Source organism: Sedimenticola hydrogenitrophicus, assembly GCF_025175675.1.
Lineage (GTDB): Bacteria > Pseudomonadota > Gammaproteobacteria > Chromatiales > Chromatiaceae > Sedimenticola > Sedimenticola hydrogenitrophicus.
Genome location: NZ_JANIOA010000002.1, coordinates 115,344 through 173,014, shown reverse-complemented (window position 1 = coordinate 173,014; position 57,671 = coordinate 115,344). Strand labels below are relative to the sequence as shown.

Sequence of the window (57,671 nt, the reverse complement as noted above, 5' to 3'; positions counted from 1 at the left end):
TCTGCACGGCACACCTGGCCAAGGGACTGGAGTTTGATCGCGTCATCGTCGCTGGCGTGAGTGCGAGCAACTACCACACAGAGATGGATCGTAACCTGCTGTACGTGGCCTGTACCCGCGCCATGCACCGGTTGACCCTGACCTGTGTTGGTGCACCGGCAAGTTTCATACCGCAGAAGGCGAATGCGGCGGCTTGCGCAGCAGAATGACATCCTTGCCGATAAAGTCGACCTCGCATCCGTTCCGGCCGGCCCACCAGGCGAAAGTCTCGCGGGAGAAGAAACAGACGTGGGTCGGGTCGAGTTTATAATGCCAGTTTGCGAAGGCGCCCTGATCGCTGACCAGCTTGGTCATCAATCCCAGCCAGCCGCCGGGCCGGAGCAGATTCCATAGCCGCGTCAACACCTCGCCCGGCGCGTACAGATGCTCGGCCACCTCGCTGGCAGTGATAAAATCGTAGGTCCGCCGCAGGACGCGGCCATCCGGGGCGTAGAAGGGATCGTAGATGGCCATATCATAACCCGCCTCGGCGAACATCAGCGACAGGGTCGGTCCCGGCCCGCTGCCGAAATCCAGTCCCTGCGCCGGCGGGGCTACCCTTTCTCGCATGGGTTCGAACAGCCGCGACAGAAACCGGCGGTATCCCGGGTCGCCCGGGTCGTTGTCGTGCAGGTCGTAATGCGCCTTCTCCACCGTCGGTGACAAGCGATAGGCGGGCGGCACGAACACCAGCCGGCAACGGCCGCATTGCCGGTAGGGCCGGCGCTCGTCCTGGTGATAGAAAACCGTGTGTCCGTGGCGGCATAAGGGACAGGGCATGGGCAATTATTTCTCCATGGTTACGGCGTAACATTATATCATCCCCCTCATGGCCTACCGTTTTTTGCACCTCACCGGCGTTCAGCAATCCGCTCAGCAACGATATACACCGCCTCCAGCTCGCTGCATCCACGCTCGCGCATGATAGCCGCGCGCTCCGCCTTCTCATGCTTCTCGGTCATCGCAAGGGCGAGTGACAATGGTGGTGGTACATTGCGGAACAGGGCTTCGAGGTTGTCGGAGAGCACCACGCCCTCAACGTACTTGCCGGGCTCCTTGCGGGCCGACAGTAGCAGGCTGCGCTGCACCTCGCTCAGGTCCTTGAAACGGGCGATCTGCTCGACCTCCTCCTTGGGCATGACCAGGCACAGCCACCACTCCATCATGTTGAGCATCTTGCGGCTGGCGTCGGGGAAGTCCTCCAGGTTCTGGGTGGCGATCCAGAACCAGGCGCCGAGCTTGCGCCACATCTTGGTGATCTTGACCACGTAACGGGCCAGCAAGGGGTTGGTGGTGATGATGTGGCCCTCGTCGGTCACCACCAGGGTGGGCCGGGCATCGTGCTGGTGACGTTCCACCAGGTCGTTGATGTGGCTCATCATGGAGATATAGGCCACGGTGAGCTGATCCTCGTAGCCCTCACGCGCCAGGATGCCCATCTCCAGCAGCGTGACATCGGCCTCCGGCCAGGGGGTGCCGGGGCGGTTGAAGAAGTGGCCGGCGAGACCGGAGCAGAACAGCGCCATGCCATCGCCCATCTCGATCGCCGGCGGCATCTTGCCCTTCACCTTCAACCGGCGATAGAGCGTGGCGCGGACCCGACGCAGTTGTCCGCGCCAGTGGGTGCCGGTTACCGCGGTATCCTCGAACAACCCACCGGGACGGGTGATCCGCGCCAGATGCTGGGCAAAGGTCGCCTGAAAGTGCCGGGTGAAGGGGGTAGCCTGGACACCCGGTTGCGCATAGGCCGCCACCTCCTTCTGAAACGCCTGCAGACTCGGCTCATCCTGCACATAGACCTGCAGGATCCAGGGCGCCTCGTCTTCCTCGGGGATGGCATCGCTCAGTGCCGTCTGGATGGCATCGCGCAGTTGGGTCATGAACTGGGGGGTGCGGGCCTCGGTGCCCGCGGGCAGGATTTCAAACAAGGCGCTCACGCTGACGCCATCCTCCAGCAGAAAGGTGCGGCTATTGGGGTCGTAATCGACCCAGGGCAGGAGATCGGTAAAGGAAGGCGGCCGGGCATAAAGCCGTTTGACCGCCGCCAGGGTCACCGGCGCTACGCGATCAACCTTAAAGCAGAAATCGAGAACGCAATTGAGCGCCAGACCTTCCGCTACACAGATTACTTCCCCGATTCAAGACGGGCACGATTATTCGGCCATGCTGTCTCGACTGTCACGATTAAAGAGCTATTGGAAGAATGGTTGAAGGATATCGAGCAAACCCACCCGCATAGCACATACCGTTGCTATCGGAAAAGCTGCCATGCCCACCTGTTACCCGAGTTCGGCAGCATCCGCGCCCGGGAACTTACTCCTCAACGGATCCGCGAGTGGATACGTAGTCGGAAAAGCACGCTGAAAAGCATACGCAACGACCTGACACCGCTTCGAGCTATACTGGATCGCGCGCTGAATGATGATGTTATCGACCGGAACCCACTCGATAAGATCAAGGTGAGCAAGCTGGTTAGTCGTCAGCAGGCACGAACGGACTATGAGGTGGATCCATTTACGGAAGACGAGATCAAAGCGGTACTTGAACTCGCATTTGAATATGATCCCCGCATTCGAAATCTCCTTCAGTTCGCCTTCTACACCGGCCTGCGCACTTCTGAACTCTTTGGTTTGATGTGGAGCGACGTAGACTGGCGTCATGGAGTTATCCGTGTCCAGCGTGCAGTAGTTGAGCGAAAAGTCAAAGAGACGAAGACAAAGGCCGGGACCCGGGATGTCATTCTCATACCGTTTGCCTTGGATGCCTTGAAGAATCAAAAACAATATAGCTTCATCGGCGGTGAATTCGTATTCGTTCGTCCCAGAGAACGTGGATCATTTGTGGATTACGAGCATCTGGAACGGCCCTGGAGGTATATCCTCAAACGTGCGAAGGTGCGCTATCGCAATCCGTATCAAACCCGTCACACCTACGCGAGTCAACTACTGTCGGGTGGTGAGAATCCCCTATTTGTCGCCCAGCAGATGGGCCATAAAACCACCGAGATGATCATGCGCCATTATGGTCGGTGGGTAGAGCAGGCGGAAGAAAAACACCGGCATGTTTTTGTATCTGGTTTTGGCCAGCCTGCTTCGCCAGCCAACATACAGACCTCAACCCAGTAGTTTTCCAGCGGCTTCCCAGGCCATGGTTTATAATAATTCCATTATATCGCCTTTCACGGGATGATTTAGTATTTTTATAAACCTATGCTATTCTACATTCACGTGGTTTATATTCATGCGTTATTATCGCATTTGAGTAGTGATATGGGATCAAAAATAAACCTGTTGCTCCAGGATTGGCCGCCACATATCGTTGGTACCCAGCGCTGGCTCAATAGCAAAGGTATAGACTTCCGGCTGGCCGATAAATATGTTCGATCCGGCTGGCTGAATCGGTTCGGCCATAGCGCCTATGTCCGGGCAGGTTCGACCGTTGACTGGCCCGGCGCCGTTCATGCACTCCAAAAACAACTGGGTTTGGATGTACACCCTGGCGCTATCACGGCCTTCGATCTCCGCGGTTATGCCCACTATCTGGCATTGGGTGGCCGCGAAGTCGTGTTGTTTGCGAAGGCAAAGACCAAACTACCCTCCTGGTTCAGCAACCACCAGTGGTCACAGCCCGTGCGCTTGGTGACCAGCGGCATCTTTACTGATGACGAGAACACCGTCTCGACGGTCAAGGTCGAGGATGTTGAACTCTCGGTCGCAACCCTTGAGCGAGCGGCTTTCGAGATGATGTACCTCGTCCCGAAGCAACAATCGTTCGAAGAGGCCTTGCAGGTGATGGAGTCATTGACGTCCCTTCGCCCTCGCGTTGTACAGCGATTACTGGAAACCTGTCGCTCGGTAAAGACCAAACGCCTGTTCATGTACGCCGCCGAACGATTGAACCATCCATGGCTCGATGATCTGAGCCTATCACGTGTTGATTTTGGAACCGGGAAACGAACGATCCACCCCGGTGGCCATCTTGATAAAAAATATGATCTGGTCGTGGCAGACACGAATTACCCATAAGGAATCAGCATGCCTGCCAACAAACGCTATCGAGCCCAAGTGGACTTATTGATTCGCTGCTTACCCGCAGTGGCTAAAGTCCGTACCTTTGCCTTGAAGGGTGGAACCGCCATCAACTTGTTTCACTGCGACATGCCGCGGCTCTCCGTCGATATTGACCTGACATACTTGCCGATCACCGATCGTGACACAGCTCTGACCGCGATCACTGAAGGGCTCGAAACGATTGGAGAAGAGATCCAGCGCACTATTCCTCAGGTACAGATTCGGGCTACCGGAACCGATGCTCCCAAGCTGCAGATCGCCACACCCCAGGCACGCATCAAGGTGGAACCAAGCCCAATTTCCCGGGGTGCTCTTTTCCCACCGGTCGAGCGTGACTTGTGTCAGGCGGCGCAGGACGAGTATGAATTGTTCGTACGCGTTCAACGACTGGCCACCGGAGACCTTTACGGGGGGAAGTTATGTGCGGCTCTCGATCGGCAGCATCCCCGTGACCTATTTGACATCAAGCAGTTGCTCAATGCCGGGGAAATCTCCGATAACATCCGTCAGGCATTCGTTGTCTACCTTGCTGGACATCGCCGACCCATGACAGAGTTTTTATCCCCGAAACGGGTACCCATCGAACAACTCTATACCCACCACTTTGCGGGTATGACCGCTCACGCAATCGGACTGGACGAACTTGAGGCCACTCGGGAACAATTGTTTTCGTGGGTGCGCACGGCACTTTCAGAAAGCGAACGCAAGTTCCTACTATCAGTCAAGCAAGGTAAGCCAGATTGGAGCTTGATGCCCTTCGAGCATATTCAGCAACTGCCTGCAATCCAGTGGAAACTACGCAATGTGCATAGGATGAGCGCGAACGCTCACAAGACAGCGCTGGATCGTCTACGCCATGTGCTGGGCCTCTAACATCAGTGTGGAGCGTATGTGGCGCGCGAATACCCATCTATAGCTATAAGCTATTGTTTTAAATATTAAATTTATGTATTTTTTGGAGGTTCAAGTCCTCTCCTCGGCACCATATTGAAAAACCATCACAGACTACAAAAAGTGATGAAAGGCCCTGTTTTTACAGGGCTTTTTTTGTGCCTGTAATTTCATCCTGTTGCCCCTCATTGTCTATGATAGCCGAAAAATGGAGCGCGGATGGCGCGCCTCCAGGGCGGCGACGGTATCACCCCGGGTGCAGCCGTGACCGGGCCCGGCGGCCTGGGCGGTCGCAGCACTCCTATGTGCGGCATCAAACAGACCCGGCCCGACTATGCAACTAAGCTTTCATATGGGTCTCAAAAGGATTTCGGTATGGATTGGGATGTGATTGAACGCAACTGGAAGACGTTCAAGCGCAAGGTGGAACGGCTATTGAACAATCTCAGCGACACGCACCTCGACGCGCTTTTTACCAAGCGTGTTGACGGCACCACTAGCGACCGCATCGGCCGGCAGGTCGAACGCATTGGCAGCAGCAGCAGGACCAGGCAGAGTGCCGGCAGCGTTGCCGCCGGCGGGATCGGGTCCGGCAACTCCCCGGCTGCCACGGTCCCTGCCGCGACTACGGTGCTTTTCGTGGAACAGGAGCCCGGTGTTTCCGGGTTGATCCAGGCGGGACTTGCCGGCGCCCAAGGTAGCGCGTTCCATGTCGAACGGGTGACGCGGCTCGCCGACGCGCTACAACGTCTGGCCAGGGGGGGTATCGAGGTGGTCATGCTTGACCTTGCACTTCCCGATGGCCAGGGTCTCGAGGTGTTTGACCAGGTGATCGAGGCCGCGCCAAACGCCCTGGTTTTTATCCTGACTCCGGCCGGCGATGAAGAACTGGCGCGCCAGGCCGTGCAGCGTGGCGCGCACGACTATTTCCTCAAAGGCCATGTAGACAGCCACTGGTTGTCGCGCACCCTGCGTTACGTGTTCAACTACAAGGCCACCCGGGAAGCGCTATTGAGCAGTGAGGCGCGCTTCCGCGCGATAAGTGATGCTTCCCCGCTGGGTATCTTCGTCTCCGATGCCCAGGGGAGTTGCGTTTATACCAACGCGGCCTATCAAAGGATCAGCGGGCTGAGTTTCGAACAGACGCTGGGCACGCGTTGGAGCATGGCGATTCACCCGGAGGACCGCCAGCGCGTGATCGACGATTGGCGCGCGGCGGCACTCAGCAATGCGCCGTTGCGGGCAGAGTTCCGCTTTCAGCGGCAGGATGGGAGCGTGGTGTGGACGCGCGTCAACAGCGCCGTCATGTGCAGACGGTCGAGGATGTCACCGCGCGCAAGGTGACGGAGTTCGGATTGCGGAAGGCGGAAGAGGCGTTATTCGAGGAGAAGGAGCGTGCCCAGGTGACGCTCAACTCCATCGGTGACGCCGTGCTGTGCACCGACCTCCTCGGCAACGTCACCTATTTGAACCAGGTGGCGGAGACCATGACCGGTTGGTCCAGCGAGGGTGCGCTGGGGCGACCCTTTGCGGAGGTATTCAGGATCATCGACGGCAAGACCCGCCAGACCGCCGTGAATCCGGCGCAGCGCGCCCTCGACGAGGACAGGACCGTGGGCCTCGCCGCGGATAGCGTGCTGATCCGCCGCAACGGGTCCGAGTCCGCCATCGAGGACTCCGCCGCGCCCATCCACGACCGCAACGGTAACGTCAGCGGTGCGGTGATCGTCTTCCACGATGTCAGCCAGTCGCGGGCCATGGCGTCGAAGATGGCCCATCTGGCCACGCACGACATTCTCACCGGCCTGCCCAATCGCGCGCAGTTGACGGAACGGCTCGCCCAGGCCATCGGGCTGGCCCAAAGGCACGGCAAACAGGTCGCATTGCTGTTTCTGGATCTGGATGATTTCAAACGTATCAACGACTCGCTGGGGCATCCGGTCGGCGACCGGCTGCTGCAGTCGGTTGCGGGACGCCTGCTGACCAGTGTGCGCAGCACAGACATGGTGTGCCGCCAGGGCGGGGACGAATTCGTGATCCTGCTGGACGAGATCGAGCATCCGCGGGGTGCCGACCTGGTTGCGGAAACCCTGATCGCCGCATTTGCCGTGCCGCATGTCATCGACGGACAGGAGCTCGATGTCACCCTGAGCATCGGCATCAGTGTGTTTCCGGGCGACGGCAACTACGTGGAGGCGTTGATAAAGAACGCGGATACCGCGATGTTTCACGCCAAGGCGGGCGGCCGCAACACCTACCGCTTCTTCAACACCGACATGAACATCGAGATGACTCATCGTCTGGCCGTGCAGGGCCGCCTGCACCGCGCCCTGAAGGAGCACGAGTTCCTGCTGTACTACCAGCCGCAGGTCAATCTCGCGTCAGGCGCAATGACCGGCGCCGAGGCGCTCATCCGCTGGCAGGATCCCGAACTTGGGCTCGTATACCCCGCACAATTCGTGGCGATTGCCGAAGAATACGGACTCATCGTGACGATCGGCCGCTGGGCGCTGCGCGAAGCCTGCAGGCAGGTGCGGGCCTGGCAGGTTGCCGGTCTGCCCGTCGTGCCCGTGACCGTCAATGTTTCCGCGATGGAGTTCAGGCACGAAGGGTTCATCGAGGGTGTCGCGCAGATCCTGCGGGAGACCGGCCTGGAGCCGGGTCTGCTGGAGCTGGAACTGACCGAAACTGTCCTCATGCACGACGCCGAGTCTTCGGCTACTGTGCTTAACGCGCTCAAGGCCATAGGCGTGCGCCTGGCCATCGATGACTTCGGTACGGGTTATTCGAGCCTCAGCTATCTGAAACGATTTCCGATCGACACCCTGAAAATCGATCAGTCCTTCGTGCGCGACATCGTCAACAGCACGGATGGCGCAACCATTGTGAGCGCGGTGATCGGCCTGGGCAAAAACCTCAAGCAACGGGTCATTGCCGAGGGGGTGGAGACGCCCGAGCAGCTTGCATTCCTGCGCGATCAAGCGTGCGAGGAGGGACAGGGCTTTCACTTCAGTCACGCCGTGCCCGCCGCGGCCTTCGCACAGCTGCTTGAGAGCGGACAACGCTGGTGAGTGAGCCGCATTTCTCAGCGTAATTCTACCGCCGCCGGAATCTACAGGCTCCTAGCCCAGAATCCGGGCGTAGCTGGCTTTGTCGGCTGCGTAACACCCGCAGGAAGCGGCCTCCAGTCCGCGGCGGTCGAGAATTCTGATATCACCGCGGCTATAGCGGATCAGTTCGCGATTCTGTAGCGAAGTGGCGGCCTTGGTGACACCGACGCGCCGCACCCCCAGCATGTAGGCCAGGAATTCATGGGTGATATGAAACGTGTCGGAGTGCGCGCGGTCCTGTGTCATCAGCAGCCAGCGGGCGAGGCGCGCCTCCACCACATGAAAGTGGGTGCAGGCAGCGGTCTGCGCGAGTTGGCCCAGCACCACGTAGAGGTAACGCTTCAATTCCCGTTGCAGTGCGGGGATCTGGTCGAGTTCGCGCCTAAACAGCGCGGTGTCCATGCGCAGCGTCTGGCCTGCACCCAGTACGACGGAGCGCAGCGGCGACACATCCACCCCGAGCAGCAGGGAAATCCCCAGCATGCCTTCATCACCGACCAGCCCTACTTCCAGGCTGGCGCGACTGTCGATCGGCGCTACCAGGGAAATGAAACTTTCGGTGGGGAAGTAGACGTGACAAATACGTTCACCGGGTTCGGCCAGGACGTCGGCAAACGCCAGCTCGACCGGTACGCAGCCTGCCAGAAAACGCTCGCGGTGTTTGCGCGGCAAGGCCGCGAGCAGACGGTTGACAGCAGGGACGGGCCTGTTGTTTGGCATACAAACTATCCTGATTTGTCGGCTTGGCAGTGCAATACCGATAGCCGATACGGACCGGGGGCGAAGGCCGCCCGAGGATGGGTATTCCATACTATGGGCTGAAATCGGGCGTCTGTCCGGACGCCAGCGCACATAAGTCACCTGCCGGGCGCCGCCCGTGTACGCGAGGGCACTGAACTTTGCGCTGAAGTCGGTACCACTCGTGGTCCAATGACATTTCATATCTCCCAGGTAAGGTGAAGCGAACCTGTGTCAGGAAATGCCCTGGCGACACACAAGCCCACGTGCCCCGGCAAACCGGCGCCCTTGTTCCGACAGTTTTACCCGTTTGCTTTTTCGAGGTGGCGTCGCCTGGCCAGACCAGGTGGCGACCGGCCTTGATAGCGGGCGTCATCGTCCATTTCCTTATAGCTAATGTCACTCAGACGAAGGCCCTCGTCTGTACGATGCCGCACATAAAAAGTTGATGCCTATGCGTGTACTTTCAGCCGGCAAGGGTTGATGGCAGGTGTCGGGATCGCGGGCACGAAGATCTCCCGAATCAACCGGTAAACCAACAAGGTGACGGAGGCAGCTCCCCGTCAACCCTGCAACCTGCGTCTGTCGAGCCCGGTCGACAGTAACGCGATGGCTGTAACCGCCAGCACAATCACACCGCTTACTACAACTGCGCGTTTTGTCCCGGCGGCCCGCATGAAGGGTTGCTGCCATGTGCCGCTCAGTATTTGCATTACCTACCGTGCTCCGGTATTGAGCGTCAAATATTACTTGTTATCGCCCTGTGCCGTGTCCTTGATGGCCTCACCGGCTTTTTCGATCTGATCTCCGGCCCGCTCCGCCGCATTGTCGATACTCTCGCCGGCTTGCTCCGCCGGCCCCTGTTTCTCGCAACCGGGGAGTGCTACAAGCAACGCACTTACCACCAGGGCTGCACTGACGATCTGGACAGGTTTCATGATTCATACCTCTTGGTGAACGACTTGGATGGCAATGAGAGCAACCATGCCGGTCATTCTCACTATGGGATCAGAATGCTGAGCGATTGCAACGCACCAGCCGGCCAGGGCTGGCGCATCGCAGATCGATCATCATTTGTCATCGTCCTTGTCGACCTCGTGACCGATGATGCCACCAACAGCGGCACCGCCGACGGTTCCTACCGTGCTGCCGCCGGTAAGAATGGCCCCGCCCACGGCACCAACACCGGCGCCGATAGCGGTGTTTTTGTCCTGTGTCGACATACCGGAACAACCCCCCAAACCGAGCAGCATTGCTGCGGCAACTGCACTGAGCGCGTATTTCTGTATCGTTTTCATGGGATTACCTTTTCCTGAAGCATTGCAGTTGCGTGGCGTCGTAACGGATCAAGTGCGGCTTGCAAGCATCGCACTCCGCTACAGCGAACACACCTCGCATGCTGGCTCCGACAGTCCCAGCCTACCGTGGGCGCACCGCGTCGTCTGTCTGCTGGCGTACATACCCGGGACGCGGCTACGCCCCGACGTGCCAGCTACACCGACCTCCCGATTTGCGTCTGCGCGCTGTCGCGCGCACACACATAATTGAGGGTATATACTGGTCGTATCATCTGCGGTGCCCGGTTCCGCCACATTGGTAAGGAAGCTTGATCGTAGCCAAAACACGGAGTTCGCCCATGCCTGACCCGCACGACCCCCACCAGAACCACCTGATCGCCGCCCTCCCGCCGGAGGAGTACGCACCCCTGACCCCGTATCTTGAACTGGTCCCGATGCCGCTCGGCATGGTGCTCTACGAGTCTGGCAACGAGTTGCGCCATGTCTTTTTTCCCACCACGGCCATCGTCTCCCTGCTCTACGTCATGCTCGATGGCGCGTCGGCCGAAATCGCCGTGGTCGGCAATGAGGGGATTATCGGGGTCGCCCTGTTCATGGGCGGCGAAACCATGCCCAATAGGGCCGTCGTGCAGAGCGCCGGCCATGCCTATCGTCTAAAGGGACAACTGCTCAAGCAGGAATTCAATCGCTCCGGCGAGCTACAACATCTGTTACTACGTTACACCCAGGCCTTGTTGACCCAGATGGCACAGACCGCGGTGTGTAACCGGCATCATTCGCTCGACCAGCAACTCTGCCGCTGGTTACTGCTGAGCATCGACCGCCTGCCCTCCAACGAATTGGCCATGACCCAGGAGTTGATCGCGAATATGCTCGGCGTGCGCCGCGAGGGTGTCACAGAGGCGGCGGGCAAACTGCAGAAGTCCGGCCTGATTAGGTATCAACGTGGCCACATCACAGTGCTCGACCGCGCGGGGCTGGAGGCGCGGGCCTGCGAGTGCTATGCGGTGGTGAAGAAGGAATTCGACCGTCTGCTCCCGGAAGTCGGCAGCCGCTGACCCGGTTGCTGGCGTGCTGGGGTCACCATGGACCCTGGGCATTCCTGGAGGCCGCTTCGCGCGGCTGTTACGCGGCCAACAATGGGCGCCACACCCGGGATAATGGGTTAGGGTGACAGGGCGCGCTAGCGGGCATGAGCTGCGCGCTGCGTTCGAGCAGTTCGAGTGCCAGCGCGGCACCGGCAAGGTTGACGCCGGGGGCGCGTTGCAGCCGCAGCGCGATGCGGGTGCACCGCCAGCTGCAGGATTTTAGTTGCGACTGTCCCACATCACGTCACATTCCGCCTTTGCCGCCGCCTTGAGCAATTCGATTAAAGGCAAGGCGCGGTGCGGGAGAGTGACGGCTGGTTCGTCGTCCTCTGCATCCGCCGTTTTTACTTCGGGCAACCTCTTTTCTGCCGCGATCGCCGCCTGCAGACGCGCCAGCGCCGCCGGGACATCCTCTGCAAGCAGTGCGCCGGGCACCGTACCGCTGTGCCCCATCAGTTTGAGCAGGCGGAGTGCCACGTCACCGAACATCGTTATATCCGCGTAGGCTGGAGAGGAAAAGGTGACTAGCATGATCAGGGCCTCCTTGATGCGCGCGCTATAGGCAGCCGCCTCGCGTCCACCGGTTTACCCTTCCTGGCAAGGCAGGCAATCCAAAGGATAGTCGTTGTATCAGCGCACGTCACTCGGGGATGACCGGCCGCCGGCGCATTCACCTGCATAGTGAGTGAGAAAATCGAGAAACGCCGGCTCCGGCAAGGGCCGGCTGTAGTAGTAGCCCTGGAAGATATGGCAACCCTCCTGCAGCAACAGCTGCGCCTGGGTCCGTTCCTCCACCCCCTCCGCCACCACGGTCAATCCCAGGCTGCGGCCCATGCCGATGATCGCCTTGACGATTGCCTTGTCATTCTCGTCCACTTCAAGATCCCGGACAAAGGAACGATCGATCTTCAGTTTGTTGATGGGCAATTGCTTGAGACTGGTCAGCGAGGAGTAGCCGGTGCCGAAGTCATCGATGACCAGCCCCAGCCCCCGCTGTTTCAGACGTGCGAGCGCCTCGGCCACCGGCGTTGATATCTCCATCACCAGGCTCTCGGTGATCTCCAGTTCCAGGGCGTCCGGTGTCAGACCGGTTTCGGTCAGCACCTCGGTAATCAATTGCGGCAGCGACTCCCGCTGCAATTGCCTGGCCGAAAGGTTCACCGCGATATAGTCGAGCGCATACCCCGCCGACCGCCATTGGGCAAAACAGGCGCAGGCCTGGCGCAACACCCACTCGCCGATCGGCATGATCAGGCCACTCGATTCGGCCAGCGGGATAAACCGGTCCGGACCGATGAGACCCTTGTGCGGATGCCGCCAGCGGATCAACGCCTCGACACCGACAATGGCGGACTTGTCGACATCGACATGGGGCTGAAAGAAGAGTTCAAACTGCGACTCCGTGATCGCCACCCGCAGATCATCCAGCAGCGCCGCACGCTCGGCGGCCTCCTGCGTCATCCGGTCGTGGTAGTACATGTAGCCGTTCTTGCCGGTTCGCTTCGCCTGGTACATCGCCGAATCGGCATTTCTCAACATGGTTTCGGCATCCTCGCCGTCTCCGGGAAAGAGACAGACACCAATGCTGGCGGAGATATGGAACGCGCTGTCTTCGACCGAGAAGGGCTCCTTCAGCACCTGCAGCAGCTTCTCGGCAATCACGGTGGCGTGATCCGGGTCGTTCAACAGACCGCTGATCACCATGAACTCGTCACCGCCCAGCCGGGCGACCTCATCCTCCTCACGCACCGCATGGGAGAGCCGCTCCGAGATGGTCTGCAGCAGTCGGTCGCCAGTGGAGTGCCCGAGGGTGTCGTTGATCTCCTTGAAATCGTCGATATCGATATAGAGCAGGGCTAGTGTCGACGCCTCCTGCCGCGCATAGTCGATCATCCGCGCCAGGTGCTCCATCCCCATCACCCGGTTAGGCAGGGTGGTCAGGTGGTCGTGGTAGGCCTGGTGCCGGAGTCGCTCCGTCTGCTGATTCAGGGCGTCGATCATGCCGTTGCAACTGTTGGCCAGCGCCCTGAACTCCTTGAAGTGGACCCGGTCGGTGTCGATCCGCACGCGGCTGTCCGCGGCCCTGCCGAAAGCCCGCTGGAACAGCCGGAAATTGAGCGACAGCTTGCGGCCGATGAGAATGGCCGCCACCGCGATCAGCACGACCGCCACCAGGTAGACGCCGAGCGTACCGGCAATGCGCTGCCTGAGCCGGGACGCCAGATCGTTTTCGCGGCGCCTGATCTCCTGCTCCAGGGTATCGGTGTAAGCACCGCTACCGATAAAGATATTCCACTCATCCATGCCGACGATAAACGAGATCTTGGCTGCCTCCTCGCCCCCGGGCTTCTTCCACACATACTCGCTGAATCCACCCTCCGGTCGCGACCTGGCCAGGACGGCGTTCTCCTGCACCACCTTCTTGCCGTTTACATCGGTGATCTCCCAGATGTTCTTCTCCGCGCCGAAATATTCGCCGTTGGTCACGTAGAGATCGCCGGCATAGGAGTTGATGAAGAAATAGCCCTCATCATTCAAGCCGTACTTCACCCTGGCGATGCTGCGAAAGCTCTCTTCCCGGATGTTCGCTTCAATCTCCGACAGATAGTCGCCGGTACCGATAATCCAGCCATAGGGGGCAAACAGTTTGACATAGCTGTACTTGCGGAACTCCCGGCTCTGGTCATCCGGACGAGGCCAGTCATAGCGCAGGAATCCCTCCCCTTCCCGGGTGACGATGTCGATCATATCCGCTACCACCTTGACCCCCTTAGCGGAGAAGATCGCCTCGGCCGGCTTGCCCTCCAGGGCCAGATTGGGCGGGAACAGGTGCTCGATGCCGTTCAGGGAGGTGATGAAGTAGTAGCCGCGGCCAGCATTGAAGCGGATGCTTCTGAGCGCTTCCAGGATCGCCTGCTGGATCTCCCGATCGTCCAGGCGGCCGCGGTTGATTGTGTAGAGGTGGGTGGCGATGGCATGCGCCTCATTCACCCGCTGGCGGATCTGCTGCTCCAGCCGTTGTTCGGCTCGGGCCTTTTCCGAGAGCAGGAAGCCTTTCATCCTGAGAACTTCGGAGCGCAGGATGGTTTTCTGGTTCTCCAGGTACTCCGCCCGATAGCGCGCGTTCTCCCGCGCCAGGTTTTCATATTCACTGTCAATCCAGAGATAGCCGATCAGCAGCGTCGAGAGTACAAAGACACTGCCCAACTGAAGCAGAAGTGTTCCTATTATGCTGCCTTTCATGTCAGGGCCGAATTCACTGAAAATATGTACGGAAAGAATAAACGCCCCTCTCGGTTAAGTCCACGGGCAGATCCGCCAGCCGGCCGGTCGAGCCACCGCGGCTGGACAGAGCATCAGTTTCGCGAGGCGAACGCCGATGGGTGAACCATTGCCGGCTCGGCTGGTCTCACCAGGGGCGGCAGGCATATCTGCCGCGTTGCGTCCCCCGGTCCGGAGAGAACCACCCCATGGCATGTACCGACTACTGCACCCGCCGCCGCTGCCGTCATCTGGCACTGCTGCTGGTGCTGGCGATCGCCATGCTGCACGGCCCCGTCACCTGGAGTGGTGCACTCTCTCCGCTGCATCCCGGCATGCAGGTGACAGCCATTTCCGGGGCTACGGACTGCTGCCCCGGGCTCGACGGGTCCACCCCGACCGCCTGCGTGACCTGCCTTGCCGCTGCACAAACCCCGGGCTTGAACACGCTTCCGCCACCCTCCCGAAGTGCTGATTTCCAGCCGCTCGACCGTCATCCGATCCAGCGCTTCACCGTGCCGCCACTGCGTCCACCCATCACCGGCTGATCTCCCCTCACTGCCACCCCGGTTACCGGGTCCGTCGACGATGGCGCCGCCCTCGTCGATCCATTGTCATACTGGAGATCCATTGTGAAGTATCGCTATCTGATTCCCCTCGGCCTGTTCCTGCTGATGGCCGCATTGCTCGGTCGCGGCCTGTTTATGAACCCACGCGAGGTCCCCTCGGCCCTGATCGACAAGCCGGTGCCGACGTTCGATCTGCCGACCCTGCGCGATCCCGAAAAACGCTTTACCCAGGAGATGTTCCAGGGCCAGGTCGCGCTCTACAACGTATTCGCCAGCTGGTGCACCGCCTGCCGCGACGAGCATCCGCTGTGGATGGAGTTCGCCCGCGAGGGTAAATATCCGCTCTACGGCTTCAACTACAAGGACCGGCGCGAGGACGCGCTGGCCTGGCTGGCCGAACTGGGTGACCCGTACCTGGAGATCGCCTACGATTTTCCGGGTCTCAGCGGCATGGACTGGGGCGTTTACGGAGTACCGGAGACCTTCATTGTCGACAAACGGGGCAAGATCCGCTACAAGCAGATCGGCCCCATCAACCGCGAGATCCTGGAACAGAAGATACGCCCCCTGCTCGCCCGCCTGGAGCAGGAACCGGAGGCAGGAGAGGCACGGTAGTGTTTGCGTCGGATTACGCTGCGCTAATGCGACCTACGGTTCATCCAACCTGCCGCGGCAGTCCGTAGAAGGTGCGGTACGGGTCAATAAAAGGTGGGCACAAACTACGTGCCCACCATCGATATCCTGACCTTGACGTAGGGTGCCGGTGAGCCCGCGAACCGCACCAGGCCTCGTTGGAAACGGCCACCGCCTTGATGCGGTTCGTTTTACTCACCACATCCTACGGAACTCCGTTGTTGGCCTGGCGGCCACTGGCGGAGGTAAGGGAGAGATGGTCCCTACCCAACTGAATTTGCGGTAGAGGGACTGGTGCCTTCTGCCGAGGGCGCCTGCCGCCAGGCATGGCGGCAGTGAGCCCCAATTGATGGGTGAACGGCCTCCCTCGACAGAAGGTGCCAGCCCCTCCGGACAAACGTGGAATGCTCCCGAGCCACCGGTAGCCGGTCAATCCGTCCCGAGCGGTCGGCGTCAACCCTCGTGATCGGGGGAATTCCCCCCTTTGTCGTCACTACCCTTACCGTGACAACCCGACTTGCCGTGCCCCTTGTGCATGCACATCCCCATCAGACACATCACCGCGCAGGGGGCGATGGCCAGGATCAGCGGGGCCAGGCCGGCCGCCACCAGCCAATCCCAGTTGAACCAGCCCCCCAGCCCCAGCAGCAGCGCCCCCAGGACCAATTGCACCCGCCGCTGCGACAGCCAGTGACGCAACAACAGGAACAGATCGCGACTGAGGGGACGTTCCTGACTCTGATTTACTACGGGATCATTCACGGCGGTTCTCTCCATTGGCTGACTATCGGTTTGCGTCGCGGGATCGGTGGATGTACCCGCGGGGTGATTTTCGAAACGCTCCGGTTTGATGTGGCTATCTTTCATTTCCCAGCCTCGCTGACGACCGGCGTCGGTTGTGACGATTCGCCCAGTTCCCGGCGCGTCTCCACGATGGCCTTGTTGACCGTTTCCGCGTTGGCGCTGTCGGGCGGGAGCAGGCCGATCAGGCGTTCCCAGGCGCCGACCGCCCGTGCCAGTTCACCGCGCTGATAGGCGCCGATTCCGGAGAGCCACAGCGCCTTCGGCTGTTGCGGATCCAGGGCCAGCGCCCGCTCGATGAAGTCCAGGGAACGACCGCTGATCGCCTCCCCGTCGATCATCGACAGGGCCTCGCCATAGCCGGCCAGCAGTTCGGCCGTATCTCCCGCCACCGCGAGGGCGCGTTCATAGGCGTCCACCGCCTCCGGGTAACGCCCCATGGCCAGATAGCCCTGTGCAAGCAACTGCCAGGCACGCACGTCATCCGGTTGCTGATCCAGCCGTTGGCTCAGTTGCCGCACCATCTCCTCCGGTGTCGGCAGCGCTAGCCGCTGGGCCGCCCGGGCTTCATCGATCAACCCGTACTCCCCCAACCGCCAGTACCCCAGCGTCGCCAGTAGCGGCACCACCAGCGCCACGGCAACGACACCGCTCCATCGCGGCTGCCGGTCGCAGCCAGGTGTTTTCGGGGCACGTTCATCGAGGTCATGCAGCAGCTCGCGCTCCAGTTCCTGTTTCGCTGTCTGGTAGAGGGATTGGTCGATACGCCCCTCCGCCAGATCGAGGCCCAGTTCCCTGAGCCGGTCATCATGCACGGCAATAGTCAGCATCCCCCGCGGTGCCGTGGCGGTTGCCCGTGATCGCAACAGCGGTGTCACCACAAATGCCAGGGCGATGGAGACCATCGCCGCGGCCGTCAGCCAAAATCCGATCATCAGGAAGTCCCCCCGTGGGTTTCATTTATCAAACGCTTGAGGCGCACCTGCTCTTCGTCGGTCAACTCCCCGTCCTCCGGGCGGCGGGCGATCCCGGCCACCATCCACCACAAGGCGCCGACGCCCAACGCGCCCAGCAAAAATGGCCCCACCCACAGCAACAGCGTGGAGCCCTTGAACGGCGGCTTGAAGAGCACGAAATCACCGTAGCGTGACACCATGAAGTCGATGATCTCGTCATCCGACGCGCCGGCAAGCAGTTGCCGGTACAGGGCGTCGCGCATGTCCTTGGCCAGATCGGCGTTGGACTCGGCGATATTCTGGTTCTGGCAGACCAGACACCTCAACTGGGTGGTCAGCTGCCAGAATCGCGCCGCCCGAGCTGAATCATCGAACGGATAAAGATCGGCAGGATGATTCGCTGCCGGAGTGAGGGCGGACGCCGACAGCAACCACAGCAACAGGAGCGTCCGGCACCGCCTGAGGTTGAGTACCCGGGTCATGAGCGTGCCTCCCCGGCCAATACGCCGCCCGGGATCGCTGGCTGGTCGTCCGGCACGCGGCGCCGGACCAGCCGGTAGCGCCGGTCGAAGGCCGCCAGGAACCCGCCCGCCATCATCAGCAGGGCACCGAGCCAGATCCAGCGTACGAACGGTTTGTAATAGACACGCACCGACCAGGCGCCGCCCTCCAGCGGTTCACCCATGGCGACATAGAGGTCGCGAAACAGGCCGGGCAATATGGCCGCCTCCGACATCGGCTGCCTGCCGCCGCCATAGTTGCGTTTTTCCGCTCGAAGTCGTCCTATCTCATGCCCGTCCCGGGTGACGCGCACCGGGAACACCACCGCGCTGTAGTTCGGCCCCTGGCGCTCCTCCAACTGGCCGAATTCGAACAGGTACCCGGCCACCGGGATAAGCCCGCCCGGCGCCACCCGTACGTCACGCTCGACACTGTAGCCGCTGGCCAGGGTGATGCCCACGACAGTAACTGCCAGCCCCAGGTGGGCCAACAGCATGCCGTAGCGATGGCTTGGCAGCGCCCGCAGGCCCCGCCAAAAGCCGCTCTTCGCGGCCGCACACTGATACAGTTCCCGGGCGGTGGTCAATGTCAGCCACAGGGCCAGCATCAGGCCGAGGGCGGTCTCCGCGCGCAGACCGTCGGTTGCCAGGAAGGTGAATACCCCACCAAGCGGGATGGCGACCAGCAGCGGCAGCCACAGTCGCCGCAGGAGACGGCCCGGCCGGTCCTGCTTCCAGCGCACCATCGGACCGATGCCGGTAATGAATATCAGCGGCACCATCAGCGGAACGAATACGCTGTTGAAATAGGGCGGACCGACCGAGATCTTGCCGACGCCCAGCGCGTCCAGAGCCAATGGATAGAGAGTGCCGAGCAACACGGTGGCGGTCGCCACCACCAGCACCAGGTTGTTGGCCAGCAGCAAGGTCTCCCGGGAAAAGAGCTGGAACTTGCCGCCTCCCTGGATCTTCGGCGCGCGCCAGGCGTAGAGTGTCAGGGAGCCGCCCACCGCCAGGCTCAGCAACACCAGGATGAAGATGCCCCGCGCCGGATCGCTGGCGAAGGCGTGCACCGAGGTGAGTACGCCGGAACGCACCAGAAAGGTGCCCAGCAGGCTGAGCGAAAAAGTGAGGATCGCCAGCAACACCGTCCAGCTCTTGAACACGCCACGCTTTTCCGTGACCGCCAGCGAGTGGATCAGGGCGATCCCCGCCAGCCAGGGCATGAACGAGGAGTTCTCCACCGGATCCCAGAACCACCAGCCGCCCCATCCCAGCTCATAGTAGGCCCACCAACTGCCGATCATGATGCCGGCGGTCAGGAACACCCAGGCCAGCGTGGTCCAGGGTCGCGACCAGCGCGCCCACACCGCATCCAGCTGGCCGCCCAGGAGCGCCGCCAGGGCGAAGGCAAAGGCCACCGAGAAACCGACATAGCCCATGTAGAGCAGGGGCGGATGGAGGATCAGGCCGGGATCCTGCAACAAGGGGTTCAGATCGCGCCCGTTAACGGGCGGCACCGGAAGCCGCTCGAACGGATTGGAGGTGAACACCAGAAACAGCAGGAAACCGACCCCCACCAGCCCCATCACCCCCAGCACCCTGGCCAGCATGTCACGCGGCAGGCCGTGGCTGAAATGACTGACCGCGACGCCCCAGGCCGACAGTATCCAGACCCAAAGCAGCAGCGACCCCTCATGACCGCCCCACACTGCGGTGATCCGGTAGATCAACGGCAGTTGCGAGTTGGAGTTGGCGGCCACGTAGGCGACCGAGAAATCGTTGGCGATGAACGACTGGGCCAGCACGGCCAGCGCGAGGCTCAGGAACAGGCATTGTCCCCAGGCCGCCGGCCGTGCCAGGGCGATCCAGCCGGGGTGGCCGGTTCGGGCACCCGCCAACGGCAGGGTGCCCTGCAGCAGGGCCAGGACCAGGGCCAGCAGTAGCGCAAACAGACCGGTCTCCGGAATCATGGCTTGCCACCCTGCCCCCGGTTCGCCTCCGCTGCCGCTGTGGAGCTCCCGCCGAGCAGCGCCATCTGATGGCCGATGCCGGTGATCGGGATCTCGCCGACCAGTTGCAGATCACGCTGACTAACGACCCACAGTTTGGACTCCTTGCGACTGGAGATATAGAGCTTGCCGGTATCCTTCACCGTGACCAGGTGATAGGGCTCCGGTGCCAGCGGCAGACTGCGAATCACGCCCGTGGCCAGCTGAATGGCCGCCAGCCGGTTCTCGCCCTTCACCGCCACGTAAAGTTGGCTGCCGTCATCGGAGATATCCAGCCCGTGCGGGTCCCGCCCCACCGGGTGACGACGCACCACCTCGCCACTGTCGATGTCCAGCTCGACCACCTGACCGACACCGTTGGCCACCACGAACAGGCTCGACTCATCCGGCGCCAGCACCATGTGCTCCGGTGCCGAGTCGACCAGCAGATTGCGGCGCACGATCCAGCGGCTGGTGTCGATTTCGCTGACCGTGCCATTGCCGGTATTGCTCACCCAGAGCCGGCTGCCGTCGCTGTTGGATACCATATAGTTGGCGACCGGGCCGGTTGCCACAACGGCGGTCAGTTCGCCGCTGTCGAGATTGACCACGCTGATGTTGCCGCTGCCCGGGTGGGTGGAGACCCCGTAGCGCCCGTCCCGTGTGATCAACGCGTGGTGCACCGCGCCCGGCAGCTCGATCTGGCGCAGGATACGGCGCTCACCGGAGTCGATCTGGTAAGCGGTGCCGCGCAGGTCGCCGCTACCCGCCGGCGGCGCTGCCGTCGCGTTCGCGGGCGCGTGATGGGAGAGGTGTTCGTCCTCGGACATTCCGACGGGTTTGGGCGGCGCCGCGGCCGCGGCACGCATCTCCAGGCTACCGGCATAGAGATGGTCGCCATCGGGCGCGGCGGCCAGCCCATGGCTGTTGTTTATGCCCTCGATCTCGCCGACGATCCGATCGATGGCGCTGTCGATAATGAGTACCCGATGCGCTTCACCGGTCGGTACGGCGACATAGGGCGCGGCGGAGAGACCCAGCGGAACCAGGGCTAAAGTAAGTGTGGCGGCAGCCTTCATGCAGCTGCGGTGCAAGATACAACGGATCATATTGCTTTCCTTCATAACGGTGGAGCGAGCGCGCTCCGGTTAACCGTGGCGACCGGCACAGCGGGTGCCGCGTCGCGAATCATATTGCGGGGTTGGGCGGGAGCCGGTCGTGCCAATGACCTGGTGCCGATAGCGGGCGCACCAGGCGACAACAGTTACCGACTCCTAGACGGTGAAGGGAAGCAGCAGTTTCTGAAACAGCAGGTAGAGTGGAGGAGAGGTGAAAGCGGAAACTTCGTGGAACCGCGGCGGCGCGGCTTTGGTCGCCCCCGGCGACAGCGGCAGTGGCGCCTGCGGGGCCGTGATCAGGTCCGCCGATCCGGAATCCTTGTTACGCTGGAAGGTGTTGCCGCCAACCACGCTGAGTGGATTGCTCGAAGCGCGTTGACAGACCACCGTGTGGTGTCCGGGCTTGTCCCGCGTCTGCAGCACACCCGGGTCGCCCGTCCTGTCGAACGGGTGATCGATGTCGTTCACACACCAGGCGGCGGAGAGCAGGCCGGACCACAACCACAGCAACAGGAACAGCAGCGTCGGCACGCCGTAGGGGCGTCGGGCACTACTGACTGGGGTGTGGCGGGATGACGGCATGGGTGATCCGGTTAGTTTGCTCGATACAGTTCACTGAAGCGGACGATTCAGGGGTCCGCCCAGTCTGAACTGAAGGTCGAATTGATGGACCATCAAAGCGGTCAAGAGTTCACGCCCCTCGCCCATCAGCTGATCCAGGTCAACACAACGCGTTAGCGGGCGCGGGCCTACTCCGCCCTTCTGCCGTGCGGCCGACTCGCCGACGTAACCCGACAGACCGGATGTATGCGTCGGATTACGCTACGCCAACGCAACCTACGGTTCTACCCCGTCATTCCGGCGCATGCCGGAATCCAGTTGTCGGTCGCGTTAGCCGAAGGCGTAACCCGACAGACCTGATGTATGCGTCGGATTACGCTGCGCCAATGCAACCTACGGTGCTACCCCGTCATCCCGGCGTATGCCTGAATCCACAGGTAGGCCGCGTTGGCCGCCGGCGTCAGGTCACCTTCACCCGCACCATCTCCTCGCCCTCCTCGTCGGAGAGATGCACCGCGCAGGCGATGCAGGGATCGAAGCTGTGGATGGTACGCAGGATCTCCAGCGGCTGTTTCGGGTCGTGCAACTGATGATTGTCCTGCAACGCCGCCTCGTAGGCGCCCGCCTTGCCTTCGGTGTCCCGCGGACCGGCATTCCAGGTGGAGGGCACCACCGCCTGATAGTTCTTGATCTTGGTATCCTTGATCACGATCCAGTGACCCAACGCGCCACGCGGCGCCTCCATGTAACCCGCCCCCTGGCACTCGCTGGGCCAGGTGGAGGGGTCCCACAGCTTGTTGTTGAAGGTCTTGCTGTCCCCGGCCTTGATATTGGCAATCAGATCGTCATACCAACCCTGCATGCCATCGGCCAGAATCTTCGATTCCAGGGTACGGGCCGCCGTCCGCCCCAGGGTGGAGAAGAGTGCCTCGATCGGCAGATCGAGCTTTTTCAGGGCGAAGCCGGCCAACTCTTTGGTCGGCTCATGTCCCTTGGCGTAGAGCAGCAACACCCGCGCCAGCGGCCCCACCTCCATGGCGTGGTTCTTCCAGCGCGGCGATTTGAGCCAGGAGTAGGCCTGCTCCACGTCCAGCTGTTTATAGGGCGGTTTGGGACCGGTGTAGTTGAGGGTTGTCTCGCCGTCGTAGGGGTGCAGCCCCTTCTCCTTGCCCTCTTCATAGTCGTACCAGGAGTGTTTAACGTACTCCTGAATCTGCGAGGCATCGTGCACGTCGACCTCATGAACGGTACTCAGGTCGCGATTGAGTATGACGCCGGCCGGGAACAGAAAACCGGACGGATCGTTCATGCTGGTGGCCGGCAGGTCGCCATAACACATGAAGTTGCCCAGTCCCTCGCCGCGCTTGAACCAGTCCTTGTAGAACGAGGCGACGGCCAGGGTATCGGGCAGATAGACCTGATCCACGAACTGCCGCATCTGGTTGATGATGTCCTGCACCTGGGAGAGCTTCTTGGCATTGATGGCGGAGTCGGAGTTGAGGTCGATGGGCGATGCCACCCCGCCCACCAGGAAGTTGGGGTGCGGATTCTTGCCGCCGAAGATGGCGTGCAGCTTGGCCACGTCGCGCTGCCAGGTGAGGGCTTCCAGGTAGTGCGCCACCGCCATCAGATTGGCCTCGGGCGGCAGTTTGTAGGCCGGGTGGCCCCAGTAGGCCTTGGAAAATATCCCCAGCTGACCGCCATCGACGAAGCCCTTCAGCTTCTTCTTCATGTCCGCGAAATAACCGGGTGACGACTTGGACCAGCTGCTCAGAGACTGGGCCAGTTCGGAGGTCGCCTTGGGATCGGCGCTCAGGGCCGAGACCACATCCACCCAGTCCAGGGCATGCAGGTGATAGAAGTGCATCACATGGTCGTGGATATACTGGGCCCCGATCATCAGGTTGCGGATCAGCTGGGCATTCTTGGGGATCTCATAGTTCAGGGCATCCTCGACGGCACGGATGGAGGCCATGCCGTGCACCAGGGTGCAGACACCGCAGATGCGCTGCACGTAGGCCCAGGCATCGCGCGGGTCACGCCCCTTCAGGATGGTTTCGATACCGCGCACCATGGTACCGGATGAGTAGGCCTGGCCGATCTTGTCGCCATCCATCTGCGCCTCGATGCGCAGGTGGCCCTCAATACGTGTGATCGGATCAACGACAATGCGTTCGCTCATAGCTCTGTTCTCCCATTACCGCCCCGCTTCATGCCGGACGGCGATTCGCGCCAATGGCGCTCCTGCGATCTGTTGTTATGAACCTGCCGTTCGATTGCGTGCGGCAGGTCCGTCATTATTCCGGCGTCTCCGGCGGCTCTTCATCCACCACCAGGTGATCGGCGATCAGTTCGGAGAGCCCAACCACCGGCAATTCGACCTTGTACTCCTCGAGCCCCTCCTCGATCACCAGCCGGCAGTTGGCGCAGGCGGTGACCAGCACCTCGGCCCCGGTCTCCGCAATCTGATCCCGTTTCTTCTTGAAGGCCCTGATTCGCAACTCATCGGCATCCTCGTTACTGGAGACGCCGCCGCCCCCGCCGCAGCACCAGGCCATCTTGCCGTGCTCCTTCATGTCGACGAAATCGCTGGTGACCATGTTCATCAGGCGTCGCGGGCCATCGATCACGCCGCCCTTCCTGGCGATCGAGCAGGGATCGTGGAAGGTGTGACGGTCGCTCTCCAGATCCCGGGTCTTGATCCGGCCGGCGGCACGCAGCTCATCCAGCAGTTCCAGGATATGCACCACCCGGAACGGGAATGGCCGGCCGATCAGGTTGGGTCCGTCCCAGCGAATGGCGGTATAGGCGTGGCCGCACTCCGGGCTGATGACATGCTTCACCTTCAGCCGTTCCGCCCCATCGACGATGCGCTGCACCAAGGTGCGGGCGATATCGCTGGAGCCGATCTGGATACCGGAGTTGGTGGCCTCGAACGCGCTGGAGCAGAGGGTCCAACTGACCCCGGCCTGCTTGAATATCTTGGCCAGGGCCTGCAGATACTCGGGAAAGTTCATGATCTCCATGGACGAAAGCAGTGCCAGGTAGTCGGCGCCCTCCACATCCATCGGGATCTTCAGCCCACTGTCGGCCTCGATATGCCGGATCTGCGCCTCCAGGGCGCTGAGCTTGACCCCCATGGGACTGCCGATGGTGACCGCCCGGGTGGCTGCCCCCTTGACGCCTTCCGGCGAGTTGCCCGAGGCGACCATGCCCTCACGGGTCTTGCGCACCATGTAGGCGATGTCATTGCCGACCGGACAGACCATGGAGCAGCGGGCGCACATCGTACAGCTGTCGTAGAGCAACTCCTGCCATTCGGCCAGCATCTGGTCGGTCACCGGTTTGTGCAGACCCAATGCCTTTTTTAGCTTGCCGAACAGGGTGTATTCGGACTCCCAGACCCGGCGCAGCGGTTCCAGCTTGTAGATCGGGGTATATTTCGGGTCTCCGGTCTCGGTATAGAAAAGGCACGCCTCGGCACACATGCCGCAACTGACGCAACTGGAAAAGAAGGCGGCGACGGGCGCATCGATCTGTTCTTTGAGGGCGTTGATACCCCGCTCAAGTGTGGCTTGACTCATGACTCAACCCCCCGACGGCCGCTCATGGCGCCGTTGTACCAGCGCGAAAGGAAAACGGTGAAGGTGTGCATCAGCTTGGTGAACGGGAAGGCGATCAACAACGCCTCCACACTCAGAACATGCAGACCGAGAATCAGCGGATAGGGATTGACCATGCGGTGATAGGCCAGGTAGCCGGTCAGTATGGGCAGGAAGGTCAGGGTCCACACCAGCCAGTCCTCCCCGCTGCTGATCTTGCGCATCACCGGGTTCATCAGCCGGTGCCAGAGCCCGGCCAGCAGGCCGATGATGGCCAGCACCGTCGCCGCATCCACGATCGGATTCGGCAGTCCGGGCCAGCCGAATCCGAAGGTGGCACGGAACAGTTCGATGTGCGGCACGAACAGGAACAGACCGACAAACAGGCCGATATGGAACAGGTAGCCGGTCACCACCGTGAGCGGCTGCCGCCGGAAGGTCCCCGGATCGGGTATGGAGCGGGTGAAAATCGTCCGCATCCCCGGACCGAACTCCGTACCCTTGGGCTCCGCCAGGTTCTGCTTGCGACCCAGTGAAATGATCTCGAACAGCCGCAGGATGACGCCGATGACGAAGATGGTGACGGCGATGTCGAATGCGGTGCCCCGGGTCCAGATGAGAAAGTCCATCGGTTCGTTCATGATGTTTTCTCCAGATCATCGACGGTGACGTTGGCGTGTGCCTTTTGCGCCTCGTCCTTGGTCTTGTAATTGAGCCCGGCGGCGGCCGCACCCAATACCAGGCCGGCCGCGGCGGCAAAGGCCACGGTCTGCGAGTTGTCGCTAATCGGCACCGAGAGGGCGTTGTAGAAGCCGCCGGCATCCCAGAAGCGGGGTTCGGAACAACCGAGACAACCGTGTCCCGACTCGACCGGCCAACTGGTCCCCTGATTCCACTTGGTGGTGGCGCAGGCGTTATAGGTCATCGGCCCCTTGCAGCCGAGCTTGTAGAGACACCAGCCGGCCTTGGCCCCCTCGTCGTCAAAGGTCTCGGCAAACAGACCCTTGTCGTAGAACGGACGGCGATAGCAGCGGTCGTGGATGCTCTGCCCATAGAACACCTTGGGCCGGTTGTACTGATCCAGTTCGGGGATCGTGCCGAAGGTGAGAAAATGTGCCAGCACACCGGTGATCACGGTGGGAATCGGCGGGCAGCCGGAGACATTGATGATCGGCTTGTTCTTGATGATATCCGAGACGGAGACCGCACCGGTGGGATTGGGATTGGCCTGCGGCAGGCCGCCGAAAGCCGCGCAGGTACCCACCGCGACGATGGCCGCCGCGTCCTTTGCCGTCTCTTCCAGCATCTGCAGATTGCTGATACCGGCGATAGTGGAGTAACCGGGATTGCCCAGCGGAATCGAGCCATCCACCACCAGGATGTAGTTCCCTTTGTTTTCGTGCATGGCCGCCTCGCGGGCCGCCTCGGCCGCCTCACCGGCCGCCGCCTGCAGGGTGTGGTGATAATCCAGGGAGATATGATCAAAAATGAGGCTCTCGACCGATGGCGAGTGGCTGCGGGTAAGGGATTCGGTACAACCGGTGCACTCCTGAAACGAGAGCCAGATGACCGAGGGACGTCTGGCCTTCTCCAGCGCCGCGGCAATTGCCGGGACCATGCTGGGCGGCAGTGCCATGAGTGAGGCGGTTGCCGTACAGAACTTCAGAAAACCGCGTCGCGAAACCCCGTGACGCCTCAGGCTGTCACCCAGGGTGTTATTTTCAGCCATGTTACCTCCCTTTCTATTACTGAATCGCTGTTGACTCTGTGTCGTTGTTCTCGTTGAGTGCAGAGACGGAAAACCGGATCACCGGATTTGCAACCCGCTCACTCAGGCCCGTGCATCTCGGCATTCAATACCGAATCGAGGGCACCGAGGCTCTGGTACATATCTTCTGTCTGGGCGCGCAGCAGTGCTGGAATCTCGATCACCTCAAGCTGAAACGCGATCCGCTCCGCCTCGCTGTTGTAGTGGTCCACGATCCAGACACCGCTGAAGCGGGACTCCCGGACGGTGGTCCTGCCCAGGGCATCCAGCGTCGCCGCCACCTCGCCCTCCCCCAACAGGGAGAGCAGGCGCTCTTCGTCACCCGGACCAAAGGGGATCGCCCGCAGATCGATAATGGTGGACTCGCCGGTGCGTAGCAGCCGTTCCAGCGCATGCCGCACCTCATGCAGCAAGGGCAGCGTGTTGTGTGTCATCCCCGGCATTGCGCGATTGGAAACCGCCTCGGAACCCTTTTGTTCGAATACGCTCATATTCTTAAATTATCCTTTGCCACAAGACTATCCCGATTGCGAAGACCCCATGATGACCCAGGTCATGTTGCCTTTTACTTTCTAAATAAATATTTTACCCATTTAATAACAGCAACTTAGGCGCGCCGTACCCGTGGCGCCGCCACTTGATCCAGTGGCCGCTGCGCTACCCGGTCAGCGGGGAGTGCCGGACCAGCGATCAAGCAACTCGATCACCTTGCCCACCGCCTGCGGTATCGCCTGCGCCACAGCCGCCGATGGCTGCTCGCCCCACTCCAGGCTCTCGGGTTCAATCCCCACCAGCGCACGATGCTCCGGATAATGTTCAGAGAGACGGGCGATATCCAGAAGGTCGGTAAGGCCTACTTCATGGACGCTTTGCCGATTGCCGGTGAGGTAGCGATCCATTTCACTCGCCTCGTAACAGACGACACTGCCCGGACGGCCACCCGTCCGGGCCGCATCCACCACGATCAACCGGGCATGTTCCGCCAGCAGGCCCGCCAGGGAAAAACTCAAGGTACCGCCATCGACAAAGGCCACATCCTGCCGTTGCGAAAACCGCTCCTGCAGGCGGTTGATGACGTGAACGCCCACCCCTTCATCCGTCAACAGGGTATTGCCGATACCCAACACCAGTGTCGTTTTTTTCTCATTCACGTGGGCTCATCCCGATAAACTTTACTTGGCCTAATATTAATATATTATTAGTTTCTAATCATATGACCTTAATCAACATTTGCCCGACCTTGAACCGCTATTCCGCGGCTGGAATAAATTGTTTCAGACAACCACCAGTTGTGAGAAATTTTTCAACAAAGCACAATATGTTGTGTTTTGTTGAAAATCCTTTTTTTTCCGTGACTTATCATAATCCGCCGGCCCCGCGCCATCTCCAAGTCATTGATTTTACTATTTATCAGCTTTTTCTTATGCCCCATAAAGCGACTTGACAGGGACCGCCAAGGATCCTAATCTTCACACATCCAAACACAACATATTGTGTTTTCATGCCAGACACGGAAAGTAAAACCACAAGATATAGGAGCCATTCATGAGAACAGACGGTCCATTGACAATCCGCCCATGCCGCCGCATTGGCACAACCATCCATACCCAAGCAGATACGTATTACACTTACTAAATGCAGGTGATTGTTCGCCCCGGTATTGAGAGACCGGAATCAGGCGTACAACGCAAAAATCATATATAAATATAAGAGCCGAAGGATTTGTGTGACATGAAAAGCGCCCACCTTAAAGCTGTAGCCACCGCTGCCGTGGAGATCCCCTTGCAACCCGCCTCACTCGATATCTGGAACACCAAGTACCGGCTGAAAGCGAAAGACGGTACGCCTGTCGACCAGGACATTGACGGCACCTACCAGCGTGTCGCCAAGGCACTGGCCGAGATCGAGGTCACCCCCGATCTGCAGCAGCAGTGGGGCGAGCGTTTCCTCTGGGCCCTGCGGCGCGGCGCCATCCCGGCCGGCCGCATCACCTCCAATGCCGGCGCCCTGGAACACAAACCGGCCACCTCCACCATCAATTGTACCGTCTCCGGCACTATCTATGACTCCATGGACGAGATCCTAGGCAAGGTGCACGAGGCGGGGCTGACCCTCAAGGCCGGCTGCGGCATCGGTTATGAGTTCTCTACCCTGCGCCCCCGGGGCGCCTATGTGAGCGGCGCCGGGGCCTACACCTCCGGTCCCCTCTCCTTCATGGATATCTACGACAAGATGTGCTTCACCGTCTCCTCCGCCGGGGGACGGCGAGGCGCCCAGATGGCCACGTTCGACGTGGGCCATCCCGACGTCATGGACTTTATCCGCGCCAAGCGCGAGGCCGGTCGTCTGCGCCAGTTCAACCTCTCCCTGCTGATTACTGAAGAGTTCATGGAGGCGGTAAAACAGGACGCGCAGTGGGATCTCGCCTTCCCCATCTCGGAGAAGGAGCTGCAGGATGATAAGATCGACCTGACCGACGGCAAACAGATCATCTGGCGCGAATGGCCTTACAAGGAGGGCTTCATCGCCGATGAGACCGGCACCAAGATCGCCTGCAAGATCTACAAGACCATCCGCGCACAGCGGCTGTGGGACGTTATCATGTCCTCCACCTACGATTATGCCGAACCGGGCTTCATCCTGATCGACAAGGTCAACGAGATGAACAACAACTGGTTCTGCGAGAACGTGCGCGCCACCAACCCCTGCGGCGAACAGCCCCTGCCCCCTTACGGCGCCTGCCTGCTGGGCTCGGTCAATCTGACCACGTTTGTCCGCAACGCCTTCACCAAGGAGGCAACCTTCGACTGGGCGGAGTTCCGCGAAGTTGTGGCCGTGTTCACCCGCATGCTGGATAACGTGGTGGAGATCAATGGTCTGCCACTGGAGGAGCAGCGCAAAGAGATCGAGCACAAGCGCCGTCATGGCATGGGCTATCTGGGCCTGGGATCCTCCATGACCATGCTGGGCATGCAGTATGGCGACGCCGCCTCGCTGCGCTTCACCGAAAAGGTGACCAAGGAGTTGGCGATGGTCGGCTGGCAGACCGGCCTCGAACTGGCCCGGGAAAAAGGCCCGGCCCCGATCATGGAGCAGGAGTTCAGCGTCACCAAGGAGATGCTCACCCTGCGTCCGGAAATGGCGGTCGACAACTGGAAGATCGGCGACAAGGTGAAGGGCAAGATCCTGCATGCGAAATACAGCCGCTACATGCAGCAGATCGCCGCCGAAAACCCCACGTTGGTCGAGCAGATCGCCGAGGATGGTTGCCGCTTCACCCACCACAGCTCCATCGCGCCCACCGGCACCATCTCCCTCTCCCTGGCCAACAACGCCAGCAATGGTATCGAGCCCAGTTTCGCCCATCACTATGCGCGCAACATCATCCGCGAAGGCAAGAAGAGCAAGGAGAAGGTGGACGTGTTCAGCTTCGAGTTGCTGGCCTATCGCGAGCTGATCAACAAGGAGGCGATGCCCTACTCCGAGGAGACCGACAAACAGTTGCCGGACTACTTCATCACCGCGGATCAGGTCTCGCCAAAGCAGCACGTGGATGTACAAGCGGCGGCGCAGAAATGGATCGACTCCTCCATCTCCAAGACGGCCAACGTGCCCACCGATTTCGATTACGAGGCGTTCAAGGATATCTATCTCTATGCCTACGAACAGGGTCTGAAGGGCTGTACCACCTTCCGTTTCAATCCGGAGGCGTTCCAGGGCGTGCTGGTCAAGGAGGCGGATCTGGCCAACACCACCTACAAGTTCACCCTGGAAGACGGCACGGTGATCGAGGCCAAGGGTAATGAGGAGATCGAATATGATGGCGAGATGCACACCGCCGCCAACCTGTTCGACGCCATGAAAGAGGGTTACTACGGCAAGTTCTAGCCCGCGTAACAACCGATAAAAAAACATCAGACCCGCGTCTGACCCCGCGTCTGACCAAGAAGATTCAACCGCTCAGTCCCAACTGACAAGGTTAAGCAATATGGCAATCAAGATTGACAGTAAAATCGTAGGCTTCAGCGTCGCCAAAGAGGAAGAGGCCGCGGCGCCCGTCGAGGCCAAGACCCCGGAAAGCAATATCATCCACATGCATGAGAAGGTCGCGCGCCCGGAGATGCTGTTCGGCTCGACCTATAAGATCAGCACCCCGCTCTCCGAGCATGCGCTCTACGTCACCATCAACGACATCATCCTCAATCATGGCACCGAGCATGAGGTACGCCGTCCCTATGAGGTGTTCATCAACTCCAAGAACATGGACCACTTCCAGTGGATCGTGGCCCTGACCCGGATCATCTCGGCGGTGTTCCGCAAGGGTGGCGACGTCACCTTCCTGGTGGAAGAGCTGCGTTCGGTTTTCGATCCCAGCGGTGGTTATTTCAAGAAAGGCGGCAAGTACATGCCCTCGCTGGTGGCCGAGATCGGCGATGCCATCCACTGCCACTTGGTGATGATCGGCCTGCTCAAGGAAGAGGGTCCCGATGAGCACCAGCAGAAGTTGATCGATAAAAAACGCGCCCAGTACGAAGAGTCGATCAACCTGCGCGACAAGGAGCACGACAGTGACTTTCCGGAAGGCGCGCAGCTGTGCAAGAAGTGCAACACCAAGGCGGCCATTATGATGGACGGCTGCCTGACTTGCCTGAACTGCGGCGATTCCAAATGCGGATGACCTGCACCAGGTAACAGAAACCCACAAAAGGCCCGTATATTGCGCGGGCCTTTTGTTATTTGGGGCAATTTCTGGATCTGACCCGAATCCGTGACGTCCGGGATAGGCCGGCGAATGCTTAGGGTTGGTGGTCAAGTCACGGATTCAGGTTATCAAGATAACCGCAAAGTAGACCAAGAGCGCGAAGCATAAAACCTGTTCACCGTGCGCTTCAGGAGAGGGGTCGTGAAGTCCGGCATTGCACTAGGAGGCCCGCCCCCGGGCCGATATCGCGGCGAGGCGCCGCACCTACAGGTCGATTATTACAATGATCGGGTTTATAAGGTACCTGGGGCCGGAGTTGAAGCGGCAGGTTCACCACCAGTTGCGGATTTCAAGTCTGGCTTAACGGGCGATCTAGCCAACCCGTCATGCACAAGATTCGTGTAGCCCGAAAAGCCACCCACACACCCCGAATACACCAGTAATGATATTCCCGGTCGCCTCGGTAACGACAACCACACGCTGCAGCGGCTTTGTTCACCATAGCGGAAATTTTGGACTAACTTAATAGAAGCGCTGATGGCAATTGAGAGGATATGGAGATGATCAAGACGCTGCACCACTATATAGGCGGACAACGGGTCGAGGGTACCAGCGGCCGCTATGGTGACGTGTTCAATCCCGCGACCGGCGAGCTCAGCGCGCGGGTGCCGCTGGCATCGGCAGATGAGGCAAGCCGGGTGGTAGCGGTCGCGGGCAAGGCGTTCGCCGCCTGGCGGGATACCCCTCCACTGCACCGCGCCAGGGTACTTTTCCGGTTTAAGGCGCTGCTCGACCAACACCTGGAGGAACTCGCCAAACTGGTATCCGCGGAACATGGCAAAGTGATCAGCGATGCCCGGGGTTCAGTGATTCGGGGCATGGAGGTGGTGGAGTTTGCCTGTGGCGCCCCCCATTTGCTGAAGGGTGGCTTCTCCGAAAATGTCGGCACCAATGTTGACAGCCACTCGGTACGCCAGCCACTGGGCGTCTGTGTGGGCATTACCCCCTTCAATTTTCCGGCCATGGTGCCCATGTGGATGTTTCCGCTCTCGATCGTCTGCGGCAACACCTTTATCCTGAAGACATCCGAGAAAGTACCCTCCACCGCCTTGCGGCTAGCCGAGTTGCTGAGCGAAGCGGGCCTGCCGGACGGTGTGTTGAATGTTTTGAACGGTGACCGGGAGGCGGTCGACACGCTGCTCACCCACCCCGGGGTGGCCGGTGTCAGCTTTGTCGGTTCCACGCCGATTGCCGAGCACATCTATCAGACGGCTTCCAGCCACGGCAAGCGGGTCCAGGCCCTGGGTGGCGCCAAGAACCACATGGTCGTCATGCCGGATGCCGATATGGATCAGGCCGCCGATGCCCTGATAGGGGCCGCCTACGGCTCCGCCGGTGAACGCTGCATGGCAATCTCCGTGGCGGTGGCCGTCGGTGATCAGACCGCCGATGCCCTGGTCGAGAGACTGGCACCGCGAGTGGAAAACCTGAGGATTGGCCCCGGCACCGACCCCGCCGCAGAGATGGGACCACTGGTCACCGGTGAACACCGGGACCGGGTCAAGGACTATGTGGACCTGGGCGTTGCCGAGGGGGCACAACTACTGGTGGATGGTCGCAACCGGACGATTGCTGACCATGAAAACGGTTTTTTTCTCGGCGGCTGCCTGTTCGACCGGGTGTCGACCGATATGCGCATCTACCAGGAGGAGATCTTCGGCCCGGTGCTGTGCGTGCTGCGCACAGCCGATTTCGAGACCGCCCTCAGGATGGTCAACGACCATGAGCTTGGCAACGGCACCGCCATATTTACCCGCGATGGCGATACCGCACGCACCTATGCATCGCGGGTACAGGTGGGCATGGTGGGCATCAACGTGCCGATTCCGGTACCCATGGCGTTCCATAGCTTTGGTGGATGGAAACGCTCCCTGTTCGGGGACATACATGTGCACGGCATGGAGGGCATCCACTTCTATACCAAGCTGAAGACCATCACTTCACGCTGGCCCGAGGGTATCCGTTCCGGCGCGGATTTTCATATGCCGATCATGAAATAGACGACTCATTATCCACCGATCGGCAACCGCCCGGCCAAGGCCACCCGGGGATTGCCGCGGATGTGTTCGCCGAAACAGGCGGAATCCACCTTACATAAACGATGGAACGGAGGTAGATATGAGCAAAATCGGATTCATCGGCGTGGGCATCATGGGCAAGCCCATGGCCGGACACCTGCAGGCAGGGGGCCACCAGCTCTACCTGGTACGACACCGCACTCCCCTTCCCCGGGAGCTGCTCGACAGCGGTGCGGTGGCGTGTGACTCCGCCAAAGAGGTCGCAGAGCAGGCCGATATCGTTATCACCATGGTGCCCGACACACCCCATGTGGATCAGGTGCTGTTTGGGGAGAATGGGGTGGCTGCAGGATTGAGCCCCGGTAAACTGCTGATCGACATGAGTTCCATCTCGCCGATCGAAACCAAGGCCTTTGCATCCAGGATCAATCAGCTTGGCTGCGATTATCTGGATGCCCCGGTATCCGGTGGTGAAGTGGGCGCCAAGGCCGCCGCACTTACCATCATGGTAGGTGGACCGGACGGCGCATTTGTAAAGGCCAAACCGCTGTTCGAGCTAATGGGCAAGCACATCACCCTGGTCGGTGCTAACGGCGCCGGCCAGACCTGCAAGGTGGCGAATCAGATAATTGTCGCCCTCACCATTGAGGCGGTGGGCGAAGCGCTGCTGTTCGCATCCCGGGCGGGTGTCGACCCGGCAGGGGTGAGACAGGCGCTGATGGGTGGTTTTGCCGGATCAAAGATCCTTGAGGTGCACGGCGAACGCATGATCAAACGCACCTTCGACCCGGGATTCCGTATCGCCCTGCATCAGAAAGACCTTAACCTGGCACTCACGGGCGCCCGTGAACTGGGCCTGAGCCTGCCGAATACGGCCACCACCCAGGAGCTGTTCAACGCCTGTTCCGGAGATCTCGATCACTCCGCACTGGTCAAGGCGCTGGAGGCGCTGGCGGGTCACGAGATCGCGTGAGGCAGACCATCGGCGGGCGGCCTCCTAACGGGAATTCACTACTGGTTCTGCAATTTGATTAAGTACTTTTGTAGGGTGGATAAGCGACAGCGCATCCACCATGGCCGTGGTGAGAAGTGGTACATGAGTAGTGGTACAGGGATGTACCGTTTACGGAGCTGAGGACGCAATGTACCGTTTACGGACCTGAGGATGGCATGCGCCTACCGGCTTATCCACCCTACGAAACGGAAGATACCCGCATCTAACTGAGGCGGTTTCATCCAAAGTTATCGAATTGACACCACCAGCACATCACCAACCCTCTCCTCACCAGAGGAGATCTGACGATACGAGGAATTCGACCATGCCAACCGTCCATGTCACCGTTGATCAAATGGATTACTCATCATCCCGGGGAGAGGCCCGTGATCACTCGCACATCATGGACCGTCCGGAAGCAAAGGGCGGACAGAACAAGGGCCCGATGGGTGGGGAGACACTGTTAATGGGTCTCGGGGGTTGCTTCATGAGCAATCTGCTGGCGGCGGCCAAGGCGAGGAATGTCGAGATCGACAACGCCAGGGCCAGCGTCGCCGGAGAGCTTGCCGATAGCCCGGCCCGCTATACCGATATTCACATGACCATCACGGCGCAATGCTCCGCACCGGCGGAACTGAAAAAACTGGTCACCATTGCCGAGCGCGGCTGTATCGTTGCCAATACCCTCGCCAAGGCGGTCAACCTGACCATTTCATGTGAATAGCCCGGCAGGCGGTTGGGTGGGCGGACAGGCTTGGATTTACGGCTGCCTTCATACCGCCAGGCAGCCCGCCGGTTATCCGTTACTGTTGTTGCCTTTTTCGCGTAGCGTGCGCCAGAAATCGTAGATCGCCAGCAGCGAAACCAGGCTGATAACAATGATCAGATCGATGTCCGGCACGAACCAGGCGACCACCGCCAGGAAAGTGATCATTGTCGTCAATGCGATGATGGCCATGATCTTGTCTAACATATCACTCGACCTTTCCCGGACCTGACCAATTCAGGCTCCCAATGTATTGACCAGCCAACGCGCGGTGCGTAGCAGCCGCCCGTCGGCGTGACGGCGGCCCACCAGTTGCACGCCGATCGGCATGCCGTTTTCGCCGGTCAGCAATGGCAGGGTCACGGCCGGCACACCAAGGAAAGACCACAGGACATTGAATGCTGCACTGCCGGTACTGCCGAAGCCGGCCGGTGCCTCGCCGGTCGCGGCCGGTGTGACAATTGCGTCATAGCGATCGAAAACCTCCTCCAACCCGGCGTAGAGCGTTTCGCGCCAGTCGCGGGCGGCGAGATAATCGACGGCGCTGATCCCGCGGCCCTCTTCGATCGCCCCACGCGTCTCCTCCGCCAGACAGTCGGCTCCGCGTTGGTAGTAGTGACGCAGGTTGTGTGCAATCTCGGCCAGCATGATGCGACGATGTGCCGCCGCCCCCTCACTGAATATCTTCGGCAACTCAACCTCGTCGCAGCGCTCGCCGAGCGCCGCAACCAGTTCGGCGAAACCCGCGGCGCAATCCACCTCGATCCCGCTCCAGGCGGGTGTCTTGACGAATGCCAGCTGTGGCGTCACCGGTGGGTCGGACAGCGCGGTGTTGAGAATCCGTGGCGCAGCCGCAGGCGTCGTGTCCGGGTCAGCCGCATCGTAACCGGCAAGCACATCGGCAAGCAGGGCCACATCCTCGATCGTCCGCCCAAAAGTCCCCACGGTGTCGAGTTGTCGCGAGGTGCGCAGGACACCGTTACGCGGGATCAGGCCGAAGGTGGGTTTGAAGCCGACCACGCCACAATACGAGGCGGGTCGGATCACGGAGCCGCCGGTCTGGGTACCGACCGCGAACGGCACCATGCCACTTGCGACCGCCGCCGCCGAGCCCGACGAAGAGCCTCCCGGGGTATGCTCCAGGTTGTGCGGATTGCGCGTCTTGGCGGGTGCAAGGTAGGCACATTCGGTGGTGACTGTCTTGCCGAGAATCACGGCACCGGCGGCACGCAGGCGTGCCACCAGCCAGGCATCCTCGCCCGGACGACGACCGGCATCGAACGCGTTGCCATTCTCGGTCGGCAGGTCACGGGTATCGATAATATCCTTGATGCCCACCGGCAGGCCGTGCAGCGGCCCGAGCGGCCGTCCGGTCTGGCGGTAGGCATCGAGCCGCTCCGCCTGACTCATCGCATAGCCTTCGTCCAGGCTGGACCAGGCCTGGATTGACTCTTCGCAAGTAGCGATCCGGCGCAGGCAAGCGGCGGTCAGCTCGACAGCGCTCAGCGCTCCATCGGCGATCCGCTGGCGTGCCGCCAATGCGTTGAGGTCGGCCAAATCGGGGGAATTTGTTGCTATTTTTTGTTGCTCAACGGCCATAGATCAGATCCGGCAGCCAGAAAGTGATTCCGGGGAAGTTGTACAGGATTACCATGGCGAACAACACCATGACGAGATAGGGATAGTTACCCTTGAAGATCTGATTCAACTGCACGTGCGGCGGCGCGATACCCTTCAGATAATAGGCCGACATCGCCATCGGCGGTGTCAGGAACGAGGTCTGCAGATTGAGTGCCACCAGGATGCCAAAGAACAGGGGATCGATACCGAAATGCGGCAGTAGCGGCAGAAAGATCGGTACGAAAATGATGATGATCTCGGACCACTCCAGCGGCCAACCGAGCAGGAAGATAATGATCTGCGCCATGATCAGGAAAACCACGGGCGAGATGTCCAGACCGGTGACGTATTCGCTGATGATCTGCTCGCCGCCGAGATAGGAGAACACCGAGGAGAAGGTCCAGGAGCCGACGAACAACCAGCACACCATTGCTGTTGTGCGCAAGGTCAGATAGACCGATTCCCGCAGCCGCTGCCAGGTGAACGCCCGGTAGGCGAAGGTGAGCGCCAGACCGCCGAGGGCGCCGATCGCGGCCGCCTCCGAGGGCGTGGCCAGGCCGAACAGGATGGCGCCCAGCACCGACAGGATCAGAAAGGCGAGCGGAAAGAACGAGGTCAACAGCCGCACAACAATCTGGCCGACCGTGAATTCACCGACCTCCTCGCGGGTCGGCTTGGGCGCAAGCTGCGGCTGCAGCATCGAGCGGCCGACCACGTAGACAACATAAAGGCCCGCCAGCAGCAGACCGGGCAACAGCGCACCGGCATACAGTTTGACGATAGACACACCAGACGCCGCCGCGTAGACGATCAGCATGATCGACGGCGGAATCAGGATACCGAGTGTGCCACCGGCACAGATGACCCCGGCAGCCAGGCTGGTGTCGTAACGCGCCTTGAGCATCGCCGGGAAGGCCAGCAACCCCATCAGGGTCACAACCGCACCGACGATGCCGGTGGCGGTGGCGAACAGGGTGCAGGTGATCAATGCGGCCACCGCCATCGAACCGGGTATGTGGCGGGCGGCGATGTTAAGGGTATGGAACAGTCGCGCGACGATGTTGGCGCGCTCGACGATGTAGCCCATGAACAGGAACAGCGGGACGGCGGTGAGCACGTCGTTGGCCATCACCGAGTAGGTCTGGTTGACGAACAGGTCGAAGATCCGGTTGTTAAACAGCCCGTCAATCCACAACTCGATCTGTGTCCACTGGTCCGGATCGCCGCTTTCGATAGCCCGGTTGTAGGTCCGCCACATCCGGTGCGCATCGAAATAGGCGTAGTAGCCAAACATGATGCCCATCGCCATCAGCGTGAAGGCGACCGGAAAGCCAAGCAGGATGATGAACAGGAAGATCGCCAGCATCGACAGTGCGATTATCGGATCAGACATGGCTCAGTTGCGCTCCTGGTCATCGGGTTTTCTTTTTGTGTGCTGCTGCCTTTCGTCCAGTTCGTGTTGCTGCTCTTCCAGATCGTGTCCATCCTCACGCGCCACATGTGATGCAAAACTGCCGATCTCAGCGGCACCCTCACGCGCCAGTTGCACCTCCGTCTCCTCGATATCCTCGGCGGCGACGATCCATTCGCCGGTGCGGATACAGATGACGCAGCGGAAGACCTGTGCGATACCCTGGATGAACAACAGGATGCCCGCCGCGACAATCACGGTCTTGAACTGGAATACCGGGATGCCGGCAGGGCTGTTGACGCTGACCTCGAGATAGCGCCAGGAGCGCTCGGCATACTTCCAACCGGAGATAATCAGCGCGAGGACACCCGGGAAGAAGAACAGGAAATAGAGCACCAGCTCGACGCGCGCCTGGGTCCGCGGTTTCCACAGCCGATAGATGAAGTCGCCGCGCACATGCCCGCCACGCGACAGCGTATAGGCGCCGCCCATCATGAACAGCGTGCCGTAGGTAATATATGACAGATCAAACGCCCAGCTGGTGGGTGCGTTGAGGCCGTAACGAACGAAGACTTCGTAACCGACGCCGATCGCCATGACCAGGATCAGCCAGGCGAATGCCTTGCCGAACCACGCCGACAGGCGGTCGGCAAACTGTATGTAGCCGAGCATGCTTTTTCCTTTATCCTTAGGGCTGCGAGTTAAGGTCAGACCCGAATGGCAGTTACTTAAGTACCCGCCCCGAAACTACAGAGCTCGTCATTCCGGCGCATGCCGGAATCCAGGAATACCGCCACCCTTGAGCAGTCTGGATCCCGGCCTGCGCCGGGATGACGGTAGTTCTTGGCATAAGTAAGTGCCATTCAGTTCCCCGCCCCACCCTGCGCCGGTCTCTCACCGATAGCGCCGCAGGGTGGGTTGCACGGTCACAGCCGGTCAGAGCTTCAGCTTGCCCGGGAAGTAGTGGTTGTATGCCAAGGTGTAGTCCGGCGAGTTCATCAACTCATAGAACACGACCCGGTCGACCCAGGCACGCTGGCTGTCGAGCACCTTTTTCATATAGGGATCTTTCTCCAGGTCGGGGATGATCTCATCCCAGGCCTTGAGCTCCGCATCCAGAATCTCCTGAGAGGTGCGGTGCACCGTGACGCCCTTCTTCTGTATCTCTATGAGATCCTTGGAGTAGTTGTCCAGGGCAATCGCGGTATTCGCCGTGCTTGCCGACTCCACACCGTACTCCAGGATCGCCTTCATATCGTCGTCCAGGTCGTCGTAGAAGTCCTTGTTGAACAGAAACTCGAAGCTCTCGCTGGCCTGGTGGTAGGACGACAGGAAGTAGTGCTTGGCCACGTCCGGCGAGCCGAATCGCAGGTCCGACGAGGGGTTGTTGAACTCGAAGGCGTCGATCACGCCGCGCTCCATCGCCGGCACAATCTCGCCACCCGGTAGTTGGGCGACGCTCATGCCCATCTTCTGCATCAGGTCCGCTGCCAGGCCTACGGTACGGTACTTGAAACCCTTCACTTCCGATGCCTTGGTTATCGGAGTTTTAAACCAGCCGAACGGCTGCGCCGGCATCGGGAACCCCAGGAAACCGTAAACATTGAGGCCCATGATATCCTGGGTCAGCTCGCGGTAGAGGTCCTTGCCACCGCCGGCATTGAACCAGGCAAGCATGGTGGTGGCACTGCCGCCGAACACCGGGCCGGTGCCGAACAGCGAGGCCGCCTTGTGCTTGCCGTACCAGTAGACCGGTACGGTATGTGCCGCATCGAGTACGCCGTCACTAACCGCGTCCATGACCTGGAACGCCTTGACAACAGCGCCTGCGGGCAGCAGGTCCACCTTCAGGCGGCCGCCCGACATGCGCTCCACACGATCTGTATACTGGCGGGCAAAATCCATCCAGATATCGGATGATGGCCAGGAGGTCTGCATCTTGATGACCTTCGGGGCCGCCACGGATATCATCGGGAAACCAGCCGCAACGGAACCAGCTGCCACGGCAAGCCCGCTTTTCAGAAACGTGCGCCGGCTGGTTGCTGCCTTTTTCACTTCCACGCCGGCCACCATGTCACAACTGTTTTTTTTGTGTTGCATGTTGTTATCCTCCTCAAGTGGGTATTACCACCTACGCCTTTAAATCAGTCATATAAAGATATAACTGTCCTCCTTCGCTTACCGACTTCTACTGAATTATCAAAACAGTATAGGCAATCGACTTCGCTTCATCCGTATAACCGGTGAAATACACGCCCCTCGGCCTAGACCAACCTGTCAAGGGGCGCATCTCCGCAGACAATGGCATCAAGATTATCCAGTGCCCTGAAGCCCATGGCATCCCGGGTTTCCCGCGTGGCGCTACCGATATGGGGCAGCATGAATATGTTTTCCAACGCCTTGTAGCGGGGGTCGATATTCGGTTCATTGTTGAACACATCGAGTCCGGCGGCGAATAGCTTGCCGGAGCACAGGGCCGCGATCAGGGCGTCGTCATCCACGATGGCACCCCGTGCGGTATTCACCAGTATCGCCCCGTCCGGGAGCAAGCCGATGCGTTCAGCATTCATCAGATGGTGTGTTTCAGGAGTGGCCGGGCAATGAATCGAGAGAAAATCGCACTGGGGCAGCAGTTGTTCCAGGTGCTCATGGTAGACAGCACCCGCCTCGAGGTCGGTGGGGAGTCTGCTGCGATTGTAGTAGTGGATCTCCATGTCGAAGCCGCGGGCGCGTTTAGCCATGATCTGGCCCACCCTGCCCATGCCCAGGATACCCAGGCGTTTACCGGTGACTTGCACGCCAAGCCTGTAGGTCGGACTCCAGTCACCCCAGCTCCCGAGGCGGATCTCCTGCTCCCCCTCGTAGGCCCGTCGGGCCGCTCCGAGCAGCAACAGCATGGCAATCTCCGCCGTGGCATCGCTGAGCACATCCGGTGTGTTGGTGACGGTGATTCCACGAGCTTTCGCGGCATTGAGGTCGATGTGATCAAATCCCACCGAGAAGCTGCAGATCGATCGCACGCTGTCCGGCAGGCGCTCAATAACTTCCGCGGTTAGCTTCTCTGTGTGGCAGGGAAGGATTGCGTCAGCACCGGCAGCCAATCGCACGAGCTCGTCACTGGTATAGAGCTTGTCTTCGCTGTTGAAACGGGCATCGTAATCACGCTCCAGACGCGCCTCGACCGCAACTGGAAGTTTTCGTGTCACTAGTACAACGGCTTTTTTGCTCATTTTATTTTAATCTGTCACTCAGTCGCGTTAACACCCATAGTTCACCCTACCAATGCGGCGGCTAAAACTATCTATAAATTCCTATTCAAGCCGGCGTTACCAGTACCAATGGCTTTTTATACCGCAATGCGTAACTAATCGATTACAGTGTAGGCGACGTTTTCCCAACCGACAAATAGAGATCCAAATTCTCTCTAATATCTAAAGTGTCGGGGTTCGCAGTACTTGTAGGGTGGATAAGCATCAGCGCATCCACCATGAATCGGATGGCGGTGGATGCGCAAGCTTATGCCATCCTCAGGTCCGTAAACGGTACATCCATGTACCACTCCTCACCCTACGAATTCAGCGATTCGGGCTTTGTGAAATTAACTCCTATACTTGAGTAATAAAATATAACCGTAAGGAACTACTTGCGTTAGGTTAGCCTGACACAACGCCTTTCAGATGAACCCCTCTGCATTATGGAGAAGGCATCACAGACCCCTGCCCTGAGAGAATTCCCGCCAGGCTATGCCATACTCTCTGATGATAACGATCGGAGCCCCCATGAGTAGGCGACTGACCGAACCATGAACACACTGAAAGATTACACTCTGGGTTTTATCGGTCTGGGCCTGATGGGACGACCCATGTGCCTGAATCTGCATAAGGCCGGCGCCCGTCTGATCATTCATAACCGCAGCCGGGAAGCCGCAAGACAACTTGAAAGGCCGGACATCGGCGCCGTCCCATCACCGGCAGAGGTCGCCCGCTCCGCAGAAATCATCCTGTTAATGGTCGCCGACACCCCCGCGGTGGAGCAGGTCCTGTTCGGAAAATCGGGACTGATAGAGGGTCTGCGGAAGAACGCCTTGGTCATTGATATGGGGACGACAGCGGTCGTTCCCACTCGGGAGTTCGCCAGACGCTTGAATGAGGCCGGCGCCGGTTACATCGACGCCCCGGTGTCAGGCGGCGAGATCGGCGCCATCAACGGCACCCTGACCATCATGGCGGGTGGAGATATCGAATCCATACAGCGTGCCCTCCCCCTCTTCGGTGTGCTTGGATCCAAGTTTACCCATGTCGGTGATGTCGGGGCCGGTCAAATCGCCAAAGCGGCAAATCAGATCATCGTCGGACTAAACATCGGTGCAGTTGCCGAAGCGCTGGCGCTGGCGAAGCGTGCCGGTGCAGACCCGGCCAAGGTTCGTGAGGCGCTTATGGGTGGCTTTGCCGGCTCACGGATACTTGAAGTGCATGGTCAGCGGATGATTGAGGAAAATTTTAAACCGGGCGGGAAAATTACAACGCAATACAAAGACCTCGTGCAGGCGCTTGAGCTGGCCGCCCTGTGCGGCCTGGATTTACCGGCAACCAAACTCAATATGCAACTCTACAAATCCCTGATCGACCAGGGCCAGGGCAATCTCGATCACAGCGCGTTGATCAAGGCGTTAAAGTAAGTTATTGATGGATGGTGCCCGGGGCCGGACTTGAACCGGCACGGCCGCAATGGCCGGCGGATTTTAAGTCCGCTGCGTCTACCAATTTCGCCACCCGGGCAGCGGAGTTTAAAGCGGATAAAATGGAGGCTGAGCCCGGAGTCGAACCGAGGTGGACGGTTTTGCAAACCGCTGCATAACCACTTTGCTACTCAGCCATATATCTGTACAGGGGCGGAAGTATCCGGCATTTTTAGCAAGTTTTCCACCACCTGAAGAAGAAAACCCCGAGTCATTGCCCGGGGTATTCCGTAACTTGGAGCGGGAAACGAGATTCGAACTCGCGACCCCAACCTTGGCAAGGTTGTGCTCTACCAGCTGAGCTATTCCCGCGTCTCCTGATGCGCGGGCTATTGTAGTCTCCCCGCCGAAAGTGTCAAGCCGAAGATCGGCCGTTTTCCTCCGCCTGCTGCTCCGCCGTATCATTGAGGCTGGGCCAGGCGGCCCGCAGGTACATAAACATCGACCAGAGGGTCAGGATGACCGCCACGTACAGCAGCACGAAGCCGATGGTGTACAGCGGCAGGCCATACAAATCATCGCGGTAGATCATCAGGAAAATGGCGGTCATCTGGAAGCCCGTCTTCACCTTGCCGATGGCCGAGACCGCAATCTGCGCCCGCGCGCCGATCTCCGCCATCCACTCACGCAGGGCGGAAATGGTGATCTCCCGCCCGATAATTACCAGTACCGGAATGGCCAGCCCGGGGATCGGGTCCTGTTGCACCAGCAGGATCAGTGCCGCGGCGACCATCAGCTTGTCCGCCACCGGATCGAGGAATGCGCCGAGCGCGGATACCTGTTCCAATCTTCGGGCGAGATAGCCGTCAAACCAGTCGGTCACCGCCGCCAGGGCAAAGACGATGGCGCAGGCCTGCGCGGCGTACTGCCACGGCAGATAGAACAGCACCACAAAAACCGGGATCAGGAGCATCCGCAGGAGTGTCAGTACATTGGGTATATTCTGAAACATGCTTCTCTATTTATCTTCATGAAAGGCGGCGTAGATCTGCTCAGCCAGTTTGCGACTGATCCCCTCTACCCGTTCCAGATCGACAATGCCCGCACGGGCGATGCCCTGTAATCCGCCAAACTGCTTCAGCAGGCGTTGCCGCCGCTTCGCTCCGATCCCTGGAATCTGTTCCAGCACTGATGTTTTCCTGCTCTTCTCCCGCCGCTGACGATGGCCAGTAATGGCGAACCGGTGCGCCTCATCCCGAATCTGCTGGATCAGGTGCAAGGCGGGCGAATCTGTTGGCAGTATAATGGGGCTATCTGCACCGAACAAGAACAGTTGCTCCATGCCCGGGCGCCGATCCGGCCCTTTCGCGACCCCCACCAGCTGCACGCCCACAACCGCCAGCTCCTCAAGCACATTGGCCGCCGCCCGCAGTTGCCCCTTGCCGCCATCGATGAACAGGATGTCGGGCAGCACGCCCTCCCCGGTCTGGATGCGGGTATAGCGCCGGGTCAGTGCCTGGGCCATCGCCGCGTAATCGTCCCCGCCCTGGATACCCTCGATGTTGAAGCGCCGGTAATCCGCCTTGAGCGGCCCCGTGGCATCGAACACCACGCAGGAGGCAACGGTCAGTTCACCACCGGTATGGCTGATATCGAAGCACTCCATCCGGTTGGGCGACTCATCCAGAGAGAGACTCTGCTGCAACGCCTCGACTCGCCGCTGCATCCCCGCCCGGCTGGCGAGCCTTGCATCCAGTGCGAGCTGAGCATTGTGCAGCGCCATGCGCAGACCCTGCGCCCGGCTACCCCGCACCTCCCGACGCAGTTTCACCTGGTGGCCACTCTCCTGGGTCAGGACCTGTTCCAGCAGCGGTTTGTCATCGGGCACGTGGCTGAGCAGGATCTCCTGGGGAATCTGCTTGCCGATGTAATATTGGGCGATAAAGGCGGCGAGGATCGCCCCCTCCTGCTCGACACCGGCGGTATTGGGGAAGAAACTCTTGTTGCCGAGGTTGCGGCCGTTGCGAATGACAAACAGCTGGATACAGGCGGCACCGCCCTTGGCGCAGCAGGCGATGATGTCCATATCGCCCCGCTCACCGGTAATGTACTGCCTCTCCTGCACCCGGCTCAAGGCAGCGATCTGGTCGCGCAGGCGGGCCGCCTGTTCAAACTCCAGCGCCGCCGCGGCCTTCTCCATACGCTTCACCAGGCCATCGATCACCTGGTTGGCCTTGCCCTCGAGAAACAGTACCGCATCCTTTACATCCTCCGCATAATCGGCTTGGGAGACCAGTCCGACACAGGGGGCGCTGCAGCGCTTGATCTGATACTGCAGGCAGGGCCTGGAGCGATTGTTGTAAAAGGTATCGTCACACTGCCGGACGGGAAACAGCTTCTGTAGCAACTGCAGGGTTTCACGCATCGAACCGGCATTCGGATAAGGTCCGAAAAAGCGCCCTTTCGCCCGGCGTTTTCCACGGTGGTATGCCAGTCGCGGGAAGGGGTCAGCCGACAGATAGATATAGGGGTAACCTTTATCATCCCGCAGCAGGATGTTGTATTTGGGCTTGAGGCTCTTGATCAGGTTATTTTCCAGGATCAGCGCCTCGGCCTCCGTATGGGTAACGGTCACCTCGATGGCGTGGATCCTGGAGACCATCAATTGAATGCGCCGGTTCTGCGCCCGGGAGAAATAGCTGCTGACCCGCCTTTTCAGGTCTTTGGCCTTGCCCACGTAGAGCACGGCGCCATCGGCATCGAGCATGCGATAGACGCCGGGCAGTCTGGTCAGATGGTTGAGAAAACTCTTGTGATCGAAAGCTGGTATGGGAAGTTCTGCCGCCATAGGGCGATTATAGAGCGTTCAGCACCGTTCTGGCATGGGCAAATACGCTATGGAACATCTCAGGCGTCAAGCGTCGTGTCTGGGTGTTGTAACGGCTGCAGTGATAGGAGTCGATCAATTGCAGACCGTTCGGCAGCAGGTGGTGCGCGGCGTGGGCAAACTTATAGGCGCCCTGCTTCAGGCCCGAGGCCTTGAGTACCGCGTTATGGGCAACCAGCCCCAACGCCACCACAACCCCCGACGACGGCAGCGTTTTCAGCTCCTCCGCAAGATAGCGATTACAGGTATTGATCTCACTGCCAACCGGCTTGTTCTGGGGCGGCAGGCACTTTACCGCATTGGTGATCCGGCAATCACTGAGCCGCAGGTCATCCTCAACCGATAGCGAGTCGGGTTTGCTGCCAAAACCGAATCGATGCAATGTTTCATATAACAGGATGCCGGCATAGTCCCCGGTAAAGGGGCGCCCGGTAGCGTTGGCGCCGTGCATACCCGGTGCCAACCCCACCACCAGCAGTCGTGCCGCCGTGTCGCCGAAGGGCGGGACCGGCCGGGCATAGTAGTCCGGATGGTCCGCTTTCACCTGGTCCAGAAACTCCGCCAGGCGCGGACATTGACGGCATGTGGGATCGAACACGGCTAACTGCCCGTTGAAATCAGGCCGTGACGGATCGCCAGCAGCGTCAGTTCCACGTCGGTCTCGACATCCAGCTTTTCAAACAACCGATGCCGATAGGTGCTGACGGTCTTGGGACTGAGGCAGAGGGAATCCGATATGAACTGGGTTTTCTGTCCCTGGGTGATCATCAGCAGAACCTGCATCTCCCGCTGCGAGAGCCGGTCGAAGGGGGAATCGGGATTACTGCCGGTCAACATGGCCAGGGTCAGTTTCTGGGAGACTTCATTCGATATGAAGGGCCGCCCGGATGCAACCATCTTGATGGCCCGGAACAACTCCTCGGCCGGGCAGCCTTTGGTGAGGTATCCAAGCGCTCCGGCCTCGTGCAACTGTTCCGGAAACGGTGCATCGGAAAGCACCGTCACCGCGATCACCTGGGTGGCGGGATTCTGGCGGCGAATACGCCGGGTAGCCTCGATACCGCCGATTCCCGGCATATTGATATCCATCAGTACCAGGTCGGGCTTCAACTGCTTGGCCTTGATAACGGCGTCCTCACCGCTCTCCGCCTCTCCCACCACCTCAATGCCGGGGGAGTCCTGGAGGATATGACGAAACCCCGTTCGCACGAGTTCATGATCATCAACAAGCAGTACATTGATCACTCAACCACCCCAACTAGGCCAGACATCCACCGAACCGCACCGCACTGCACGAGTAGGAAATTAATAACTATTTATTCAAGCGGCAAAGCTAACTGTAACACACCCGGCTGTCAAGACTGAGTTCATTGAATCGTCGAGCCCGATGAACCCTGTATCTGTGACATTCCGCAATATATAGACAAATCGCCTGCTGAACTGCGACCCCGTTCCCCCTGCAACCCAGCCACCCTACGCATACCGTGCCTGAAAAGCAGCGACAAAATCGGCGTACCGATCCAGTGGAAGATGATTGATTCCGGCCGCACCACGCCGGCCCCCGCCGGACGGAAACTGGCTGCAGAGTTCATCGGCCCCTGCCTTATTCTCCAGCGGGGCACGTACACTGACCTGATATCCGCCCAAACGATCGGGTGTGACCACCGCGTGCGCCCGTTGCGGATGGGCGTTGGCCAGTGCATTGCCGAATACCCCGCTGACCCGGCGCGCCCAGGCCTCATCAGGCAGTATGTAGACAGCCACCGCATCCGTCGCATAGTCCGGCCTGACCGCATCGGCCCGGGCGATATCACCGCGATAACCCGCGTGCAGTTGTTGGTAACACGAGCTGGAATCGGAGATAAAATTCTCTGGATCCGGGTAAGCCAGCAGCGCCCTGAACAGTTCATCCGGGGCCACATGCAGATCATCCACGACCGCGCCATAACCGTTGTAGTTAATGCAGGTGCCCAGCACCTTCAGGCGTTCCAGCTGTGCCAGCGCCAGACCGGCCCGTCGACCGAGGATCTCCGCGGCGTTCAGCATGTTGTCACCAAAGGCCGCCGTCACCGCCCAGGGGGTGAAGCGGCCCTTCAGATAGCGGTCGATCAAGATGCTGGTACAGACATCCGGACCGGTATCGATAATGGTATTCAGACCGGGATGATCGGGAATCTCCCCCGCCATGTGATGGTCCACATAGAAAAGTTCCGCGCCACTGTCAAGCAGGCGGAGCACATCGTCCCTGTTCTGCGCCAGCGAGACATCCAGGACATTCACCCGGTCGCCGGCGCCTGCATTCACCCGGCGCAACAGATTGATATCGCGCTTGACCCCCGTGACCAGGATCGTCTCAAGCGGATCCGCCAATCGCAGCTGCAGCAGTGCGCAGATACCGTCGGCGTCCCCGTTGAAGACATCGATTGTGGTCATGAGCGCCACCTCTGCTGCGTTTCTGGTCCGAGAATAATATCGATAAATATCATGACTTAACCATCTATAGCATTAATATTGCCAATGGACTCACGTCCGGTAAGCGTTCATATTTGATGCAGGCATATTGTACACATTGAATATGAAGTACCGGTATGCAGGCGTGGCCGCCTGGGAGGGGATCGTTGCGTCCAGGAGAAGGGCCGGATAGACAGGAATTCGCTAACAAGGGAAATCAAGCGAGTGGCGGGGGTGCATCGACCCTCCCTGGTCGCACTGGGTCCCAATGTGGTCCCCAAACAGTCCCTCTTCTTAATTACGCTTCCTTAACTACCTGTAAATTAAGAAAATATTTTGGCGGAGAGACAGGGATTCGAACCCTGGGAGGGCTACAAACCCTCGCTGGTTTTCAAGACCAGTGCATTCAACCGCTCTGCCATCTCTCCAGAATTTTGCGTTGCGAAGAATACCCGATCCAACAGGGTTTCGCCAGTACTTACCCACGCTATTTTACGGGCTTGATTTATTGAACTTCCGCCTCAATTCAGTATGCTATGATCATTCCAGCAAATATGAACCAACAGGTTCTACTGCAGTCATACTAGTCAGTATCGGCTGTTCAATAACCTGCATAACCATCGGATTTAATGGAGAAAGTGCAACATGAATCGATTTAACCAGACTATCGCACAGCCTGCACAAAGTGCACTAGCGGTAAACAAAGTCATCAAGAACACCTACATGCTGCTGTCGGCCACGCTGTTCTTCAGCGCCATCATGGCGATGGTTTCCATGTTTTTCGCCATGCCGCCCATTGCCTATATGATCTCGGTGATCGGCGCCATGCTGCTGGGTATGTTTGTGCTGCCGCGTACCGCCAATTCTTCGGCCGGCCTTGGGGTGATCTTCCTGATCACCGGTCTGCTCGGTTTTGGTTTGGGCGCCATCCTGACCCTCTATCTGCAACTGCCGCACGGCCCACAAACCATCGCCACCGCCCTGGGCGGGACCGGTGTGATTTTCCTCGGGCTTTCCGGCTACGCCCTGACCAGCAAGCGTGATTTCAGCTTCATGGGTGGCTTCGTGTTTGCCGGTATGCTGGTTATGATGGTGGCGATCATCGCCAACATCTTCCTGCAACTGCCGTTCCTGTCGTTGGCCATTTCCGCCGGCGTGATGTTGCTGATGAGCGCCTATATCCTGTTCCAGACCAGCCAGATGATGAATGGCGGCGAGACCAACTACATCTTCGCCACCTACAGCCTGTACATGGCCATCTTCAATATCTTCATCGCCCTGCTGCAGATTCTGGGCATATTTGGCGGCGATGACTAATCCTTACGGCTGACCAGGCCAGTTCAGACCCCGGCTGAGGCCGGGGTTTTGTTTGGAGGTATCGATGGATAATATCTGGCTGCAGCTCGCCATGGCCGCCACCCTGGGGATGATGCTTTTCTTCCTCTATCCGCGCGCCAAGCAGTGGATGCAGAACGGCCCCAAGGCCCAGCAGGGCGACTGGATGGCGGCCGTGATTCCCCTGCTCGCGATGGTGGGCTTTGTGCTGCTGCTGATAATGCTGGTGTGAGCACCGTTCTCCGGCGCTGACCACCATAAAAAACGCGGCCTTTGGCCGCGTTGTTTATTTCTGCGGTGTAACTACTCACCCGGTCTGTAGGTGATTGGCCTGCCTTGTTGGCCGATCTTGATGGCGCCTCGAATCCAGCCCCTTTTTCAGATTCAAGCCTGCCCTTGTTTGAGCGAAGCGAGTTTGGGCAGGCGCTGAAAAAGGGACCGGATTCGAGGAGGCAAGCCATCGTGTGAGGCCGGCAAGGCAGGGCAATCACCCCGTGAGTAGTTACACTGCTGTCAGTATATCGCCTCAGGCCAATCGTTCCATACCGCCCATGTAGGGTCGCAGCACCTCCGGAACGATGATGCTGCCGTCGGCCTGCTGATAGTTCTCCATCACCGCGACCAGGGTGCGCCCCACCGCCAGCCCCGAACCGTTCAGGGTATGCACCAGCTCGGGTTTGCCGGTTTCCGGATTGCGCCAGCGCGCCTGCAGACGGCGCGCCTGAAAATCCTCGAAATTGGAACAGGAGGAGATCTCGCGGTAGGTATTCTGGGCCGGCAGCCAGACCTCGATATCGTAGGTCTTGGCGGCGGAGAATCCGATATCACCGGTGCACAGGGTGACCACGCGGTAGGGCAGGCCGAGCTTCTGCAAGATGGTTTCCGCATGACCGGTGAGCGATTCCAGCACGGCGTAGGAATCCGCAGGCCGGACGATCTGCACCATCTCCACCTTTTCGAACTGATGCTGCCGGATCATGCCCCGGGTATCGCGGCCATAGGAGCCGGCTTCGCTGCGGAAACAGGGCGTCTGGGAGACCCACTTGCGCGGCATATCCCCAGCCTCGATGATCTCCCCACGCACCAGATTGGTTACCGGGACTTCGGCCGTGGGGATCAGGTAATAGGGCAGCTCGCCGGCGAGTTTGAACAGATCTTCCTCGAACTTGGGCAGTTGTCCGGTCCCCTGCAGACTGTCGGCATTCACCATGAACGGCACATAGGTTTCGGTGTAACCGTGCTCGCTGGTATGGGTGTCCAGCATGAACTGGGCCAGGGCCCGGTGCATCCGGGCCAGCGGCCCCTGCATGGTGACGAAACGCGATCCGGTGATTTTTGCCGCGGCCTCGAAATCCAGCCAGCCCTTGGCGGCGCCCAGATCCACATGATCCCGCGGCTCGAAATCAAACCTTTTGGGCTCGCCCCAGCGACGCTCCTCGCGATTGTCCGCCTCGTCCCTGCCATCGGGAACCGAGCTGTGGGGGATATTCGGTATCCCCAGGGCGATCTCGCTCAGCTGCTCCTGGACGGTATTCAGCTCATCCTGGGCGCGCTTGAGTTTATCCCCCAGCTCCGCGACCTCCGCCAGCAGCGGCTGGATATCCTCGCCGGCGGCCTTCGCCCTGCCGATCTGTTTGGAGCGGCTGTTGCGCTGGTTCTGCAGCTCCTGCGCGGCCACCTGGAGTCTTTTTCTGGACTCTTCCAGGGACTGGATACGCGCGATATCCAGCAGGACACCCCGCCGTTTCAGTTGGGCAGCTGTTGCTTCAAGTTCAGTTCTCAGTAAACGGGGGTCGAGCATGTTTTATTCACCACTGTTGACGGTCGCCGACCAGCTGACGATGTGGCCCGGCTTGATTAGAGGATTCAGGTGTTCAAGTACTTTAGCCACTTTTTCAGGCGTGTCGAAAAATTCCAGAATTATAGGCAGATCCAGGGATATATCGAGCAGGGTCGATGAGTGCATGGTGCCCGACTGGCCAAATCCGGCAATCCCGCGAAACGCCGTGACCCCGGCCACCTGTTCCCGGTCGTGCAGCAATTCCAGCAGCTGCTGATACTGGTGCTTTCCTTCGGTCAGGTAGATACGCACCATGACAATTGGTTTGCTGTTCATAACTGCCTCGCGAGGACAACGCCGGCCCAGCAGGCGAGCAGACAGGCGCTAACCGACAAAAACATATTGAGACCGGCCTTGGCGAAATCCGCCTGCTCGATCAAATTTATCGTCTCGATGGAGAAGGTGGAGAAAGTGGTGAACGCCCCCAGAAACCCCACCAGCACGGCCCCCCTGACCTCCGGGCTGACACTCATCCGTTCCAGAAACAGGATATAGAGAAAGCCCATCACCAGGGAGCCCAGGACATTCACCGTCAGGGTGCCATAGGGAAAGCCTCTGCCGAACAGCCCGTGGATACCAATGGAGACCCAGAAACGCATCAGTGCGCCGATGGCTCCCCCCGCTGCAATGGTCAAAACCTGGAACAATGCTCACGCCCCGTCGGCACCTAAAAAAAAGCATTTTACACACTGTTAGATGCGCGGAACACTGGGCGGCACGATTAAACCCGTGAACCGGCCTATTTGCCGCTCTTCGCCTGCCGGTCCAGGGTTCGCAACCGTTCAAGCTTCTCGGCGATTTTTATCTCCAGCCCCCGCTCCACGGGATAGTAGTAGCGCTTGGCCGGCAGGGTTTCAGGGAAGTAGTTCTCGCCGGCGGCGTAGCCATCCGGCTCGTCGTGGGCATAACGGTATGCGCGCCCATAACCCAGCTCCTTCATCAGCCGGGTCGGCGCATTCCTCAGGTGGACGGGGATCTCGTGGGTTCCCGATTCCTGGATATCCTGCATCACTGCCTTGTAGGCGGTATAGACCGCATTGCTCTTAGGGGCGCAGGCCAGGTAGAGGACCGCCTGGGCGATCGCCAATTCGCCCTCCGGGCTGCCCAGGCGCTCCTGGGTCTCCCAGGCGTTCAGGGCGATGCTGAGGGCGCGCGGATCGGCATTGCCGATATCCTCCGAGGCCATGCGCACCACCCGCCGGGCGATGTAGAGGGGATCACAGCCGCCGTCGATCATGCGGGCGAACCAGTAGAGCGAGGCATCGGGCGCGGAGCCCCGCACCGACTTGTGCAGGGCCGAGATCTGATCGTAGAAGGCATCGCCGCCCTTATCGAAGCGCCGCAGATTGCCACCAACCACCTCCTCCACCGCCGAACGACCGATCTCGGTGCCGCTGGAGAGATCGGCGGCGATCTCCAGCAGGTTGAGGGCACGCCGGGCATCGCCATCGGCGGCTTCCGCGAGCAGCCGCCGCAGTTCCGGTTCAAGCTGTAGTCCTCGCTTGCCCAGGCCATGGACCGGATCGCCCAGGGCCTGCTCGATAATCCTTTCCAGGTCATCCGGGGCCAGGCTTTTCAGTACATAGGTGCGCGACCTGGAGAGCAGCGCATTGTTCAGTTCGAAGGAGGGATTCTCCGTGGTGGCGCCGATGAACAGCAACGTGCCATCCTCCACATGAGGCAGAAAGGCATCCTGCTGCGCCTTGTTGAAGCGGTGCACCTCGTCGATAAAGAGGACCGTTTTCCGACCATCCGCCCGCTGCGCCTCGCGCGCCTTGTCGACGGCGGCACGGATATCCTTCACCCCCGAGAGCACGGCGGAGAGGCTGAGGAACTGGGCACCGGAGTGGCGGGCAATCAGGCTCGCCAAGGTGGTCTTGCCGGTTCCCGGGGGGCCCCAGAAGATGAGCGAGTGGAGGCGGTCGGATTCGATCGCCATACGCAGCGGCTTGCCCTCCCCGACGATATGGGCCTGACCGAGAAACTGGTCCAGGGTGCGCGGCCGCATCCTATCCGCCAGCGGCCGGATCAGCTCGGGAGCGTCTTGTGAAAACAGATCGTTATCCGGCACCCGCTTGCCTGTGTTCAGTGTTGATAGAGATCGAAATATTCAGGCCGGGTGTAGACAAAAAAGCCCGGATTGAAGGTGGGATTCTGCTCGATGTCGTAAAACTGGAAGCGCGTGATCTGATCGAAGGTGTCGGTCATCTCCATGCGCTGCAACAGATTCCCCTGGAAAGCGAGCAGCACCCGCACGAACTGGCTCTCCTGGTCACGGGGAATCAGCTCAACCCAGGCAAAACCCTGGCTGTCACCGATATCGATTACTTCAAAATGTTGCTCTACCGGATCACCACCGATCAGGAACATGGCCGGCGTGCCCCGTAGCGCCGTGCTCTGGGTCTGCACACTCGCCTGCTCCAGTTCCGGGTCGATCAGCCAGATCTGACGCCCATCGGCGATGATCTGCTGTTTGTTGGGCTCCGAATAGTCCCAGCGAAACTGCCCTGGACGCTGCATGTAGAAAACCCCCTGGGAGCGGGCCGCCTGACGCTGCTGGGGATCGAGTACCGACTGCTCAAAACTGGCCTGAAGACTCCGCATGTCGGTGAGAAACCGCTCCATCTGCTGCAGCGCCGTGCTGGCGAAGACCGGGGGCACCGCCAACAGCAGCAGCAGTAAAAGCCATTTACACATTTTCAAATATCTGATCACATCACATCTCGGGGGGTGGAGGCGCCAGCACCTCACGATTGCCGTTGGACTGGGCGGGAGAGACAATGCCGGTCCGCTCCATCTCTTCAATCAATCGGGCGGCCCGGTTGTAACCGATCTTCAGCCGGCGCTGCACCCCGGAGATGGATGCCCGCCGCGATTCGGTGACGATCTGAACCGCCTCATCGTACAGGGGATCGGTGTCTTCCGTATCCCCGGTCTCACCAGAGAGACCCGGAATCATCTCGGTTGGTTCCCGGAGGATCTCCTCGATATAGTCGGGCTTACCGCTCTTCTTCAGATGATCGACCACGCGGTGCACCTCGTTGTCATCCACAAAGGCACCGTGCATGCGCTGGGTAAAACCGCCGCCGGGCTGCAGATAGAGCATATCGCCATGCCCCAGCAGGTGTTCCGCCCCCATCTGATCCAGGATGGTCCTGGAGTCGATTCGGGAGGAGACCTGAAAGGCGATTCGGGTGGGAATATTGGCCTTGATCAGTCCGGTAATAACATCCACCGAGGGACGCTGGGTGGCCAGCAGCAGGTGAATACCCGAGGCCCGCGCCTTCTGCGCCAGACGGGCAATCAGCTCCTCCACCTTTTTCCCCACCACCATCATCATATCCGCCAGTTCATCGATTATGACCACGATGTACGGCAGGCGCTCCAGGTTGGGTATCTCCTGCGCCTCGAACAGCGGATTGGGCTGGAACAACGGGTCCTTGATCGGCTCGCCGCGCTTTTCCGCATCACTCACCTTCTTGTTATAGCCGGCGATATTTCGCACCCCCAATGCCGCCATCAGCCGATAGCGCCGTTCCATCTCCCCGACACACCAGCGCAAGGCGTTGGCCGCCTCCTTCATGTCGGTCACCACCGGCGTCAGCAGGTGGGGAATCCCCTCATAGACCGACAGTTCCAGCATCTTGGGATCCACCATGATCAGCCGCACCTCTTTCGGCGAGGCTTTGTACAGCAGGCTCAGGATCATGGCGTTGATAGCCACCGATTTACCGGAACCGGTGGTGCCGGCGATCAGGGCGTGGGGCATCTTGCCCAGATCCGCCACGGCGGGATTCCCGGCGATATCCTTGCCCAGCGCCAAGGTCAGGCGGGACTTGGCCGAATCGTAGGCCTCCGACTTCAGCACCTCGCTCAGGTAGACCATCTCCCGATATTCATTGGGGATCTCCAGACCGATGACGCTCTTGCCCGGGATCACCTCGACCACCCGGACACTGGTAGTGGAGAGCGCCCGCGCCAGATCTTTGGAGAGATTGGTGATCTTGCTTGCCTTGGTGCCCGGTGCCAGCTGCAGCTCAAACAGGGTGATGACCGGCCCCGGGTGAACCGCCACCACCTGCACCTCGATACCAAAATCCTTCAGCTTCAGCTCGACCAGCTGGGACATGGCGGCCAGCGCCTCCTTGGAGTAGCCGAGACCGCTCTTGCGCGCCTCGTCGAGCAACCCGAGTGGTGGCAGCCCCCCCTCCTCCGCGCTGTCGAACAGCTGAACCTGCTTCTCCTTCTCTACCCGCTCACTGGTCTTGACCTCGCGGATGACCGGCTCGATCTTGGGGGGTACGCGTTTCTCGATACGTTTCTTCTCGGCCTTGAAGGTCTCGCTGCGGCGTCGCTTCACCTCCCGGGCCTTACGCGCCTCCGCCAGGCGCCCCTGGAACGATCCCAGATAACGGAAAAACCGCAACACCAGGCCGCCCATGCCATCCATGACCCGGAACCAGGAGATCCCGGTAAACAGCGTGAACCCGGACAGCATCAGGGCCAACAGCAGCAGGCTGCCACCGGCGAAGCTGAAGACACTCACCAGCTGTTGCTGAAAAAAGGCGCCCAGCATGCCCCCCGAGCCACCCGGCAGAAAGGTCGCGATGTGGGAGAGATGCAGCGCCGCCAGACTGCTGCCGGCGGTGAGGGTGAGCAGAAAACCGACCCAGCGCAGGGAGACCATGGGAATATTCAGGCTGTTATCCGGGTTCCGCTCCTTCAGGAACAGCCAGCCGCTCCAGCCGATCATCAGGGGAAACAGGTAGCCCCAGAGGCCGAACAGATTCAGCAGCACATCGGCCAGCCAGGCCCCGGCCAGTCCGCCCGCATTCTCGGCAGACTCCCGCGAACCGGCATAGGACCAGCCGGGATCATTAGGCGCGTAGGTCACCAGGGAGAGCATCAGGTAGGCCGAAATGGCCACCAGCAGCAGCAGCGCGCCCTCTCTGAGTCGCTGCCCGGCAACGCTTCCCGTGTCATTCTGCAGCCGTTCTGTTTGACTGGCTTGTGCCACCATATTCACCGAATTGAAAATAGATTCTAAATTATATAGTTAGAGTAGCTATTTAGTCTAACTTGATAGCTATTGATTGGGTAAGGGGCCGCCCATTCGTGGCTTCGGGTGGGCCCGCGAACCCCAACGGGCTTTTGGCTGACAGGCTCCTGGAGGGATCTTCGCCGAATCGATGAAAAGAGTCTTTACCCTCCATCACGCTTTACGTACCATCGACACCCATCCGGGAGCCTGTCGGGTTTATCCGTTTGAAGCGCCTAATCCGCAGGAGCGGATTGAACGGCGAAGCCGGCCCCGAAGGGGCGTAGGGCATGGTTGCCCGAAGTCAAATCACTGGGGGCGAATCAAATCCGTTTATCGAACGAGGTGAATAGTGGACTTATTTAACGAGTTCGATAAGCTGAGTTGATCGCCATCCAGGGATTTGCAGCCAAACAGCGTTAAACCCGACAGGCTCCTAGCCCTTGGGCATGAACCCCACAAAGGTAACGGGTGTCTTCTGTCACTGTACGGAAACCCCATAGTTTTGATATTTATTGCCTGATCCACTCCCGATCGGGGCGGTTCAGTCTGCATGGACATTCGCAGGAGTAAGTATACATGAGTGAAACCAAGCATTGCCGACTTCTGATCCTCGGATCGGGACCCGCCGGTTATACCGCCGCCGTCTACGCCGCCAGGGCCAATCTGGATCCGGTACTGGTGACCGGGATGGAACAGGGCGGTCAACTGACCACCACGACCGACGTGGATAACTGGCCGGGTGATTTCGCTGGCGTGCAGGGGCCGGAACTGATGGATCGCATGCTGAAACATGCCGAGCGGTTTGATACCGAGGTGATCTTCGACCATATCCACACGGCGGAACTCTCCCAGCGCCCCTTCCGCCTGACCGGCG

General features: G+C 59.9%; 53 protein-coding genes, 4 tRNA genes and 2 pseudogenes (2 of these 59 cut by a window edge). 18 read left to right on the top strand and 41 right to left on the bottom strand.

Translation table 11 applies throughout. The features are described from left to right. Positions 1–209, top strand: partial view of a HelD family protein gene (locus NPX02_RS02625; protein WP_260291621.1) — the end only. 1,879 nt of this gene lie to the left of the window's left edge; 209 of the gene's 2,088 nt are visible here — the last part of the coding sequence; its start codon lies off the left edge, out of view; its stop codon occupies positions 207–209. Here the strand turns inward: NPX02_RS02625 and NPX02_RS02620 are convergent. The 3 genes and pseudogenes from NPX02_RS02620 to NPX02_RS21440 form a co-directional block, all read right to left on the bottom strand. After that, the gene (locus NPX02_RS02620; RefSeq protein WP_260291620.1) at positions 166–819 is read right to left on the bottom strand and encodes a class I SAM-dependent methyltransferase; all 654 of its coding nucleotides are present in this window, start codon (positions 817–819) and stop codon (positions 166–168) included. The genes NPX02_RS02625 and NPX02_RS02620 overlap by 44 nt on opposite strands. A gap of 71 nt (positions 820–890) precedes the next feature. Then, a pseudogene (locus NPX02_RS21445) lies at positions 891–1,565 on the bottom strand (hypothetical protein); the annotation flags it as partial. Between the two features lie 78 nt (positions 1,566–1,643). Further along, a pseudogene (locus NPX02_RS21440) lies at positions 1,644–1,994 on the bottom strand (TraC family protein); the annotation flags it as partial. Here NPX02_RS21440 and NPX02_RS02610 point away from each other — a divergent pair. The 5 genes from NPX02_RS02610 to NPX02_RS02590 all read left to right on the top strand — a co-directional run bounded on the left by NPX02_RS02610 (position 1,911) and on the right by NPX02_RS02590 (position 8,071). After that, the gene (locus NPX02_RS02610) at positions 1,911–3,164 is read left to right on the top strand and encodes a site-specific integrase (protein WP_260291619.1); all 1,254 of its coding nucleotides are present in this window, start codon (positions 1,911–1,913) and stop codon (positions 3,162–3,164) included. The pseudogene NPX02_RS21440 and the gene NPX02_RS02610 overlap by 84 nt on opposite strands. 84 nt (positions 3,165–3,248) lie before the next feature. Beyond that, positions 3,249–4,064, top strand: coding sequence for a type IV toxin-antitoxin system AbiEi family antitoxin (locus tag NPX02_RS02605; RefSeq protein WP_260291618.1), 816 nt, complete (start codon positions 3,249–3,251; stop codon positions 4,062–4,064). 9 nt (positions 4,065–4,073) lie between these two features. After that, positions 4,074–4,982, top strand: a complete 909-nt coding sequence (locus NPX02_RS02600; RefSeq protein WP_260291616.1) for a nucleotidyl transferase AbiEii/AbiGii toxin family protein — start codon at positions 4,074–4,076, stop codon at positions 4,980–4,982. Positions 4,983–5,219: 237 nt separating this feature from the next. Further along, positions 5,220–6,344, top strand: a complete 1,125-nt coding sequence (locus tag NPX02_RS02595) for a PAS domain-containing response regulator (protein ID WP_260291615.1) — start codon at positions 5,220–5,222, stop codon at positions 6,342–6,344. After that, positions 6,281–8,071, top strand: a complete 1,791-nt coding sequence (locus NPX02_RS02590) for a putative bifunctional diguanylate cyclase/phosphodiesterase (RefSeq protein WP_260291614.1) — start codon at positions 6,281–6,283, stop codon at positions 8,069–8,071. The genes NPX02_RS02595 and NPX02_RS02590 overlap by 64 nt, the downstream gene beginning before the upstream one ends. A 51-nt stretch (positions 8,072–8,122) precedes the next feature. On the opposite strand, the gene NPX02_RS02585 is transcribed toward NPX02_RS02590, so the two are convergent. From NPX02_RS02585 to NPX02_RS02570, 3 genes are all read right to left on the bottom strand, one after another. After that, positions 8,123–8,830, bottom strand: coding sequence for a Crp/Fnr family transcriptional regulator (locus NPX02_RS02585; protein ID WP_260291613.1), 708 nt, complete (start codon positions 8,828–8,830; stop codon positions 8,123–8,125). A gap of 764 nt (positions 8,831–9,594) precedes the next feature. Then, on the bottom strand, positions 9,595–9,786 hold the full coding sequence (locus tag NPX02_RS02575) for a hypothetical protein (protein ID WP_260291612.1): 192 nt from the start codon (positions 9,784–9,786) through the stop codon (positions 9,595–9,597). Positions 9,787–9,918: 132 nt separating this feature from the next. Continuing rightward, the gene (locus tag NPX02_RS02570; RefSeq protein WP_260291611.1) at positions 9,919–10,146 is read right to left on the bottom strand and encodes a glycine zipper 2TM domain-containing protein; all 228 of its coding nucleotides are present in this window, start codon (positions 10,144–10,146) and stop codon (positions 9,919–9,921) included. A gap of 338 nt (positions 10,147–10,484) precedes the next feature. Between NPX02_RS02570 and NPX02_RS02565 the strand changes: the two genes are divergently transcribed. Further along, positions 10,485–11,204: a Crp/Fnr family transcriptional regulator gene (locus NPX02_RS02565; protein WP_260291610.1), complete on the top strand. Its 720-nt coding sequence runs from the start codon at positions 10,485–10,487 to the stop codon at positions 11,202–11,204. Positions 11,205–11,453: 249 nt separating this feature from the next. Here NPX02_RS02565 and NPX02_RS02560 read toward each other — a convergent pair whose 3' ends face one another. Both NPX02_RS02560 and NPX02_RS02555 read right to left on the bottom strand, forming a co-directional pair. Further along, complete coding sequence (locus NPX02_RS02560; RefSeq protein WP_260291609.1) at positions 11,454–11,765, bottom strand: DUF1840 domain-containing protein; 312 nt, start codon at positions 11,763–11,765, stop codon at positions 11,454–11,456. A 99-nt stretch (positions 11,766–11,864) separates the two neighbouring features. Continuing rightward, positions 11,865–14,441 (bottom strand): bifunctional diguanylate cyclase/phosphodiesterase, encoded by a 2,577-nt coding sequence (locus NPX02_RS02555; protein WP_260291608.1) that lies wholly within the window; start codon positions 14,439–14,441, stop codon positions 11,865–11,867. 176 nt (positions 14,442–14,617) lie between these two features. Between NPX02_RS02555 and NPX02_RS02550 the strand changes: the two genes are divergently transcribed. After that, the gene (locus NPX02_RS02550) at positions 14,618–15,043 is read left to right on the top strand and encodes a hypothetical protein (RefSeq protein ID WP_260291607.1); all 426 of its coding nucleotides are present in this window, start codon (positions 14,618–14,620) and stop codon (positions 15,041–15,043) included. An 84-nt stretch (positions 15,044–15,127) separates the two neighbouring features. Then, entirely contained in the window at positions 15,128–15,679 is a 552-nt protein-coding gene (locus tag NPX02_RS02545; protein ID WP_260291605.1) for a DsbE family thiol:disulfide interchange protein, read from the top strand. A 471-nt stretch (positions 15,680–16,150) separates the two neighbouring features. Here the strand turns inward: NPX02_RS02545 and NPX02_RS02540 are convergent, their stop codons facing one another. From NPX02_RS02540 to NPX02_RS02485, 12 genes are all read right to left on the bottom strand, one after another. Then, on the bottom strand, positions 16,151–16,459 hold the full coding sequence (locus NPX02_RS02540) for a hypothetical protein (protein WP_260291604.1): 309 nt from the start codon (positions 16,457–16,459) through the stop codon (positions 16,151–16,153). Between the two features lie 101 nt (positions 16,460–16,560). Next, entirely contained in the window at positions 16,561–17,433 is an 873-nt protein-coding gene (ccmI, locus tag NPX02_RS02535) for a c-type cytochrome biogenesis protein CcmI (protein ID WP_260291603.1), read from the bottom strand. Beyond that, positions 17,433–17,936 (bottom strand): cytochrome c-type biogenesis protein, encoded by a 504-nt coding sequence (locus NPX02_RS02530; protein WP_260291602.1) that lies wholly within the window; start codon positions 17,934–17,936, stop codon positions 17,433–17,435. Before NPX02_RS02530 ends, ccmI begins: the two co-directional genes overlap by 1 nt. Continuing rightward, positions 17,933–19,927: a heme lyase CcmF/NrfE family subunit gene (locus NPX02_RS02525; protein ID WP_260291601.1), complete on the bottom strand. Its 1,995-nt coding sequence runs from the start codon at positions 19,925–19,927 to the stop codon at positions 17,933–17,935. Before NPX02_RS02525 ends, NPX02_RS02530 begins: the two co-directional genes overlap by 4 nt. Further along, positions 19,924–21,054 (bottom strand): YncE family protein, encoded by a 1,131-nt coding sequence (locus tag NPX02_RS02520; RefSeq protein WP_260291600.1) that lies wholly within the window; start codon positions 21,052–21,054, stop codon positions 19,924–19,926. Before NPX02_RS02520 ends, NPX02_RS02525 begins: the two co-directional genes overlap by 4 nt. A gap of 165 nt (positions 21,055–21,219) precedes the next feature. After that, complete coding sequence (locus tag NPX02_RS02515) at positions 21,220–21,645, bottom strand: hypothetical protein (RefSeq protein ID WP_260291599.1); 426 nt, start codon at positions 21,643–21,645, stop codon at positions 21,220–21,222. A gap of 439 nt (positions 21,646–22,084) precedes the next feature. Beyond that, complete coding sequence (locus tag NPX02_RS02510) at positions 22,085–23,806, bottom strand: nickel-dependent hydrogenase large subunit (protein ID WP_260291598.1); 1,722 nt, start codon at positions 23,804–23,806, stop codon at positions 22,085–22,087. A gap of 115 nt (positions 23,807–23,921) precedes the next feature. Then, positions 23,922–25,208, bottom strand: a complete 1,287-nt coding sequence (locus NPX02_RS02505) for a (Fe-S)-binding protein (RefSeq protein WP_260291596.1) — start codon at positions 25,206–25,208, stop codon at positions 23,922–23,924. Continuing rightward, positions 25,205–25,867, bottom strand: coding sequence for a respiratory nitrate reductase subunit gamma (locus tag NPX02_RS02500; protein WP_260291594.1), 663 nt, complete (start codon positions 25,865–25,867; stop codon positions 25,205–25,207). The genes NPX02_RS02505 and NPX02_RS02500 overlap by 4 nt, the downstream gene beginning before the upstream one ends. Continuing rightward, positions 25,864–26,955, bottom strand: a complete 1,092-nt coding sequence (locus NPX02_RS02495) for a hydrogenase small subunit (RefSeq protein ID WP_260291593.1) — start codon at positions 26,953–26,955, stop codon at positions 25,864–25,866. Before NPX02_RS02495 ends, NPX02_RS02500 begins: the two co-directional genes overlap by 4 nt. Positions 26,956–27,053: 98 nt before the next feature. Then, positions 27,054–27,485: a hydrogenase expression/formation protein gene (locus tag NPX02_RS02490; RefSeq protein WP_260291592.1), complete on the bottom strand. Its 432-nt coding sequence runs from the start codon at positions 27,483–27,485 to the stop codon at positions 27,054–27,056. Between the two features lie 174 nt (positions 27,486–27,659). After that, positions 27,660–28,145 (bottom strand): HyaD/HybD family hydrogenase maturation endopeptidase, encoded by a 486-nt coding sequence (locus NPX02_RS02485; RefSeq protein WP_260291591.1) that lies wholly within the window; start codon positions 28,143–28,145, stop codon positions 27,660–27,662. Between the two features lie 580 nt (positions 28,146–28,725). Between NPX02_RS02485 and NPX02_RS02480 the strand changes: the two genes are divergently transcribed. From NPX02_RS02480 to NPX02_RS02460, 5 genes are all read left to right on the top strand, one after another. Next, on the top strand, positions 28,726–30,882 hold the full coding sequence (locus NPX02_RS02480; RefSeq protein ID WP_260291590.1) for an adenosylcobalamin-dependent ribonucleoside-diphosphate reductase: 2,157 nt from the start codon (positions 28,726–28,728) through the stop codon (positions 30,880–30,882). A gap of 100 nt (positions 30,883–30,982) precedes the next feature. Next, the gene (locus NPX02_RS02475; RefSeq protein WP_260291589.1) at positions 30,983–31,672 is read left to right on the top strand and encodes a TSCPD domain-containing protein; all 690 of its coding nucleotides are present in this window, start codon (positions 30,983–30,985) and stop codon (positions 31,670–31,672) included. Positions 31,673–32,256: 584 nt separating this feature from the next. Continuing rightward, positions 32,257–33,756 carry a CoA-acylating methylmalonate-semialdehyde dehydrogenase gene (locus NPX02_RS02470; RefSeq protein ID WP_305792713.1) on the top strand — a complete coding sequence of 500 codons (1,500 nt, stop codon included), beginning with the start codon at positions 32,257–32,259 and terminating at the stop codon, positions 33,754–33,756. Between the two features lie 7 nt (positions 33,757–33,763). Then, positions 33,764–34,747, top strand: a complete 984-nt coding sequence (locus NPX02_RS02465; protein WP_470423638.1) for a 2-hydroxy-3-oxopropionate reductase — start codon at positions 33,764–33,766, stop codon at positions 34,745–34,747. Positions 34,748–35,093: 346 nt separating this feature from the next. Next, positions 35,094–35,492 carry an OsmC family protein gene (locus tag NPX02_RS02460; protein ID WP_260291588.1) on the top strand — a complete coding sequence of 133 codons (399 nt, stop codon included), beginning with the start codon at positions 35,094–35,096 and terminating at the stop codon, positions 35,490–35,492. 72 nt (positions 35,493–35,564) lie between these two features. Here NPX02_RS02460 and NPX02_RS02455 read toward each other — a convergent pair whose 3' ends face one another. The 6 genes from NPX02_RS02455 to NPX02_RS02430 form a co-directional block, all read right to left on the bottom strand. After that, on the bottom strand, positions 35,565–35,741 hold the full coding sequence (locus tag NPX02_RS02455; protein ID WP_260291587.1) for a hypothetical protein: 177 nt from the start codon (positions 35,739–35,741) through the stop codon (positions 35,565–35,567). A gap of 30 nt (positions 35,742–35,771) precedes the next feature. After that, positions 35,772–37,133, bottom strand: a complete 1,362-nt coding sequence (locus NPX02_RS02450; protein ID WP_260291585.1) for an amidase — start codon at positions 37,131–37,133, stop codon at positions 35,772–35,774. Further along, a complete protein-coding gene (locus tag NPX02_RS02445; RefSeq protein WP_260291583.1) occupies positions 37,123–38,547 on the bottom strand; it encodes a TRAP transporter large permease in 1,425 nt (474 codons plus the stop codon). The genes NPX02_RS02450 and NPX02_RS02445 overlap by 11 nt, the downstream gene beginning before the upstream one ends. Before the next feature lie 3 nt (positions 38,548–38,550). Continuing rightward, positions 38,551–39,237, bottom strand: a complete 687-nt coding sequence (locus NPX02_RS02440) for a TRAP transporter small permease subunit (protein WP_260291581.1) — start codon at positions 39,235–39,237, stop codon at positions 38,551–38,553. Between the two features lie 264 nt (positions 39,238–39,501). Then, positions 39,502–40,665 carry a TRAP transporter substrate-binding protein gene (locus NPX02_RS02435; protein ID WP_335342505.1) on the bottom strand — a complete coding sequence of 388 codons (1,164 nt, stop codon included), beginning with the start codon at positions 40,663–40,665 and terminating at the stop codon, positions 39,502–39,504. 164 nt (positions 40,666–40,829) lie between these two features. Then, positions 40,830–41,795 carry a 2-hydroxyacid dehydrogenase gene (locus NPX02_RS02430; RefSeq protein WP_260291579.1) on the bottom strand — a complete coding sequence of 322 codons (966 nt, stop codon included), beginning with the start codon at positions 41,793–41,795 and terminating at the stop codon, positions 40,830–40,832. Positions 41,796–42,367: 572 nt separating this feature from the next. On the opposite strand from NPX02_RS02430, the gene NPX02_RS02425 reads away from it, so the two are divergent. Continuing rightward, on the top strand, positions 42,368–43,243 hold the full coding sequence (locus NPX02_RS02425) for an NAD(P)-dependent oxidoreductase (protein WP_260291576.1): 876 nt from the start codon (positions 42,368–42,370) through the stop codon (positions 43,241–43,243). 12 nt (positions 43,244–43,255) lie between these two features. Here the strand turns inward: NPX02_RS02425 and NPX02_RS02420 are convergent. The 9 genes from NPX02_RS02420 to NPX02_RS02380 all read right to left on the bottom strand — a co-directional run bounded on the left by NPX02_RS02420 (position 43,256) and on the right by NPX02_RS02380 (position 49,009). Further along, positions 43,256–43,343 (bottom strand) — tRNA-Leu (locus NPX02_RS02420). A 23-nt stretch (positions 43,344–43,366) separates the two neighbouring features. Further along, positions 43,367–43,440 (bottom strand) — tRNA-Cys (locus tag NPX02_RS02415). A 99-nt stretch (positions 43,441–43,539) separates the two neighbouring features. Next, positions 43,540–43,615 (bottom strand) — tRNA-Gly (locus NPX02_RS02410). Between the two features lie 43 nt (positions 43,616–43,658). Then, positions 43,659–44,255 carry a CDP-diacylglycerol--glycerol-3-phosphate 3-phosphatidyltransferase gene (gene pgsA, locus NPX02_RS02405; RefSeq protein ID WP_260291575.1) on the bottom strand — a complete coding sequence of 199 codons (597 nt, stop codon included), beginning with the start codon at positions 44,253–44,255 and terminating at the stop codon, positions 43,659–43,661. A 6-nt stretch (positions 44,256–44,261) separates the two neighbouring features. After that, positions 44,262–46,091 (bottom strand): excinuclease ABC subunit UvrC, encoded by a 1,830-nt coding sequence (gene uvrC / locus NPX02_RS02400; protein WP_260291574.1) that lies wholly within the window; start codon positions 46,089–46,091, stop codon positions 44,262–44,264. Positions 46,092–46,098: 7 nt separating this feature from the next. Continuing rightward, the gene (locus NPX02_RS02395) at positions 46,099–46,728 is read right to left on the bottom strand and encodes a uracil-DNA glycosylase (protein ID WP_260291573.1); all 630 of its coding nucleotides are present in this window, start codon (positions 46,726–46,728) and stop codon (positions 46,099–46,101) included. Positions 46,729–46,730: 2 nt separating this feature from the next. Continuing rightward, positions 46,731–47,375 (bottom strand): response regulator, encoded by a 645-nt coding sequence (locus tag NPX02_RS02390; protein ID WP_260291572.1) that lies wholly within the window; start codon positions 47,373–47,375, stop codon positions 46,731–46,733. A gap of 228 nt (positions 47,376–47,603) precedes the next feature. Continuing rightward, positions 47,604–48,563 carry a DHH family phosphoesterase gene (locus tag NPX02_RS02385; protein WP_260291571.1) on the bottom strand — a complete coding sequence of 320 codons (960 nt, stop codon included), beginning with the start codon at positions 48,561–48,563 and terminating at the stop codon, positions 47,604–47,606. A gap of 355 nt (positions 48,564–48,918) precedes the next feature. Then, positions 48,919–49,009, bottom strand: a tRNA-Ser gene (locus NPX02_RS02380). Positions 49,010–49,226: 217 nt separating this feature from the next. On the opposite strand from NPX02_RS02380, the gene NPX02_RS02375 reads away from it, so the two are divergent. Together NPX02_RS02375 and NPX02_RS02370 are read left to right on the top strand one after the other, a co-directional pair. Continuing rightward, the gene (locus NPX02_RS02375) at positions 49,227–49,898 is read left to right on the top strand and encodes a Bax inhibitor-1/YccA family protein (RefSeq protein WP_260291570.1); all 672 of its coding nucleotides are present in this window, start codon (positions 49,227–49,229) and stop codon (positions 49,896–49,898) included. Between the two features lie 64 nt (positions 49,899–49,962). After that, positions 49,963–50,148, top strand: a complete 186-nt coding sequence (locus NPX02_RS02370; protein WP_260291569.1) for a hypothetical protein — start codon at positions 49,963–49,965, stop codon at positions 50,146–50,148. Positions 50,149–50,442: 294 nt separating this feature from the next. Here NPX02_RS02370 and serS read toward each other — a convergent pair whose 3' ends face one another. The 6 genes from serS to NPX02_RS02340 form a co-directional block, all read right to left on the bottom strand. Then, positions 50,443–51,717 (bottom strand): serine--tRNA ligase, encoded by a 1,275-nt coding sequence (gene serS, locus NPX02_RS02365; RefSeq protein ID WP_260291568.1) that lies wholly within the window; start codon positions 51,715–51,717, stop codon positions 50,443–50,445. Positions 51,718–51,720: 3 nt separating this feature from the next. Then, positions 51,721–52,032, bottom strand: coding sequence for a DUF190 domain-containing protein (locus tag NPX02_RS02360; protein WP_260291567.1), 312 nt, complete (start codon positions 52,030–52,032; stop codon positions 51,721–51,723). After that, positions 52,029–52,391 carry a fluoride efflux transporter CrcB gene (gene crcB, locus NPX02_RS02355; RefSeq protein WP_335342504.1) on the bottom strand — a complete coding sequence of 121 codons (363 nt, stop codon included), beginning with the start codon at positions 52,389–52,391 and terminating at the stop codon, positions 52,029–52,031. The genes NPX02_RS02360 and crcB overlap by 4 nt, the downstream gene beginning before the upstream one ends. A 104-nt stretch (positions 52,392–52,495) precedes the next feature. Further along, a complete protein-coding gene (locus NPX02_RS02350; protein ID WP_260291663.1) occupies positions 52,496–53,764 on the bottom strand; it encodes a replication-associated recombination protein A in 1,269 nt (422 codons plus the stop codon). Between the two features lie 77 nt (positions 53,765–53,841). Beyond that, complete coding sequence (gene lolA / locus NPX02_RS02345; protein WP_260291565.1) at positions 53,842–54,453, bottom strand: outer membrane lipoprotein periplasmic chaperone LolA; 612 nt, start codon at positions 54,451–54,453, stop codon at positions 53,842–53,844. 19 nt (positions 54,454–54,472) lie between these two features. Then, the gene (locus NPX02_RS02340) at positions 54,473–56,746 is read right to left on the bottom strand and encodes a DNA translocase FtsK (protein WP_305792719.1); all 2,274 of its coding nucleotides are present in this window, start codon (positions 56,744–56,746) and stop codon (positions 54,473–54,475) included. 627 nt (positions 56,747–57,373) lie between these two features. Between NPX02_RS02340 and trxB the strand changes: the two genes are divergently transcribed. Next, positions 57,374–57,671, top strand: the start of a protein-coding gene (gene trxB / locus NPX02_RS02335; protein ID WP_260291563.1) for a thioredoxin-disulfide reductase. It continues 665 nt past the right edge of the window; the window shows 298 of its 963 coding nt (coding positions 1–298); it begins with the start codon at positions 57,374–57,376; its stop codon lies beyond the right edge, outside the window.

Excerpts from the sequence above, each read along its gene's own strand:
- NPX02_RS02620 (WP_260291620.1), bottom strand. The coding sequence starts at position 819 with ATGCCCTGTCCCTTATGCCGCCACGGACACACGGTTTTCTATCACCAG.
- NPX02_RS02605 (WP_260291618.1), top strand. The coding sequence starts at position 3,249 with ATGCTATTCTACATTCACGTGGTTTATATTCATGCGTTATTATCGCAT.
- NPX02_RS02600 (WP_260291616.1), top strand. The coding sequence starts at position 4,074 with ATGCCTGCCAACAAACGCTATCGAGCCCAAGTGGACTTATTGATTCGC.
- NPX02_RS02595 (WP_260291615.1), top strand. The coding sequence starts at position 5,220 with ATGGCGCGCCTCCAGGGCGGCGACGGTATCACCCCGGGTGCAGCCGTG.
- NPX02_RS02585 (WP_260291613.1), bottom strand. The coding sequence starts at position 8,830 with ATGCCAAACAACAGGCCCGTCCCTGCTGTCAACCGTCTGCTCGCGGCC.
- NPX02_RS02575 (WP_260291612.1), bottom strand. The coding sequence starts at position 9,786 with ATGAAACCTGTCCAGATCGTCAGTGCAGCCCTGGTGGTAAGTGCGTTG.
- NPX02_RS02570 (WP_260291611.1), bottom strand. The coding sequence starts at position 10,146 with ATGAAAACGATACAGAAATACGCGCTCAGTGCAGTTGCCGCAGCAATG.
- NPX02_RS02565 (WP_260291610.1), top strand. The coding sequence starts at position 10,485 with ATGCCTGACCCGCACGACCCCCACCAGAACCACCTGATCGCCGCCCTC.
- NPX02_RS02560 (WP_260291609.1), bottom strand. The coding sequence starts at position 11,765 with ATGCTAGTCACCTTTTCCTCTCCAGCCTACGCGGATATAACGATGTTC.
- ccmI (WP_260291603.1), bottom strand. The coding sequence starts at position 17,433 with ATGATCGGATTTTGGCTGACGGCCGCGGCGATGGTCTCCATCGCCCTG.
- NPX02_RS02530 (WP_260291602.1), bottom strand. The coding sequence starts at position 17,936 with ATGACCCGGGTACTCAACCTCAGGCGGTGCCGGACGCTCCTGTTGCTG.
- NPX02_RS02525 (WP_260291601.1), bottom strand. The coding sequence starts at position 19,927 with ATGATTCCGGAGACCGGTCTGTTTGCGCTACTGCTGGCCCTGGTCCTG.
- NPX02_RS02520 (WP_260291600.1), bottom strand. The coding sequence starts at position 21,054 with ATGATCCGTTGTATCTTGCACCGCAGCTGCATGAAGGCTGCCGCCACA.
- NPX02_RS02515 (WP_260291599.1), bottom strand. The coding sequence starts at position 21,645 with ATGCCGTCATCCCGCCACACCCCAGTCAGTAGTGCCCGACGCCCCTAC.
- NPX02_RS02510 (WP_260291598.1), bottom strand. The coding sequence starts at position 23,806 with ATGAGCGAACGCATTGTCGTTGATCCGATCACACGTATTGAGGGCCAC.
- NPX02_RS02505 (WP_260291596.1), bottom strand. The coding sequence starts at position 25,208 with ATGAGTCAAGCCACACTTGAGCGGGGTATCAACGCCCTCAAAGAACAG.
- NPX02_RS02500 (WP_260291594.1), bottom strand. The coding sequence starts at position 25,867 with ATGAACGAACCGATGGACTTTCTCATCTGGACCCGGGGCACCGCATTC.
- NPX02_RS02495 (WP_260291593.1), bottom strand. The coding sequence starts at position 26,955 with ATGGCTGAAAATAACACCCTGGGTGACAGCCTGAGGCGTCACGGGGTT.
- NPX02_RS02490 (WP_260291592.1), bottom strand. The coding sequence starts at position 27,485 with ATGAGCGTATTCGAACAAAAGGGTTCCGAGGCGGTTTCCAATCGCGCA.
- NPX02_RS02480 (WP_260291590.1), top strand. The coding sequence starts at position 28,726 with ATGAAAAGCGCCCACCTTAAAGCTGTAGCCACCGCTGCCGTGGAGATC.
- NPX02_RS02475 (WP_260291589.1), top strand. The coding sequence starts at position 30,983 with ATGGCAATCAAGATTGACAGTAAAATCGTAGGCTTCAGCGTCGCCAAA.
- NPX02_RS02470 (WP_305792713.1), top strand. The coding sequence starts at position 32,257 with ATGATCAAGACGCTGCACCACTATATAGGCGGACAACGGGTCGAGGGT.
- NPX02_RS02460 (WP_260291588.1), top strand. The coding sequence starts at position 35,094 with ATGCCAACCGTCCATGTCACCGTTGATCAAATGGATTACTCATCATCC.
- NPX02_RS02455 (WP_260291587.1), bottom strand. The coding sequence starts at position 35,741 with ATGTTAGACAAGATCATGGCCATCATCGCATTGACGACAATGATCACT.
- NPX02_RS02450 (WP_260291585.1), bottom strand. The coding sequence starts at position 37,133 with ATGGCCGTTGAGCAACAAAAAATAGCAACAAATTCCCCCGATTTGGCC.
- NPX02_RS02445 (WP_260291583.1), bottom strand. The coding sequence starts at position 38,547 with ATGTCTGATCCGATAATCGCACTGTCGATGCTGGCGATCTTCCTGTTC.
- NPX02_RS02440 (WP_260291581.1), bottom strand. The coding sequence starts at position 39,237 with ATGCTCGGCTACATACAGTTTGCCGACCGCCTGTCGGCGTGGTTCGGC.
- NPX02_RS02435 (WP_335342505.1), bottom strand. The coding sequence starts at position 40,665 with ATGCAACACAAAAAAAACAGTTGTGACATGGTGGCCGGCGTGGAAGTG.
- NPX02_RS02430 (WP_260291579.1), bottom strand. The coding sequence starts at position 41,795 with ATGAGCAAAAAAGCCGTTGTACTAGTGACACGAAAACTTCCAGTTGCG.
- NPX02_RS02425 (WP_260291576.1), top strand. The coding sequence starts at position 42,368 with ATGAACACACTGAAAGATTACACTCTGGGTTTTATCGGTCTGGGCCTG.
- pgsA (WP_260291575.1), bottom strand. The coding sequence starts at position 44,255 with ATGTTTCAGAATATACCCAATGTACTGACACTCCTGCGGATGCTCCTG.
- uvrC (WP_260291574.1), bottom strand. The coding sequence starts at position 46,091 with ATGGCGGCAGAACTTCCCATACCAGCTTTCGATCACAAGAGTTTTCTC.
- NPX02_RS02385 (WP_260291571.1), bottom strand. The coding sequence starts at position 48,563 with ATGACCACAATCGATGTCTTCAACGGGGACGCCGACGGTATCTGCGCA.
- NPX02_RS02375 (WP_260291570.1), top strand. The coding sequence starts at position 49,227 with ATGAATCGATTTAACCAGACTATCGCACAGCCTGCACAAAGTGCACTA.
- NPX02_RS02370 (WP_260291569.1), top strand. The coding sequence starts at position 49,963 with ATGGATAATATCTGGCTGCAGCTCGCCATGGCCGCCACCCTGGGGATG.
- serS (WP_260291568.1), bottom strand. The coding sequence starts at position 51,717 with ATGCTCGACCCCCGTTTACTGAGAACTGAACTTGAAGCAACAGCTGCC.
- NPX02_RS02360 (WP_260291567.1), bottom strand. The coding sequence starts at position 52,032 with ATGAACAGCAAACCAATTGTCATGGTGCGTATCTACCTGACCGAAGGA.
- NPX02_RS02350 (WP_260291663.1), bottom strand. The coding sequence starts at position 53,764 with ATGCGGCCGCGCACCCTGGACCAGTTTCTCGGTCAGGCCCATATCGTC.
- lolA (WP_260291565.1), bottom strand. The coding sequence starts at position 54,453 with ATGTGTAAATGGCTTTTACTGCTGCTGCTGTTGGCGGTGCCCCCGGTC.